General features: G+C 38.8%; 64 protein-coding genes (1 of these 64 running past the window's edge). 47 read left to right on the top strand and 17 right to left on the bottom strand.

Annotated features, from left to right (window positions below; genetic code table 11):
* The 4 genes from DRW42_RS08385 to DRW42_RS08370 form a co-directional block, all read left to right on the top strand.
* A protein-coding gene (locus DRW42_RS08385) for a universal stress protein (protein WP_113948386.1) crosses the window boundary here: on the top strand, positions 1-163 show its 3' end. 668 nt of this gene lie to the left of the window's left edge; 163 of the gene's 831 nt are visible here — the last part of the coding sequence; the start codon falls outside the window, past its left edge; the stop codon is at positions 161-163.
* A 93-nt stretch (positions 164-256) separates the two neighbouring features.
* A complete protein-coding gene (locus DRW42_RS08380; RefSeq protein WP_113948385.1) occupies positions 257-646 on the top strand; it encodes a Spy/CpxP family protein refolding chaperone in 390 nt (129 codons plus the stop codon).
* Positions 647-715: 69 nt separating this feature from the next.
* Complete coding sequence (locus DRW42_RS08375; RefSeq protein WP_113948384.1) at positions 716-1,282, top strand: Maf family protein; 567 nt, start codon at positions 716-718, stop codon at positions 1,280-1,282.
* 53 nt (positions 1,283-1,335) lie between these two features.
* Positions 1,336-2,013: a hypothetical protein gene (locus DRW42_RS08370; protein WP_113948383.1), complete on the top strand. Its 678-nt coding sequence runs from the start codon at positions 1,336-1,338 to the stop codon at positions 2,011-2,013.
* 55 nt (positions 2,014-2,068) lie between these two features.
* Here the strand turns inward: DRW42_RS08370 and DRW42_RS08365 are convergent, their stop codons facing one another.
* Positions 2,069-2,983 (bottom strand): Ppx/GppA phosphatase family protein, encoded by a 915-nt coding sequence (locus tag DRW42_RS08365; protein WP_113948556.1) that lies wholly within the window; start codon positions 2,981-2,983, stop codon positions 2,069-2,071.
* A gap of 1,025 nt (positions 2,984-4,008) precedes the next feature.
* On the opposite strand from DRW42_RS08365, the gene DRW42_RS08360 reads away from it, so the two are divergent.
* Complete coding sequence (locus DRW42_RS08360; protein ID WP_113948382.1) at positions 4,009-4,959, top strand: YiiG family protein; 951 nt, start codon at positions 4,009-4,011, stop codon at positions 4,957-4,959.
* Positions 4,960-5,017: 58 nt separating this feature from the next.
* Here DRW42_RS08360 and dnaJ read toward each other — a convergent pair whose 3' ends face one another.
* The 6 genes from dnaJ to DRW42_RS08330 form a co-directional block, all read right to left on the bottom strand.
* A complete protein-coding gene (gene dnaJ, locus DRW42_RS08355) occupies positions 5,018-6,181 on the bottom strand; it encodes a molecular chaperone DnaJ (protein WP_113948381.1) in 1,164 nt (387 codons plus the stop codon).
* A gap of 107 nt (positions 6,182-6,288) precedes the next feature.
* Positions 6,289-6,870 (bottom strand): nucleotide exchange factor GrpE, encoded by a 582-nt coding sequence (locus DRW42_RS08350; RefSeq protein WP_113948380.1) that lies wholly within the window; start codon positions 6,868-6,870, stop codon positions 6,289-6,291.
* Between the two features lie 129 nt (positions 6,871-6,999).
* Complete coding sequence (locus DRW42_RS08345; RefSeq protein WP_113948379.1) at positions 7,000-7,683, bottom strand: cell division ATP-binding protein FtsE; 684 nt, start codon at positions 7,681-7,683, stop codon at positions 7,000-7,002.
* A gap of 3 nt (positions 7,684-7,686) precedes the next feature.
* Positions 7,687-7,890 carry a hypothetical protein gene (locus DRW42_RS08340; protein ID WP_039476747.1) on the bottom strand — a complete coding sequence of 68 codons (204 nt, stop codon included), beginning with the start codon at positions 7,888-7,890 and terminating at the stop codon, positions 7,687-7,689.
* A 51-nt stretch (positions 7,891-7,941) separates the two neighbouring features.
* Entirely contained in the window at positions 7,942-9,846 is a 1,905-nt protein-coding gene (locus tag DRW42_RS08335) for a T9SS type B sorting domain-containing protein (RefSeq protein ID WP_113948378.1), read from the bottom strand.
* A 57-nt stretch (positions 9,847-9,903) separates the two neighbouring features.
* Positions 9,904-10,920 (bottom strand): acyl-CoA reductase, encoded by a 1,017-nt coding sequence (locus DRW42_RS08330; RefSeq protein WP_113948377.1) that lies wholly within the window; start codon positions 10,918-10,920, stop codon positions 9,904-9,906.
* A gap of 78 nt (positions 10,921-10,998) precedes the next feature.
* On the opposite strand from DRW42_RS08330, the gene DRW42_RS08325 reads away from it, so the two are divergent.
* The gene (locus DRW42_RS08325; RefSeq protein ID WP_113948376.1) at positions 10,999-11,349 is read left to right on the top strand and encodes a 4Fe-4S dicluster domain-containing protein; all 351 of its coding nucleotides are present in this window, start codon (positions 10,999-11,001) and stop codon (positions 11,347-11,349) included.
* Between the two features lie 383 nt (positions 11,350-11,732).
* Here the strand turns inward: DRW42_RS08325 and DRW42_RS08320 are convergent, their stop codons facing one another.
* Positions 11,733-12,185: a universal stress protein gene (locus tag DRW42_RS08320; RefSeq protein ID WP_113948375.1), complete on the bottom strand. Its 453-nt coding sequence runs from the start codon at positions 12,183-12,185 to the stop codon at positions 11,733-11,735.
* Positions 12,186-12,294: 109 nt separating this feature from the next.
* Between DRW42_RS08320 and DRW42_RS08315 the strand changes: the two genes are divergently transcribed.
* From DRW42_RS08315 to DRW42_RS08305, 3 genes are all read left to right on the top strand, one after another.
* Positions 12,295-13,080 (top strand): C40 family peptidase, encoded by a 786-nt coding sequence (locus tag DRW42_RS08315; protein ID WP_113948374.1) that lies wholly within the window; start codon positions 12,295-12,297, stop codon positions 13,078-13,080.
* A 36-nt stretch (positions 13,081-13,116) separates the two neighbouring features.
* Complete coding sequence (locus DRW42_RS08310; protein ID WP_147243696.1) at positions 13,117-13,875, top strand: hypothetical protein; 759 nt, start codon at positions 13,117-13,119, stop codon at positions 13,873-13,875.
* Between the two features lie 73 nt (positions 13,876-13,948).
* Positions 13,949-14,647 (top strand): carboxypeptidase-like regulatory domain-containing protein, encoded by a 699-nt coding sequence (locus tag DRW42_RS08305; RefSeq protein WP_158544301.1) that lies wholly within the window; start codon positions 13,949-13,951, stop codon positions 14,645-14,647.
* A gap of 412 nt (positions 14,648-15,059) precedes the next feature.
* Here DRW42_RS08305 and DRW42_RS08295 read toward each other — a convergent pair whose 3' ends face one another.
* From DRW42_RS08295 to hisG, 9 genes are all read right to left on the bottom strand, one after another.
* On the bottom strand, positions 15,060-15,959 hold the full coding sequence (locus DRW42_RS08295) for a WD40 repeat domain-containing protein (RefSeq protein WP_113948370.1): 900 nt from the start codon (positions 15,957-15,959) through the stop codon (positions 15,060-15,062).
* An 85-nt stretch (positions 15,960-16,044) separates the two neighbouring features.
* Positions 16,045-16,647 (bottom strand): bifunctional phosphoribosyl-AMP cyclohydrolase/phosphoribosyl-ATP diphosphatase HisIE, encoded by a 603-nt coding sequence (hisIE, locus tag DRW42_RS08290; RefSeq protein WP_113948369.1) that lies wholly within the window; start codon positions 16,645-16,647, stop codon positions 16,045-16,047.
* A gap of 9 nt (positions 16,648-16,656) precedes the next feature.
* The gene (gene hisF / locus DRW42_RS08285; RefSeq protein ID WP_113948368.1) at positions 16,657-17,463 is read right to left on the bottom strand and encodes an imidazole glycerol phosphate synthase subunit HisF; all 807 of its coding nucleotides are present in this window, start codon (positions 17,461-17,463) and stop codon (positions 16,657-16,659) included.
* Positions 17,464-17,633: 170 nt separating this feature from the next.
* On the bottom strand, positions 17,634-18,383 hold the full coding sequence (gene hisA / locus DRW42_RS08280; RefSeq protein ID WP_113948367.1) for a 1-(5-phosphoribosyl)-5-[(5-phosphoribosylamino)methylideneamino]imidazole-4-carboxamide isomerase: 750 nt from the start codon (positions 18,381-18,383) through the stop codon (positions 17,634-17,636).
* Between the two features lies 1 nt (position 18,384).
* On the bottom strand, positions 18,385-18,978 hold the full coding sequence (gene hisH, locus DRW42_RS08275; RefSeq protein WP_113948366.1) for an imidazole glycerol phosphate synthase subunit HisH: 594 nt from the start codon (positions 18,976-18,978) through the stop codon (positions 18,385-18,387).
* A gap of 269 nt (positions 18,979-19,247) precedes the next feature.
* The gene (gene hisB, locus DRW42_RS08270; RefSeq protein WP_113948365.1) at positions 19,248-20,381 is read right to left on the bottom strand and encodes a bifunctional histidinol-phosphatase/imidazoleglycerol-phosphate dehydratase HisB; all 1,134 of its coding nucleotides are present in this window, start codon (positions 20,379-20,381) and stop codon (positions 19,248-19,250) included.
* Position 20,382: 1 nt separating this feature from the next.
* Positions 20,383-21,423 (bottom strand): histidinol-phosphate transaminase, encoded by a 1,041-nt coding sequence (gene hisC / locus DRW42_RS08265; RefSeq protein WP_113948364.1) that lies wholly within the window; start codon positions 21,421-21,423, stop codon positions 20,383-20,385.
* 161 nt (positions 21,424-21,584) lie between these two features.
* The gene (hisD, locus tag DRW42_RS08260) at positions 21,585-22,907 is read right to left on the bottom strand and encodes a histidinol dehydrogenase (protein WP_113948363.1); all 1,323 of its coding nucleotides are present in this window, start codon (positions 22,905-22,907) and stop codon (positions 21,585-21,587) included.
* A 49-nt stretch (positions 22,908-22,956) separates the two neighbouring features.
* Entirely contained in the window at positions 22,957-23,808 is an 852-nt protein-coding gene (gene hisG / locus DRW42_RS08255) for an ATP phosphoribosyltransferase (RefSeq protein WP_113948362.1), read from the bottom strand.
* 274 nt (positions 23,809-24,082) lie between these two features.
* On the opposite strand from hisG, the gene DRW42_RS08250 reads away from it, so the two are divergent.
* The 38 genes from DRW42_RS08250 to hscB all read left to right on the top strand — a co-directional run bounded on the left by DRW42_RS08250 (position 24,083) and on the right by hscB (position 57,182).
* Positions 24,083-25,645 (top strand): L,D-transpeptidase family protein, encoded by a 1,563-nt coding sequence (locus DRW42_RS08250; RefSeq protein WP_113948361.1) that lies wholly within the window; start codon positions 24,083-24,085, stop codon positions 25,643-25,645.
* 421 nt (positions 25,646-26,066) lie between these two features.
* Positions 26,067-26,642: a TerD family protein gene (locus DRW42_RS08245; protein WP_113948360.1), complete on the top strand. Its 576-nt coding sequence runs from the start codon at positions 26,067-26,069 to the stop codon at positions 26,640-26,642.
* Between the two features lie 15 nt (positions 26,643-26,657).
* Complete coding sequence (locus DRW42_RS08240; RefSeq protein ID WP_113948359.1) at positions 26,658-27,326, top strand: TerD family protein; 669 nt, start codon at positions 26,658-26,660, stop codon at positions 27,324-27,326.
* A 49-nt stretch (positions 27,327-27,375) separates the two neighbouring features.
* On the top strand, positions 27,376-27,927 hold the full coding sequence (locus tag DRW42_RS08235) for a TerD family protein (RefSeq protein ID WP_113948358.1): 552 nt from the start codon (positions 27,376-27,378) through the stop codon (positions 27,925-27,927).
* Between the two features lie 13 nt (positions 27,928-27,940).
* The gene (locus DRW42_RS08230; RefSeq protein WP_113948357.1) at positions 27,941-28,600 is read left to right on the top strand and encodes a TerD family protein; all 660 of its coding nucleotides are present in this window, start codon (positions 27,941-27,943) and stop codon (positions 28,598-28,600) included.
* The gene (locus DRW42_RS08225) at positions 28,600-29,007 is read left to right on the top strand and encodes a hypothetical protein (protein ID WP_113948356.1); all 408 of its coding nucleotides are present in this window, start codon (positions 28,600-28,602) and stop codon (positions 29,005-29,007) included. Before DRW42_RS08230 ends, DRW42_RS08225 begins: the two co-directional genes overlap by 1 nt.
* A gap of 9 nt (positions 29,008-29,016) precedes the next feature.
* Complete coding sequence (locus DRW42_RS08220) at positions 29,017-29,655, top strand: vWA domain-containing protein (protein ID WP_113948355.1); 639 nt, start codon at positions 29,017-29,019, stop codon at positions 29,653-29,655.
* 5 nt (positions 29,656-29,660) lie between these two features.
* Positions 29,661-30,296: a vWA domain-containing protein gene (locus tag DRW42_RS08215; RefSeq protein WP_113948354.1), complete on the top strand. Its 636-nt coding sequence runs from the start codon at positions 29,661-29,663 to the stop codon at positions 30,294-30,296.
* A complete protein-coding gene (locus tag DRW42_RS08210) occupies positions 30,293-30,766 on the top strand; it encodes a hypothetical protein (RefSeq protein ID WP_113948353.1) in 474 nt (157 codons plus the stop codon). Before DRW42_RS08215 ends, DRW42_RS08210 begins: the two co-directional genes overlap by 4 nt.
* Positions 30,767-30,811: 45 nt before the next feature.
* Positions 30,812-31,297, top strand: coding sequence for a hypothetical protein (locus tag DRW42_RS08205; RefSeq protein ID WP_113948352.1), 486 nt, complete (start codon positions 30,812-30,814; stop codon positions 31,295-31,297).
* 60 nt (positions 31,298-31,357) lie between these two features.
* Complete coding sequence (locus tag DRW42_RS08200; protein ID WP_113948351.1) at positions 31,358-32,410, top strand: TerY-C metal binding domain-containing protein; 1,053 nt, start codon at positions 31,358-31,360, stop codon at positions 32,408-32,410.
* 2 nt (positions 32,411-32,412) lie between these two features.
* Complete coding sequence (locus DRW42_RS08195; RefSeq protein ID WP_113948350.1) at positions 32,413-33,837, top strand: PP2C family serine/threonine-protein phosphatase; 1,425 nt, start codon at positions 32,413-32,415, stop codon at positions 33,835-33,837.
* 8 nt (positions 33,838-33,845) lie between these two features.
* Positions 33,846-35,354, top strand: coding sequence for a helix-hairpin-helix domain-containing protein (locus DRW42_RS08190; protein WP_113948349.1), 1,509 nt, complete (start codon positions 33,846-33,848; stop codon positions 35,352-35,354).
* A gap of 92 nt (positions 35,355-35,446) precedes the next feature.
* On the top strand, positions 35,447-36,139 hold the full coding sequence (locus DRW42_RS08185) for an NUDIX hydrolase (RefSeq protein ID WP_113948348.1): 693 nt from the start codon (positions 35,447-35,449) through the stop codon (positions 36,137-36,139).
* A 68-nt stretch (positions 36,140-36,207) separates the two neighbouring features.
* Entirely contained in the window at positions 36,208-37,041 is an 834-nt protein-coding gene (gene prs, locus DRW42_RS08180; protein ID WP_113948347.1) for a ribose-phosphate diphosphokinase, read from the top strand.
* A gap of 7 nt (positions 37,042-37,048) precedes the next feature.
* Positions 37,049-37,540, top strand: coding sequence for a nucleoside 2-deoxyribosyltransferase domain-containing protein (locus tag DRW42_RS08175; RefSeq protein ID WP_113948346.1), 492 nt, complete (start codon positions 37,049-37,051; stop codon positions 37,538-37,540).
* Positions 37,541-37,793: 253 nt separating this feature from the next.
* On the top strand, positions 37,794-38,315 hold the full coding sequence (locus DRW42_RS08170; RefSeq protein ID WP_113948345.1) for an O-acetyl-ADP-ribose deacetylase: 522 nt from the start codon (positions 37,794-37,796) through the stop codon (positions 38,313-38,315).
* A gap of 25 nt (positions 38,316-38,340) precedes the next feature.
* Entirely contained in the window at positions 38,341-38,997 is a 657-nt protein-coding gene (locus DRW42_RS08165) for a DUF4291 domain-containing protein (RefSeq protein WP_113948344.1), read from the top strand.
* Complete coding sequence (locus DRW42_RS08160; RefSeq protein WP_113948555.1) at positions 38,987-39,529, top strand: RNA 2'-phosphotransferase; 543 nt, start codon at positions 38,987-38,989, stop codon at positions 39,527-39,529. Before DRW42_RS08165 ends, DRW42_RS08160 begins: the two co-directional genes overlap by 11 nt.
* A 1-nt stretch (position 39,530) precedes the next feature.
* On the top strand, positions 39,531-40,259 hold the full coding sequence (locus tag DRW42_RS08155; protein ID WP_113948343.1) for a metallophosphoesterase family protein: 729 nt from the start codon (positions 39,531-39,533) through the stop codon (positions 40,257-40,259).
* A gap of 3 nt (positions 40,260-40,262) precedes the next feature.
* The gene (locus DRW42_RS08150) at positions 40,263-40,733 is read left to right on the top strand and encodes a macro domain-containing protein (protein ID WP_113948342.1); all 471 of its coding nucleotides are present in this window, start codon (positions 40,263-40,265) and stop codon (positions 40,731-40,733) included.
* A 12-nt stretch (positions 40,734-40,745) separates the two neighbouring features.
* Positions 40,746-42,203: a nicotinate phosphoribosyltransferase gene (locus tag DRW42_RS08145; RefSeq protein WP_113948341.1), complete on the top strand. Its 1,458-nt coding sequence runs from the start codon at positions 40,746-40,748 to the stop codon at positions 42,201-42,203.
* Positions 42,204-42,352: 149 nt separating this feature from the next.
* Positions 42,353-42,757, top strand: a complete 405-nt coding sequence (locus DRW42_RS08140) for a hypothetical protein (protein ID WP_113948340.1) — start codon at positions 42,353-42,355, stop codon at positions 42,755-42,757.
* 375 nt (positions 42,758-43,132) lie between these two features.
* The gene (locus DRW42_RS08135; RefSeq protein ID WP_113948339.1) at positions 43,133-43,387 is read left to right on the top strand and encodes a prevent-host-death protein; all 255 of its coding nucleotides are present in this window, start codon (positions 43,133-43,135) and stop codon (positions 43,385-43,387) included.
* Positions 43,387-43,659: a Txe/YoeB family addiction module toxin gene (locus DRW42_RS08130; protein WP_208643529.1), complete on the top strand. Its 273-nt coding sequence runs from the start codon at positions 43,387-43,389 to the stop codon at positions 43,657-43,659. Before DRW42_RS08135 ends, DRW42_RS08130 begins: the two co-directional genes overlap by 1 nt.
* Before the next feature lie 127 nt (positions 43,660-43,786).
* Complete coding sequence (locus DRW42_RS08125; RefSeq protein ID WP_113948337.1) at positions 43,787-45,826, top strand: BatA domain-containing protein; 2,040 nt, start codon at positions 43,787-43,789, stop codon at positions 45,824-45,826.
* Positions 45,823-47,079, top strand: coding sequence for a dihydroorotase (locus tag DRW42_RS08120; RefSeq protein ID WP_113948336.1), 1,257 nt, complete (start codon positions 45,823-45,825; stop codon positions 47,077-47,079). Before DRW42_RS08125 ends, DRW42_RS08120 begins: the two co-directional genes overlap by 4 nt.
* A gap of 123 nt (positions 47,080-47,202) precedes the next feature.
* Positions 47,203-47,871, top strand: coding sequence for a hypothetical protein (locus tag DRW42_RS08115; RefSeq protein WP_113948335.1), 669 nt, complete (start codon positions 47,203-47,205; stop codon positions 47,869-47,871).
* A gap of 12 nt (positions 47,872-47,883) precedes the next feature.
* Positions 47,884-48,489: a DUF4199 domain-containing protein gene (locus DRW42_RS08110; RefSeq protein ID WP_113948334.1), complete on the top strand. Its 606-nt coding sequence runs from the start codon at positions 47,884-47,886 to the stop codon at positions 48,487-48,489.
* Positions 48,490-48,572: 83 nt separating this feature from the next.
* Positions 48,573-49,127, top strand: coding sequence for an ATPase (locus DRW42_RS08105; protein ID WP_113948333.1), 555 nt, complete (start codon positions 48,573-48,575; stop codon positions 49,125-49,127).
* Positions 49,128-49,132: 5 nt separating this feature from the next.
* Positions 49,133-49,300, top strand: a complete 168-nt coding sequence (locus DRW42_RS28575) for a hypothetical protein (protein WP_158544300.1) — start codon at positions 49,133-49,135, stop codon at positions 49,298-49,300.
* 116 nt (positions 49,301-49,416) lie between these two features.
* Positions 49,417-50,367, top strand: a complete 951-nt coding sequence (locus DRW42_RS08100; protein WP_113948332.1) for a glycosyltransferase family 2 protein — start codon at positions 49,417-49,419, stop codon at positions 50,365-50,367.
* A gap of 74 nt (positions 50,368-50,441) precedes the next feature.
* Entirely contained in the window at positions 50,442-51,410 is a 969-nt protein-coding gene (locus tag DRW42_RS08095; protein ID WP_113948331.1) for a glycosyltransferase family 2 protein, read from the top strand.
* The gene (locus tag DRW42_RS08090) at positions 51,407-52,195 is read left to right on the top strand and encodes a hypothetical protein (protein ID WP_113948330.1); all 789 of its coding nucleotides are present in this window, start codon (positions 51,407-51,409) and stop codon (positions 52,193-52,195) included. Before DRW42_RS08095 ends, DRW42_RS08090 begins: the two co-directional genes overlap by 4 nt.
* Positions 52,196-52,246: 51 nt before the next feature.
* Entirely contained in the window at positions 52,247-53,746 is a 1,500-nt protein-coding gene (locus DRW42_RS08085; RefSeq protein WP_113948329.1) for a GH3 auxin-responsive promoter family protein, read from the top strand.
* Positions 53,747-53,991: 245 nt separating this feature from the next.
* Positions 53,992-55,152 carry a 1-deoxy-D-xylulose-5-phosphate reductoisomerase gene (locus DRW42_RS08080; RefSeq protein WP_208643528.1) on the top strand — a complete coding sequence of 387 codons (1,161 nt, stop codon included), beginning with the start codon at positions 53,992-53,994 and terminating at the stop codon, positions 55,150-55,152.
* A 28-nt stretch (positions 55,153-55,180) separates the two neighbouring features.
* Entirely contained in the window at positions 55,181-56,569 is a 1,389-nt protein-coding gene (rseP, locus tag DRW42_RS08075; protein WP_113948327.1) for an RIP metalloprotease RseP, read from the top strand.
* 82 nt (positions 56,570-56,651) lie between these two features.
* A complete protein-coding gene (hscB, locus tag DRW42_RS08070) occupies positions 56,652-57,182 on the top strand; it encodes a Fe-S protein assembly co-chaperone HscB (RefSeq protein ID WP_113948326.1) in 531 nt (176 codons plus the stop codon).
* Positions 57,183-57,302 lie beyond the last annotated feature (120 nt).

Below are 57,302 nucleotides of genomic sequence, written 5' to 3'. Positions count from 1 at the left end.
TGATACGATTAAAGGCATTGTAAAATTTGCGAAGAGTGAGGAAGCACAGCTGATTATCGCCCTGCCAAAAAAATACAGTTTTTTCGAAAGTTTACTGCACGAAAGTGTGTCGCAGAAATTAACCATTAAATCACATGTGCCGGTGCTGTTGCTTAAAGATTAACTGCAACAGCTAAGTTACATAATGGGGATTAAACTTTAACAGCTTTCGGCAATCAAACCATTTCAATTTTCAACCAAAAACAACAAGAACAACATGAAAAAATTAATGATGATTTGCGGATTGATGCTAGGAATAGCTGGTTTCGCTAACGCGCAACAAGGTGGTGGACAAGGCAGAATGATGATGAAACCTGAAGAAAGGGTAAAACAGTTAGACGAAAAATTAAAGCTTTCTGATGATCAAAAAACAAAATTGACCGCTGTTTTTACCGAGCAGGCAGAAACCATGAAAAAAATGCGTGAAGAAATGCAGGGTGGCGGCGATAGAGATGCAATGAGAGAGAAAATGCAAAAAATGCGTGCTGATAATGATGCAAAAGTTACTGCAGTATTAACAGATGATCAGAAAAAAACTTACGAAACCTGGCAAAAAGAACAACGTGCCGAAATGGAAAAACGTAGACAAGGTGGTGGAAATAACTAATCTTGGTAAAATATCAAATAAGAAAAGCGGCTTTATGCCGCTTTTCTTATTTTAGCAAAAAATTAAAATATGCCTGTAAATTTTCCTCCCATTATTTTAGCATCTAAATCGCCGCGCAGACAAGAACTTTTAACCCTTATGGGACTAAACTTTAAGGTTGAGTTAAAAGATGTGGATGAAAGTTATCCTGATGGTTTAAGTCCGGCCGAGATTGCTGTTTATATTTCTGAGCAGAAAGCGAAAGCCTTTTCCGGAGATGGCGAAATTGTAATCACCGCTGATACCATTGTGGCCTTAAACGGCGAAATTTTGGGTAAACCAACTGATCGCACACATGCACAGGAAATGCTGAAGAAACTATCGAGCAGCAGGCACGAGGTATTTACAGGCGTAACCATCGTTAGGGGTAATCAAAGCCATTCATTTTACGACAGGACCGAAGTTTATTGTAAAGCCGTTACAGCGGAGGAAATTGATTTTTACATCGATAATTATAAACCTTTTGATAAGGCCGGAAGTTATGGCGTACAGGATTGGTGGGGAATTGTTGTGGTAAAACGTATTGAAGGTTCTTATACCAATGTAATGGGCTTACCTACCGAAAAGCTTTATAACGAACTTTTAAAATTTATTTAATTCATCTTGTGGAATGTTCTTAGAAATGTCATCATCTAAGAAAACACACACAAATGAAAACCAGAATTAACGAAGTTACCATAGCCGAACCCTGCTCGCAAAACTGGGATGAAATGGAAAAAGGAGCAGGCTTTAATTTCTGTAAAGCCTGTAGTAAAAATGTAATCGATTTTTCAGGCTATACCAATGCCGAAATTATACAGGTACTGGCCAATTCAGGTTCTTCTGTATGCGGCCGTTTGAGCCAGAGCCAGTTAAATCAGCTTAATTATCATTTATCTGTTGTACCAACCAGCAACCGTAACTGGATGAAATACCTTGGGGTACTGGCCATCGGAATGAGTGTTTTTGTAATGGATGCGAAGGCCGAAAAACTTAAAACACCCATTGAAATCACTGCAACCATCCATAACAAAACCGACGATAAAAAACCGGTTGTACCTAAAAAGATATATGGTTATGTTATCGGTGCCGATAATAAAGCAGCTGCGGGAATAAGGTTATCCATTCTCGATACCAAATATGCGGTTTTAACCGATAAAAACGGTCGCTACGAAATTGTTTTAGATCATAAGTTTGATATCAGCAAAAATCAACTGGTGGTAGAAAGCATGCGTTACTCCGCACTTTTAACCCTCGATTTTTCTAAAGAGAAGCAAAATAATCTTCAGCTTAAAAAGGCCGAACCGATGATTATGGGGAAAATTGCGATTGCACCAAAAAAGAAATAATCCTAAATTAATATGCGCTAAACTCTCGATGATCCATCTGCTGATGGATCATTTTTTATATCAGGCTTGCTAAAACACCCATTTTCAAATCATAGGTAGAGAGTGTAAGCCGGTTTATTTTAGCCCTGCCCATAACATAATTTGTAATTAAAGCTGCAATTACAATCATATCAACCCTTAAAGGGATTATGCCCGGCATTTCTGATCTTTCTCTGTGGGTAGAATTCAATAGTTTGCCTGCTATTTCTATATAATCATCAAAATTAAATTCGAATGTTTTAATGCTATTGATATCGGTTTTGAGGTTGTTTTTTCTGCTGATCAGTTCTGTAAAAGTTTCGAATGCGCCCGCAGACCCAATCAAAACTTTAGGCTGGTACTTTTCGCAGATCTCGAAAAGATCTGTCAGTTGGTTTTGAACATGGAATAAAATGGCATTTTTATCTTCATCACTGATCGGGTCTGATTTAAAGAACTGCTGCATCAAACGCGCTGCTCCAATATTATAACTTTTTTTCCAGATCAGTTTCTCCGCATCACAAAGGATAAATTCCACACTTCCACCGCCGATATCCATAATCAATGAAAGATCGGTGATGGCGCCGCTCAGTTTAACACCTTCATATATTAATGCCGCTTCTTCATCGCCACTAATGGTTTCAATCGTGATTCCGGCCTGTTCCTTTACCGCATGAACAAAATCATTCCCGTTTTCGGCACTACGCACAGCTGAAGTCGCGGTAGCCCTCACTTTATCTGCTTTGTATTTGGTAATGGTTTGGCTAAAATCTTTAAGGCAGTTAATTCCCCTTTCAAATGCAGCTGGGATGATGATATTATCGTTAATCCGTCCCTCGCCCAGCTTTACCGGAACATTGGTTTTGTATAAAATTTTGAGTTCATTTCCTGCTGTTTCGGAAATAAGCAGATGGAAGGTGTTGGTTCCTAGATCGATAACGGCGACGCGCATATTTTTTAATTTTTTTTGGAAAGCAGGAGCAGTAGTGCTTCGTAAACTGTAGCCCCTGCTATCCATTAAATTTCATTAATGTTACTGCTAAATTAAGGTATGCCGACCGAAATATCATTCCTATCAGGTTTATTTTTTAGTGTCTGTGGTTTTTGGCAGGATAGCAAGCGGCCTATAAGTTTAAGTTATCGCTATTTCTCCACAAATAGTAGCAGGAACCCCGGCAAACCTTAATATATACGCTGCAATTGCTTTCCTGAAATGAAAAATAATTTGGGATTTGATATGCTTTGTCCTGATATTGAATGTTCAATAGAAATGCTAATTAAATCCCTTGATTTCGAAAATGTTGATCAATCACCGTAAATAGCAGTAAAAATGATTAATGAAATGCCAATATATCCCGACAGTTTTAAATAAATGCTATTCTTCTTAAAAATGAACCCAAGTATCAATGTAATTAACAGATAAAAACAAGAAAGGACTAAAAATCCAGTAAATGGAGAATGGTGGTGATGTTTCTGACCTAAATCCGTTGCCGGGACGGAAAAAAATAGGTCAATTATAACAGGAAGAATCCATCCGATGCAGTAACATATAAATATGATGCAGGCGATGGGATTTTTCCTAAAGGTTTTGTTGAGTTCGTCCACTTTTTTATTATTAATGCCTTATTATTCAAATTGTAACCCTTTTTGTATATACCGCTTATTAGCTTAGATGATCTCAGGTGGCTTAGGTGGTCAATATTCATGCAGAATGTGAACTTGGTAGCCACCAACTATATGGATCAATCCCGAGATAGATTTAGCTTCGCTGAGCAAATTACTCGTCATCTCGACCGGAGCATCGCGAAGTGGAGAGATCTATCTCGAGATGGTATTTAGCTTCGCTGAACACTTACGTTGTTCTCGGCTGCGCTCCGCTCGAAATAACAACAGGGAGGAATCTTTTAAAATAATACAACTTTTTGGTGTAAAATTTGCTCTGTTCGGGAATCAGATTATGAAAACAAATTAAAAACTATGAAAACACTCTTTAAATTAACCGCCCTTGCGCTCGTATTGTCGGTTACAGCATGCAAAAATGGTGGTAAAAAAGACAGCAATGGTAAAACCACCTATGTCGAAGCCGATGAAAAAGATGTAAACGCTATTATCGAATACAATAATGTGATGGTAAGCTTTACAGATAAAAACAATAGTTACCTTAAAAGTCTTGAAAGTAATTTGGATAGAATAGAAAAAGGTCTTGCAAAGCCGAATGATCGTTTTGCTTTCCTTGGTTTAATGACTCCATTTTCGATGAGTACCTTCAGTAACAGCAAAATAAAACCTGATACCCCTCCAAGTGCTTTAAGCAGCGATGATCAAAAATTTTTCAAGGAAAACGTAGTTTCCATGACCGGCGTACTGGATAAGATTAAAGCCACTTATAAATCCCTGGATGAGTATATCAAAGCCGAAGACTGGAAAGATGATAAAGGTGTTAAAGGAAAAGCCCTGGTTGATTCTATTTACAGCATGGGCAAAAAATATTATACTTATGACGAAGTGATTTTGGCAAAACTAAACGTGATTGGCGACGATGCGGAGCGAGTGATTCTGAAAACACATCCGTTAAAAGAGTATATTTTCGCTTTGAAAGACGACCGGAGCAAGGTAGCTGAATTTACCAAACTATTGGCAAGTAATAAAAACTATAAAGCTATAGAAGCAAAGGCTAAAACCGCTTATCAGTCACTGGAAGATCAGTATAACAAACAGGTGGCTATGCCGGCACCGGATGCAACCAAATTTCCAGGGAAAGATGGTTATTTTAAAAACTTTAACGAAAGTTTAAATGATTATTTAATTGCCGCAAGAAAAATGATGCGCGATGCCTCTGCATCAGGCAAGTTAACGGAATATAATATCGAAGAACTGGTTAGGAAACAGGATAGCATGCGATCTGCATATAATAATTTTGTTGACTAGTGTTGAAAACAAAAAAACCGATGCTTTCGACATCGGTTTTTTTTATTTACATTATTAATTACTCGAAATATTCTTTCATTCTTTCGAAGAAGCTTTTATCATTTTTACCTGGCTGAGGCTTAAAGTTTGGCGATTCGCGCAATTTCTCTAAAGCGCTGCGTTCTTCGCTACTTAAAGCTTTTGGTGTCCAGATGTTGATATGGATAATCTCATCGCCCCTGTGGTACGAATTTACCTCTGGTAAACCTTTACCTTTTAAGCGCAATAATTTTCCACTCTGTGTACCCGGATCGATTTTGATTTTTGCCTTTCCATCAATGGTTGGCACTTCGATGCTCATCCCTAAAGCGGCATCAACAAAACTTAAGTGTAAATCGTAAACGATATTATTGCCCTCGCGTTTTAAGGTTTCGTGTGGAACTTCTTCAATCAGGATAATCAAATCACCAGGAATGCCGCCATTTGGTGCTGCATTTCCTTTTCCGCTCATGCTTAACTGCATGCCTTCGCTCACACCGGCAGGGATGTTGATGGTAATGGTTTCTTCGCCACGTACCACGCCATCGCCATGGCAAACTGTACATTTAGAAGTGATTTGTTGTCCGCTTCCGTTACAGGTAGGGCAGGTAGATGCAGTTTGCATCTGGCCCAAAATGGTATTGGTTACCCTACGCACCTGGCCGCTGCCCCCGCAGGTACCACAGGTACTTACCGATGATTTATCTTTTGCGCCCGAACCATCGCAGGTTTTACAAACAATCAGTTTGTTAACCTTGATTTTCTTTTCAGCACCATGTGCAATTTCTTCAAGCGTTAATTTTACTTTAATACGAAGGTTAGAGCCCTTGGCCACCCTGCGGCCACCACGTTGCTGACCGCCGCCACCACCGCCAAAAAAGCTTTCGAAAGGGTTGTGACCACCAAAAATATCTCCAAAATTACTGAAGATATCATCCATGTTCATACTGCCGCCGCCGTAACCCCCTGATGCGCTGCTACCTACACCGGCATGACCAAACTGATCATAACGCTGTTTCTTTTCGGCACTGCTTAATACCTCGTAGGCTTCGGCAGCTTCCTTAAATTTATCTTCGGCAGCTTTATCTCCTGGGTTTTTATCCGGGTGATATTTAATCGCCATCTTACGATAAGCTTTCTTTATCTCGTCAGCAGCTGCACTCTTGCTTACGCCTAATACGTCGTAATAATCTCTTTTACTCATTTTCTTTATAGAATAATTGAATGATTGCATGATTGAATGACACAATGAGTGAATTTTAACATACTCTCATTCAATCATTCAAAATTCTATCATTCAATAATTATTTCCTACGCTCCAACTACTACTTTAGCAAAGCGGATCACATTATCATTTAAAGTATAACCTTTTTCTACTTCGTCGATTACTTTCCCTTTAAGTTCTTCGGTAGGGGCAGGAATATTGGTAATAGCCTCGTGAAAATCGGTATCAAACGGCTGGTTGATGCTTTCTACATCCTTTAAGCCTTTTTGTGCCAAAGTATTTTTTAATTTATGGCTTACCAATAAAATACCTTCTTTAACGGGTGCAACATCAGCAGCGGTTTCCATTGCTTTTAATGCACGGTCGAAATCATCTAAAACAGGTAAAAGCGATACAATTACATCTTTACCGGCTGTTTGTAACAGTTCTACACGTTCTTTTTGTGTACGGCGTTTGTAATTATCGAATTCAGCGTATAAACGTAAATATTTGTCGTTAAGCTGCTGTACTTCTGCCTGCAGTTTTTCTTCTGCAGATAATTCTGGTGCCTGCTCAGTTTCATTGGTAGAAGCATCAGTATTCTCTACATTCTCAGCAGTATTTTCTGATGTATTTTCAGTATTCATTATATTTTCTTCTTTATCGTTATTTTTCTTCTTATTAAACATAATACTAGGCTGAATTTTTTTTGTGTTAATCTCAACTATTTTGCCATAAACGGAAATCAGCCAAGCTGTCAGATTTATTTGGATTTATCTGAACAGATTGGCTGATTAGCTGACGGATGTCAGAATTTTTTATACAATTTGCGCATCTTCATGCACTATTCCATTTTCGCACTTGATAATGCGCGAAGGGAAAGTACGGATGATGTGGTAATCGTGTGTAGCCATTAAAACCGCAGTTCCGGCCTGGCTGATCTGCTTTAAAAGTGTTACAATTTCTTCGGATGTTTCCGGATCGAGGTTACCGGTAGGCTCATCGGCCAGGATAATTTCAGGGTCGTTTAATAAAGCCCTGGCAATAACGATACGCTGTTGCTCACCACCCGAAATTTCATGCGGCATTTTTTTGATCTTCGAGCGTAAACCTACTTTGTCCAAAACATCTTTAATACGCTCAGTTATCAGTTTTTCATCTTTCCAGCCTGTTGCCCTTAACACAAATTCGAGGTTTTTCTCAATGGTACGATCAGTAAGCAACTGGAAATCCTGAAATACCACACCCAGTTTACGGCGTAAAAACGGTACCTGACTTTCTTTTAGGTTTTTAAGGTCGAAACCGGCAATATTGCCTTCACCGTTACCGATATGCAGATCGCCATATAATATTTTAAGCAAACTACTCTTGCCCGAACCTGTTTGACCGATAAGGAACACAAAATCGTCTTTTTCGATATGTAAATTTACGTTGGAGAGGACTAAATGTTTCTGTTGAAAAACATCAACGTTGCTTAAATGAATTACTGAATTGCCTGCCATATTTTATATTTCCAATTTTGCAATCTGCCCGAAAGGCAAATCTTTAACCATTTCCATAATGTAATCCTGCTTGTCGCCAAGTCCGAGTTTTTCCAGCGATTTATCAGGTCTGTCTACCCTGAAATAAGCTAAAAGCGTAAACTTGTCGTCTCTTAACTGTACGTAATCCGGAATTTTGGCTATGCCTTTTACTTTAACGATATACATTGCGCTCAAAAATAGCATTTCCAAATGAGAAGCGAAAGCAAGTACCCCTTTTTATCTCATTAGCATTACCCAGCCGGTATAGGTTTTAAAATCTTCATTTAAATAAATGCTGTAATAATATACTGCCGGGGGGAGGTCTTTTCCATTCATTTTGCCATCCCAGGGTTTGAAAGTACCGGTACTTTGGTAAACCAGCTGACCATAACGATTGGTAACTTTTATGATCGGATTTGAAAAGGCTGCTGCAGCAGGGATATTCCAGGTATCATTTGTGCCATCGCCATTGGGGCTAAAGGTATTTGGGATAACCACTTTCGGGTAGACTTTTATAAAAACATCATCACTGCTACTGGTACAACCCAAATTAGATACTACATTTAAAGTGTAAGTAATATCCTGGGGCGGCGTGGCAACCGGATTTAATTTTGTAGGATCATCCAGATAATCGGATGGCGACCAATAATAAGTAACATCATCGCCACTAACTTTACCATTTAAGCTGATGCTTTGTCCTGCAACTAATTTTTGGTCTGCTCCCGCATCTGCCCCTGCATTTTTATTTACATTGATAGTGATCTGTTCTGTTGCTGAGCAGCCTCCATTCGAAACCTGAACGGTATAAGTGGTTGTTTCTGTAGGTTTGGCTACTGGATTGGAAATTTGCGAATCAGATAAGCCTGTTGAAGGCTGCCAGAGGTATTTTGTGCCCCCCGAAACTTCCAGCTGAACCTGTTGTCCTTCACAAATGGTTGTGTTTTTTATATTGGTTGTAATAACTACTGGATCTAAAACCTGAACAAATACTGTTTTTGGTTGTGCCGTACATCCATTAGCCGTAACCAGTACGGTATAATTGCCTTCCATAGCTTTGGTGGCGTTTGGAATCGTGGGGTTTTGATCAGAGGAAAAGATTTGCCCGTTTGGATCTGTCCAGCTATAACTCGTTCCCCCTGATGCGTTGAGCAGGATGGTTCCGCCAATACAAACCGGCGTTGGGTTTTCGGCTACAGCAACCGGAAAAGGGTTAACGGTAACGGTTAACTGCGATCCGGCAATCCTGCAGTTTGGCGAATTGATATTATTGCCGTCGCCAACCAGTAAACGGTATTGGTAGACACCTTTTATGGCATTGGTGAATGTTGCCGTGTATGTTGTGCTTTGTTCATTCGGTAAATCAGTAAATCCATTACCCGCATTCACCTGCCATTGGTACCGTGGGTTTTGATAAACGCCAGGCGTAACATCGGTTTTGAAATGGAATGTTGCACTATTTCCTTCACACAATTGGGTAGATGTTGAAGCATTTCCGGTTATTGAAGGTATAAGTGTTGGGCCGCAGGCACTAAAAGTAATATCATCTAATGCTAAATCATTTCCATTTCCGCCCGGGTTTTGGTTGGTCATTTTTAGTGTTATTATACCTAAATTTGTTGGCGTAACAAATGTTCGAGCATATTTAATCCAGCCGCTGTTTTCGGGGATATCGTTGGTTGAGAACTGGAGTATTTCTACACCATTATTTTCTATGGCAAATCGAACATTCGGTTTAATTCCCGTGTTTCTCAATATGTTGATAATCCATGCCGAAAATTCGTAGGTGGTATTGGGGCAAAGATCGGTAATGGTGGTTTGGTAAAATATCCCCGGACTATTTGATGCATTTACTACCATCATATAACCATTTGGGTCGTTAGGTGTATGGTTTACGATCTGCGGTATCCAACCACTGTTTAATCCAGATATAGTTTTGGCTATGGTGTACTGTCCATCATTTGGCGAACCGGCAACATAAGTGTAATTGGTAACGCCGTTGGGCTGGGCAGAACCAAAGGTGCCGGTACCCGATCCAAAAGTTTCGTTTTTGATTGGATCGCCCAAAGTACCATTACACTGGGCCTGCGCACGAAAACAAAATAGAGCAAGAAAGAAAATTAAAATTAAATGGAGATAACGCATTGCTTAAAGGGCATTTAGCGAATATCCAAATAAAAAACTGTAATTCAATTTGTAGGTTTAATTCAGTGCATTCAAAAAATCGATGGTATTTACATTATCTGCATAATCCCATAGTTTTGGGTGCTGGCTTTGGCCAAAAGCGAAAGTATTAACGGTTAAAGGCGATTTGGTAATAATGCACTGTATGTTTTCCGACTGTTCTTTTAATTTATGGTCAACTGCTTCAAGATTTTCGTATTCCTCATAAAAAAGAACAGCCAGGGGTGAGGTTAAACTTTCATCTTCCTTTAACAATAAAAAGCCGTTATCGTAATGTTTGGCTGCATTAACCAGGTAAATGGATTTATTGTAATCGTAATTGTTGTTGTATTTGAAATGGTTAATAATGGGTTGAAAGCTTTCAATGCCTTCGTATAAATTGGCAATATCATAACCTTTCGGGAAATAAATTTTAGATACATTCCGGCAGCCCAAACCAAAATAATCAAAAATATCGGCACCTAAATGCTGGATATCCTCAAAACTCTCCGAACCATCCAAAACCGCCACGCTATTTCTGTTTTTGCGGATAATATTAGGTACTTTACCAAAATAATAGTCAAAATAACGCGATGAATTATTGCTGCCAGTGGCAATAACAGCATCAAAATCTTTCAAACGCTCTACATATTCAATTTTGGTTTCAAAAGCAGGTTCTATTTTAACCAGTTCGGCTAGCACAGCTTTAATCAGCTTGTCATCGGCTGAAGAAAGTTTGATCAGGGCAATATTTCCGGTTGCCAAAACACATAAAACATCATGTAAACCCACCAAGGGGATGTTACCCGCCAGGATTAAACCTACCTTTTTAGGAGAGTTATTTATTTTTACTGAATCGAACCAAGAGGCCAAATCATCTGGATTTAACATCTCCGAAAATGATAAAATAGATTTTTTTATATTTTCCTGTGTAAACCAGGCATTGGCACTTTCGGCACTATAAAATGCATTTCCTAGTATGTCAGTAGGGTTTGTAAGCTTTTTGCCAAGTTGAACAAATGCGTTTATAGCTCTTTCGTGAGTTAATGCTGACATATTTAGAATTATTATTAATTGATTATATCTTATATTTGCAGCGCAAAGGTAAACTAAGCAAAAGAATTAGACGAAAACATGGCAATTAAAATAACAGATGAGTGTATAAATTGTGGGGCTTGTGAACCGGAATGTCCAAATAACGCAATTTACGATGCCGGTACTGCATGGCGTTTTTCTGATGGTACCAATTTAAACGGTATCATTGATTTTGGTAATCAACAAATCGAAGCTGACGCATCTCAGGAAGCGGTTTCTGATGAAGTATATTACATCGTATCCGATAAGTGTACAGAGTGTAAGGGTTTTCATGATGAGCCTCAATGTGCAGCAGTTTGCCCTGTTGATTGTTGTGTGGATGACGAAGATATCCGCGAAACAGAAGAAGAATTATTGGCTAAAAAAGCCTGGTTACACCAGGAAGGATAGTCTTGATCAGATATTTATTAGCAAGGTCTCGCATAATGCGGGACTTTTTTTGTTTAAAGAGGTTTTTTTTGCTCATTTTAGTACTCTTAGGTCACCGTCATTTCGAGCGAGTGCAACGCAGTCAAGAACCCGAAGGCTTTGCGAAGCAAAATCTATCTCGAGATAGATCTCTCCATTCCACTACGTTTCAGTCGAGATGACGAAGCTTTTGGTGAAGTGTGTTAATGGGAGCTATTAAAAGATCCTTCGACTGCGCTCCGGATGACAACCGCGAGGGAGATCGGCGCTATGCAACAATTAACCCCTGAGCGTAGTCGAAGGGTAAACAGTTAACCAATTAACCTGAAAAGCACTAATGAACGAATGACTAATGAACCAGTGAACTAATCCACCTCACATTTATTAGGAATAATCAAAACCGGGCAGGCCGATTTCCGTGCCACATGTTCAGCCACGCTACCCATTAAAAAGTGGTATAATCCAGTTCGTCCGTAAGTGCCGATAACAATTAAATCTGATCCCCACTCGTCTGATTGCTGAATAATACCGTGCGCTGCGGTATCTACTATGCTTAAATAGGTTGTTTTTATACCTTTTCCATATTTTGTTTCCATTTCTTTCAGCAAAATGTGGCTGTTTTCTTCGCTATTGTCGTATGTTTCCAAAAATACTGGTGCAAGGGTTAAATCTGGGTTTACGTTGGCCGGTACCGGTTCAATAATGTTAACCAATGCTACCTCCGCCTCAAATTTTTCGGCCATGTCATACCCGGCTTTTGCCGCTTTTTCTGAGCAGGTACTGTTATCAACGGCAATTAATATTTTTTTAAAATTCATGGCAGTACATTTAAAAGGTGAACATCATAAAAATAACAAATTTGCAGTCAAAATGTTAGGCAATGAATGTATTTTATTAGTTTTACAATAGTTTCACGAGCAGATTTAAATGGAAAATCAATACGGTATTTGTAGGGTTGCTGTAGCGCCTTTAAGAGCAGATGCATCAGATAAAGCAGAAATTGTTTCGCAACTTTTATTTGGCGATCATGTAGAAATTATTCAGAAGGAAGAGCGTTGGTGGCTCATCCAGAATGGTTATGATGGTTACGAAGGCTGGATGGATTTCAGGCAACTGGCACCGATCAGCCAGGATGAGTTTGCAGCAATGCACGATTGCAGATTACTGGCTCCGTTGAGTTTCAATAACGTGTTAACAGCAGCTGATGGCAGTGCCTATCATTTAAGTCCGGCAAGCAACCTTCCTTTTTTAAAAGATGGATTCTGCTATGCAGGTGAAGAAAAGTTTAAATTAAATTTTGAAGCTTACGACAACAACGCGATAAATTTCAAAGATCAGGTTACCGATACGGCCAAATTTTTCCAGAATATTCCATATTTATGGGGTGGAAGACATTTATTCGGGTTAGACTGCTCGGGTTTTACCCAAACGGTGTTTAAAATGCTGGGTATAAAGCTAAACCGTGATGCATCACAACAAGCCGAGCAGGGCGAACTGGTGGGCTTTTTGGCCGAATGCAAGGCAGGCGATGTGGCTTTTTTCGATAACGATGAAGGCAGGATTACCCATGTGGGTATTATGTTGAGCCCGAATGAAATCATCCATTCTTCAGCAAAGGTAAAAATCGATCCAATTGACGATCAGGGCATTTTTAATAAGGAATTGGGTAAATATTCGCATAAACTCAGAATTATCAAACGTTTTGTGGAATAATAACCAAAAATGTATCCTATATAAAAGATACATTTTATGCCAGCTAAGTTTAAAATTCAAATTTCAAATCCCTGCCATGAAGATTGGGGGAGAATGCAAGTCGATATAAATGGGAAATTTTGCAGCTCCTGCCAAAAGTTGGTTGTAGATTTTACACGTTTTAGTGATACAGAATTAAAAAACTGGTTTAATCAAAATCACGAAAACACCTGTGGAAGGTTTAAACCCGAGCAACTTGGCCGGTATATAGGTAGAAAACCGCTATCATTTTTCAATTTTTTTAAACCTGGTTTAGTCGCAGCTTCAGTTCTGGCATTTTTAAGCACACCAAAATTCGCATACTCAAAAAACGCGGATGCTTTAGCGTCTGTATCAACTCAATACCAGCAAGTTTATGGTTATGAGGATGATGGTTATACTTTTATAAAGGGAAGAGTGTATAATCAGGATGGAATTGGCTTAAATGATATCAATATTGAAGTAAATGATCAGAATATTTTTGCTAAAACGGCAGCAGATGGCTCATTCTTCATTAAAATTAAAAAGCCACAAAACAGAACTATTGCGGAATTGACTTTTACTTCAGGTGCATACGAGGTTAAAAAAAGATTATTTATTTTAGGAGAGGAAAAAGAAATTTACGTCGTTTTATCACACGCCATGCAAATAGATTTTACAAACAAGATAGTTGTAGATAAGTTAAGCGAACGATTGGTTGGAACACTTGGCGGTATTTCAATAAAAACATCGGTAACCAGGAGAATTGTGAGCGGTGTTGTAAATATTTTTAGATAATTTTTAATTGAATTTTATGAGCTCAAATTTTAAGATCCAGATTTCCAATCCTTGTCATGAAAAATGGGGTGATATGATCGATAATAATATGGGGAAATTCTGCAATTCGTGTCAAAAATCAGTTGTTGATTTTACCAATTTCTCTGATAGCGACCTTCAAAATTGGTTTATCAAAAATCAGGGAAATAGCTGTGGCAGGTTTAAATCAGAACAACTTGACCGTTTGATTCATGGAAAATCGAATTATACGATTAGTAAATTTAAACCCAGCCTGATTGCTGCATCTTTATTTGCTTTTTTGAGCCTACCGAAGTTAAGTAAAGGGGAAACAATAAAGCCATCAATGGTTCAAACTGCGAGAGCGATAATCAATTTCGATGAAAAACTCGGGGATGAGAAATTATCTGATTCTATACGGGTTATAAGGGGTAAAATTACTGATAAAGATAAAACTGCTTTGCAATGGGCAAGTATCCATATTCTTGGTGGAAAATCTAGTTGTTCAACCGATATTAAAGGTGAATTTTCGCTCACTTATCCTATTTATGAAAAAAATGAATCAAAAGAATTGGAAATAAGGTTTATCGGCTTCAAAAATAAGGTTGTTAAAATTAAGCCAACCGATAGCTATGTAAATATTACTTTAGATGAAAGTGATGAGATATTGATGGGAGATATCGTTGTGATGAGGATTTCGCCATGGAAGAAATTATATTTCAAAATCAGGAATCAGGTTCGGGATATTAACCCATTTTACACAAAGAGAAATTAGTTTTCGGATATTCTAAATGACCTTTTATAGCCTGTTTTCATTCAGTTTTGATTATATTTGTGTAGATAATTAAAGTGAAAATGGAGACGAAAGTTAGAAAGATTGCAATGGTGTTCAACCAGGTAAAGATGGAGGATGAAGATGCTTTGGATATTGACTTTTGGCTTGATCAGGCTCCGGAAGACCGCCTTAAAACTGTCGTTTCGTTGAGAGAAAGTTACTTCACCTGGTTAAACGGCTCATTTCCTGGAAAAGTGGAGAGGGTTATAACTCTTCGCAAAAGTTCGTCATTTCGAGCGGAGTGTAACGAAGTCGAGAAATCTGCCTCGAGATAGATCTCTCCGCTCCACTGCGTTTCGGTCGAGATGACGCTCGGTATATGCAGCGCTATTATTGGTGATTTATTTGATGGTTAGCTTTCCATTTCCCAAACCATTACCTGCCTGTCATCTCCTGTAGAAATGAGGTACTTTCCGTCATTACTCCAGATAATTTTATTGATAGAGTGAGTATGCCCGATTCCGACTTTCTCCAAACTTAATATTTTATAGAGTTTAAAGTTTTCTGCATCCCAAAGTTTAATGCTTTTATCCTGACTGCTTGTTGCAAAGTAGGGCAGGGTAGGATGAAATGCGATATCGTAAACCGTAAACATGTGTGCAGGTACGGTTTCGCGTAGTTCGTAATTCGGCAGGTCCCATATTTTTAACTGGGCATCGCGGCTCCCCGAGATCAGGTATTTACCAGTTGGATGGTAAGCCAAAGAGGTTACAGGTAACGAATGCCCTTCAAGGGATTGTTTTAAGCTATAATCGGCAAGGTTATAAATCCTGATCAGGTGATCCTTACAGCCAAAAGCCACCTCATTTTCGTTTGGAGAAATAGCAATGGCCCTAACTGTATCGTAAGCCACCTGAAAACGGTAAATTTCTTTAAAATCACTAAGCGACCAAACCGCTACGGTGCCATCTTCACCAGTGGTTAAAAGCTCATTTTTACCCTTTACGGTTTGTATATTGAAGATTGGTTTAATATGTGCATTAATCCTTACAATTACCTTTTGTTCTTTCAGGTCGTAAACACTGAAAGCACCGCTGCGTTCGCCAACAAATAAATGGTTGTTGTAATAATGAAGACAATAAACCGAACTTTGTACCGGCATTTTAACCTTCACAAAAGCCATACTAGGTAACGACCATTCTACTACGCCCTTATCGTTCCCGGCGCTAAAAAATACGCCGTCCTCATCAGCATTGGCTAAAGCATAAACAGGGTTTTGATGTCCGGGGAAGGTGTGTAGGTGTTTGAGCATGTGGGTAAGGTTGGAAGGAGGGAAGGTTGGAAGGTTGAAGGTTTCTGCAATTTGACTTATACCTTCAACCTTTTTACCCTCTACCTTATTGATGTCTTTTCTCTAAATTCTTAGCAATATCCTGAATAGATAATCCTTTTTCTTTCAATAAAAATAAGAGGTGAAAAACAAGATCAGATGCTTCTCCAATAAATTCTTCTTCTGTTTCGGCCAATGCGGCAATTACGGTTTCTACACCTTCTTCGCCAACTTTTTGCGCAATTTTGTTCAAACCTTTACTGCGCATCTTGTTGATGTACGATCCTTCAACAGGGTTTTCATATCTATCGGTGATGATGTTCTCGAGCTCAAAGATGAAATTCTGGTTAAAATCTGTTTTAAAACAGCTGCGGCTTCCTGTATGGCAGGTTGGTCCAACAGCATCGGCCTTGATCAGAATGGTGTCGTTATCACAATCCACAAAAAGCTCCTTAACAAAAAGGAAGTTGTTGCTGGTTTCACCTTTTGTCCAAAGGCGGTTTTTAGAGCGTGAAAAAAAGGTAACCTTACCTTCGGTCTGGGTTTTTTCCAAAGCCTCAACATTCATATAACCCAGCATTAAAACCTCTAAGGTTTTATAATCCTGAACGATAACGGGAATTAAACCCTCTGTTTTCTCCCAATCAAGGGAACTGGTATTGATTGTCATTTTATTTTTTTATTTCAGAAAGACAGATTCTTGACTATGAACTGCCGGCTCCGGACTTATTAATATTCTTACCGGAATCTGATTTCTTTTCAATTCCTGTTTTAAATCGGGGATTAAAATTTCGCCATAGTGAAATACCGATGCAGCAAGCGCAGCATCAACATTGGCTTTTTGGAAAACCTCTGTAAAATGTTCCATATTACCTGCGCCACCCGATGCAATGATCGGGATATTGATCATCTGGTTTATTTTACCCAACAATCCACAATCAAAACCGGCTTTGGTGCCATCGTGATCCATAGAGGTTAACAAAATTTCTCCTGCACCCAGGTTTTCAGCCTGTTTAATCCAGTTTTCTGTTTCCAGTTCAGTAATTAACCTGCCTCCGTTTAAATGGACCATATTTTTGCCGTTTACATGTTTAGTGTCGACTGCTAAAACCACAAATTGTACCCCGAAAGTTTTAGCAAGGTCTTCAATTAGTTTAGGGTTGCGAACTGCTGCAGAATTGATACTGATTTTATCTGCACCTGCATTTAAAAGGGCATCAGCATCTGCAATTTCAGTTATTCCGCCACCAATGGTAAAAGGAATGTTTAGTTGGCGGGCAACCGATTTAACCATTTCGATCATGGTTTTGCGTCGCTCGTGTGTGGCCGTAATATCCAGGAAAACCAGCTCGTCTGCCCCTTGTTGTGCATATTGCGCAGCCAGCTCTACAGGATCGCCCGCATCGCGTAAATCAACAAAGTTTACACCTTTTACCGTACGGCCGTCTTTAACGTCTAAACAAGGAATTATTCTTTTTGAAAGCATGTTTTTGTTTGGGTTTCGTCATTGCGAGGCACGAAGCAATCTTAATGCTTTGGCTTTTTAAGATTCGTCACCCTGAATTTATTTCAGGGTCTTTAATGCATGAAAGATGCTGAAATAAATTCAGCATGACGATCGCCTTTACAATGAGCCAATATTATATATAATTCTCCTTAAATTGAACTCAAAGCCTTCAAATTCCACTCCTTAATCTCTTCAATAGTAATTCTGTCTTCGTAAATCGCTTTTCCTACCACCACACTTCTGATTGGGTATTTTGCCAATTCGTAGATATCGTCCATTGAACTCACACCGCCCGAAGCAATCAGCTTAATCATCGGAGAATGTTCAAGCAGTTTCTTGTATAATTCTACAGCTGCACCACCTAATTTTCCATCTTTACTGATATCCGTACATAGAAAACGGAAAAAGCCTAACGAAAGGCATTTGTCAACATAATCCATCAGTTTAATTGGCGAACTTTCCATCCAGCCCGAATATTTGATCACTTCGTCCAAAACATCAATCGCGATGACGATGCGGTTAGCATAATCATGTTTTTTTGCAAAAGCTTCGCTCAGTTGAGGTAAAAAATCAGGATTGGTAATGGCCTGTGTACCCACAATTACTCGGTGTATGCCGGCATCAAGCAAGTTGGTAACCTGCTCAATGGTTCTGATGCCACCACCGTACTGCACTTTCATCTCGGTTTTTTTGATGATCTCGAAAAGTGATTTTTGGTTGCTGAAATCGCCTTTGGCTCCGTTTAAATCAATAATATGGATAAAATCCGTACCATTTGAGCGGTATTTTTCTATCATTTCGGCAATAGAAACATCGTACTCTGTTTTTTGGTTGTAATCGCCTTCACGCAGACGGACAACTTTTCCATCCAAAATATCAATAGCAGGTATTATGTACATTTTATAAGCTTAAGTTTGAAAAATTTTTTAATATTAATTCGCCGGCTTTTCCCGATTTCTCAGGGTGGAACTGAACGCCGTAAAAATTGTCTTTTTGTACCGCTGCCGAAAACTTTAAACCATAATCAGCAGATGCGATGTCAAAAGTAGGGTTATATTCAATAAAGTACGAATGCACAAAGTAAAATTGTGTATTATCTTCAACACCTTCAAATAACGAATTGTTTTTCGGGCTAACCGCATTCCAGCCCATGTGTGGTATTTTGATATTCAGCGACTTATCGAATTTTTTGGTTTTTACCGGAACGATATCTAAAAGTGCTGCATCGCCCTCTTCTGAGTGTTCGGTAATCAGCTGCATGCCTACACAGATACCCAGCACAGGTTTAGTGAGTTTTTTAATGGCCTCAACCAGTCCCGTTCCTTTAAGTTTTTCCATTGCAGCACCTGCGTGGCCAACACCAGGGATAATGATGTGGCTATATTTTTCAAGGTCATTTTCTGTATTTACCATGCCGTAGGTCACATTTAAGCGATCTAATGCTGCGGTAAGGGAGAAAATGTTGCCTGCTCCGTAGTTTACTATTCCAACCATTTTTTAGTATCAAGTGTTTAGTGTCAGTTTCTAAGTATCAAGTATTGAGAATCAAGACAAAATGTATATCAAATTTGGGTTGCTAAAATTGCCTATTATTATATTTAACTTTTATAAAATTTGAAGATGAAAGTCAGTTTTTAATGGGGGCTGTAGTCCCGCTATTCGTTACTCCCGATGAAAAATCGGGATCCACTGCTATCGGGTTTATTTAACAGCGGAAGGGCTTCGAAACCCTCCGCCTTAAACCTTTCAGCCTTCCACCTTTCTTACAATAAACCCTTGGTGCTCGGCAATACCATTTTTTCTGCATCGCGTTTAATGGCCATTTTAATGGCTTTGGCAAATGCTTTAAAAATAGCTTCAATTTTATGGTGTTCGTTATCGCCTTCGGCTTTAATGTTCAGGTTGCACTTTGCAGCATCGCTGAATGATTTAAAGAAGTGATAAAACATTTCCGTTGGCATATCGCCCACTTTTTCGCGTTTAAACTCCGCATCCCAAACAATCCAGTTTCTTCCACCGAAATCAATCGCTACCTGTGCCAGGCAATCATCCATTGGTAAGCAAAAACCATACCTTTCGATGCCTAATTTATTGCCTAAACCTTTAGCAAAAGCTTCGCCCAGGGCAATTCCGGTATCTTCTATGGTGTGGTGTTCATCAATATGTAAGTCGCCTTTGGCAATTACTTCTAAATCTACACTTCCATGGCGGGCAATCTGATCAAGCATGTGATCGAAAAAATTTAAACCAGTTTCGATTTTCGCTTTTCCGGTTCCGTCCAGGTCTAAATTAATGGTGATATCAGTTTCGTTGGTTTTACGCTCGTGGTGGATTTTTCTGCTTCCAGCTTTTAACAGGTTGTAGATATCTTCCCATTTCTTTGTTTCTAAAATGATCACATCTAAAAGCGTTTCATGTTTATCCAATGCTTCTGTAGAACCCAGTGCATCATTCTGACGTAGAAAAATGGCTTTTGCACCTAAATTTTTCGCTAAAACTACATCGTTCAACCGATCGCCGATCACGAAAGAGTTTTTCAGGTCGTAATCTCCGCTGAAATATTTTGTCAGTAAAGCAGTACCAGGTTTACGGGTAGGAGCATTGTCTTTTGCGAAAGTTCTGTCTATTACAATCTCGCTAAAGTTTACACCTTCACCGGCAAAAGTATCGAGCATGAAGTTGTGGATCGGCCAGAAATTTTCTTCCGGATTTGAAAATGTTCCCAATCCATCCTGATTGGTCACCATCACCAGTTCGTAATCCAGCTCGGCTGCAATTTTCGATAAATAATATAAAGAACGAGGATAGAATTTCAGCTTTGCAAAACTATCTACCTGTTCATCGTCAGGCTCGATATTTAAAGTTCCATCTCGGTCTATAAATAGTACTTTCTTCATTTTAAAATTTTTCTAAAACAGTTAATAGTTTGTCGTTTTCTTCTTTTGTGCCTACGGTAATCCTTAAACAACCTTCGCATAAAGTTACTTTAGAACGGTCTCGCACGATGATACCCTGATCTACCAAAGTATCGTAAATTTTCAATGCATCGGTAACTTCTACGAGGATAAAATTTGCATCTGATGGATATACTTTTGTTACTGCATTTACATTGTTTAAAGCGATCGATAAACGCTGTCTTTCTGCAACAGATGCCTTGATCCAATCGTTAACCTGCGCGATATTTTTTAGTGCTTCGAAAGCTAAATCCTGGGTAGCCTGATTGATGTTATATGGTGGCTTAATTTTGTTTAAAACATCGATCACTTTTGTTGAAGAAAAAGCCATGCCCAAACGCAAAGCTGCAAGGCCCCAGGCCTTCGAAAAAGTTTGTAAAATCACCAGGTTTCCGTATTCGGTTAACTCCTGAATAAAGGTCTTCTGTCGGGCGTAATTTATATATGCTTCATCCACTACAACGATGCCATTAAAGTTGGCTAAAATGGTTTCAATATCTTCTCGGTTTATCGAATTTCCTGTCGGATTATTTGGTGAACAAATGAAAATTAATTTGGTGTTTTTATCAATCGTTTCTGCGATCTTTTCCATGTCCAGTTGGAAGTTCGGAAGCAGGCTCACTTTACGTATTTCTACATCATTTATGTTAGCCGAAACTTCGTACATTCCATAAGTTGGAGGAAGCACAATTACGTTATCTTTTCCAGGATTACAGAAAGCACGGAACAACAGATCGATGGCTTCGTCGCTACCATTTCCTAAAAAAGTATTCTCAATTGGTACACCTTTTATTTTGCTGATTGCATCTTTTAAATCCAGTTGTAAAGGATCAGGATAGCGGTTATAATTTGCCGGTAATGGCGAACCATAACTGTTCTCGTTTGCGTCTAAAAAAACAGATGCCTGACCTTTAAATTCGTCCCGCGCGGTAGAGTAGGGGCGAAGGTTTTTTATATTTTCTCTTACTAAATCGTTAATGTCCATTTTTTAAGGTAAAAGGTAAAAGGTAAAAGGTAAAAGGGATTGGCGAATTGCCTAAAGCTTTCTACATTGTACTTTTTACAGGTTTTATTGAAATGATTTTATCTTCCGGTTGATTACACTGATTAAGTGATTTCACCAATTGTTTTCTCCGTTGGTTTGTTTTATGTCGTTTTATCTTCGGACATCGGACCTCCGACTTCGGACTCAAAATTTAATCTGATACTAACAGCATTCTTATGCGCCTCCAGGCCTTCTGCTGCGGCTAATATTTCGACAGTAGGGCCAATGTTGCTTAATCCGGTGGCTGATAACTGTTGAAAGGTGATTTTTTTCAGAAAAGCATCGGTAGAAACGCCTGAATAAGCCTTTGCAAAGCCGCTGGTTGGTAGGGTATGATTGGTTCCCGAAGCATAATCGCCAACACTCTCCGGTGTAAAATTGCCTAAAAATACTGATCCTGCATTGATAATCAATGGAATAAGGCTTTGAAACTGCTCTGTAGCCAAAATTAAGTGCTCAGGTGCATATTCGTTAGAAAATTGCATCGCTTGCTCCAGATTTTCCGCTAAAACCGCATAAGAATTGGCGATTGCTTTGGCCGCAATATCCTTTCTAGGCAATATAGCAAGCTGATTCTCAATTTCTTTTAGGGTTTGATTGATAATTTCCTCAGAAGTAGCCACTAAAATGGCCTGACTATCAGTGCCATGTTCGGCCTGTGCTAATAGATCTGCAGCAATAAATGCAGAATTTGCGGTTTCATCAGCAATTACCAAAACTTCTGATGGACCAGCGGGCATATCGATGGCCACCTTGTTTTGTACCATGGTTTTGGCGGTGGTTACGTAACGGTTGCCAGGACCAAAAATCTTATAAACCTGTGGCACACTTTCCGTTCCGAAAGCCATTGCAGCAACAGCTTGCGCACCCCCAATAAGGTATACTTTTTCGATACCCAAAAGCACCGCGCAATAGGCCAGGTAACAGTTGGTTTTGCCATCATTTTGTGGGGGCGAACATACCACTATTTCTTTACATCCGGCAATGATTGCAGGAGTAGCAAGCATTAAAAAAGTGCTTGGTAAAACAGCAGTTCCGCCCGGGATATAAAGTCCTACTTTTTCAATTGACCTCGATTCTCGCCAGCATACAACGCCCGGCATAGTTTCAATTTTATCTTCGGTTTTTAACTGCGACTGGTGAAAAGTTTTAATGTTCTGATAAGCGGTATCGATGGCTTTTTTTGCATCGGCCGGAATGGCTGAGGCAATTGCTTTTAATTCTCCGGTATCCAAAAAAAGTTTTTCCAGTTCAACTTTATCAAAGGCTTTTGCGAAATTAAAAAGGGCCTGGTCGCCATCTTTTTTTACCGTGCTGATGATGTCGGCTACCCGCTCTTCAACCAGTTTATCGTCTTCAATCTGCCTCGAACAAAGCTCTTCAATTTTTGATTTAGATAAATCCTTATAATTGTAGATTTTCAATGTTTTATAATTTAAAATTAACTAATAGTTAATATGTTTTTAAATAATTTTACCTGATTATTTTTTCGATAGGCATTACCAGGATACCTTCTGCGCCTGCGGCTTTCAGACTGTTTATTTTGTCCCAGAAATCCTCTTCAGCAATTACCGAATGAACGGCTACCCAGTTTGGTTCGAAGAGCGGAACCACAGTGGGACTTTTAACACCGGGAAGTAAATCTACTACTTTTTGAAGGTTATCTTTTGAAACATTCAGCACCACATATTTATTCGATTTTGCACTGAGTACGGAGCGGATGCGCTGCAACAGTTCGGCAACTTCCGGATTGTCGGCGATTGATTTGTTGCCGATTAAAACTGCTTCTGATTGCATTACATCGGCGAAAGGTTTTAGCCCGTTGCTTTTTAATGTTCCGCCGGTAGAAACGATATCAAAAATGGCATCGCTCAATCCTAAACCAGGGCCAATTTCAACCGATCCGGAAATGGTTCTGATATCAGATTTGATCCCTTTTTCCTGTAAGAATTTTTCGAGGATTACGGGGTAAGAAGTAGCAATGGCTTTACCATTTAATTCTTCCAAATTCTGGATGCCACTGGTGGCCTGAACAGCAATTTTTAAAGTGCATTTTCCGAAGCCTAGTTTCTGTAGATAATCTACTTCAGCTTTCGTTTCCACAATCACATTTTCGCCAACTATACCCAGGTCGGCAATGCCATCCTGTACGTATTCAGGGATATCATCATCACGTAGAAAAAGGATTTCCAAAGGGAAATTAGTAACGGTCGAGATTAGGGAGCTTTTGTAGTTTTCGAAAGATAAACCACAATTTTTAAGTATTTCTACAGATTTTTCGTTTAACCTACCCGATTTCTGGATAGCGATTTTAAGTGTTTTCAATGTATTGAATATAGAGTGAACAGGAAATTATTTTACGGAAAAAAGTCTTGAAGTACAAAACAAACATATCTTATCGCCTATCGGCGATGGTGCAAATGTAAGTGATGGTTCAAAGTTAAATTCATAAATTATTTCTGCCAGTATCAATACGTTAGCTGATAAGCGCTGGCAAATATAGTGTTTGAAACCGTAAAACAAAAAATAATGGCACTTAATTTGCCATTATGCTGTTTTTATTGCCAATAACCTTTATTTTGTATTAAAATTTAACATTTTGAAAAAGTTTCGCTTTCTGATTTTACCCTTTATCTTGTTCATTTCTGCCTGTGGATGGTTTAAAAGCCCCCCCGAGATCGGAAAAGTATTAGCTGAGCATTTTAATAACAAAATTTATAAAGATTTCGATACTGTAGCTTATGATAGCGTTTTTGTGAAGACTATGGACAGTCTTTCTGTTAAATTTGTTAATCCTAAAACCATTAAAGCTTTTTACGCCAATAATTATACGCAGCCAAAATTGGTTACACAATTTTATATCAATGGGGAGTTGGATTCGCTGGTGAGTTATCTAAATCAAAGTAAGGTACATGGTTTTAATCCAAAGATTTTTAAGGGAGATGAGATTAAAGAACTCCTTGCAGCATTAACCGCCAATAAATTTAAAAAGGTTGAAGAGAGTTATCCGGTAATTGCCAAACTCGAATTATTATCGGCCAATGCTTATTTAAATTATAACAATTACCTTAAATATGGAGTGGTCAATCCACGTAGTATTTTCTCCCGTTATTACATTAAAGTAAGGCGTCCGGATAGTGCCGGAATGCAGCGTCTTTTAGATAGCAAAAACCTGCTCGATACATTGAGATCTGTTCAGCCGAAATCGGCGCAGTACAAAGCTTTGCAGTCGGCCTATTTAAATACAGATGCGGAAAGTGAGAAGCGGATTTTACTGTTGAACATGGAACGTTTCCGATGGAAAATGCCGGAGACCGGCGACAATTATGTGCAGGTAAATATTCCTGATTTTAGGTTGACCTGGCTGGACAAAACCGATACGGTAATTTCGATGAAAGTATGTGTGGGTGGCAAGCGCGAAAATGGTTATGAAGACAAGCTAAAAGCCTTTGCAAAATCAGGTAATTTAGATGATAAACCGAAGAACCATGAGACGCCTTTATTGTTCAGTAAAATCAATTCCATTCAGGCTAATCCGATATGGAATATTCCGGTAAGTATTGCGCAAAGTGAGATCTATTGGATGGCCCGGAAAGATCCTTTTTATTTATCGAATAGTAACATCAAAGTGTACTACAAAGATAAGCTGATTGGCGAACCTGATACCATCAATTGGAACAAATATTCGAGGGATAAATTGCCCTTCAAATTTAAGCAGGGATCGGGCGGTGGAAATGCCTTGGGCAAGTTTAAATTTATCTTCGATAACAGCTCGAGTATTTACCTTCATGATACCAATAATAAAAACGGATTTAACCTCAGCAACCGGGCCATCAGCCATGGTTGTGTGCGCATCGAAAAGCCTTTGGAGTTTGCCGAGCTTTTGGTAAAAGATACTTATACTTATGATAAACTGAGGGCCGAAGTAGATTTGCCCCCTGTTGATAGTACCCATGTAAAATGGTATAAAAAACGTTTGGCCCAAAAGGCCGATACCACCAAGGCTTTTCAGTTAAAACCGGCATGGTTTGCGCCCAAAAAAGCAGTGCCATTAATCATCACATATATCACGGCCTGGTCTCAAAACGATAAGATCGAATACCGGCCCGATGTTTACGGAATGGATGAAAAACTCTGGACCGCGATGAAAAAGTTCAGATAAATTGCTAAATGTGCAGTCAGATGTTACCATCTCACTGATTCAAAAATTTAAACGATAACTAAAGGCTGATCTGATTAAATTGGTAAACATTATTTCTATTTTGTCAGATAGTAATATCCGGCACCACATCTCTGCCAGATTCTCAAAAGGATCTGGCATTTTTTTAAATCCGCATTTGGAATTAGCATTCAAACTAATATATTTGTTTATAAACATTTAAACCGATAAACAGGGTTACAGGATATAAAAAAAATTAACGCTCAATCCAATCGCTGTAACCATTCCATATCCCTATTATTGAAACGATACAATTGCTGTTAAAGGTAGTTTGTTCTTTTCTTCCGATCCTTATTGCGTAAAACCGCGATATTGATGATCTACATCTCATTTACACATATAATATTTTAAAAATTTTTTAATAATGGCTATTAATCTACAAAAAGGACAAAAAATTGATATCGGATTATCAAAAATCACTTTAGGCCTGGGTTGGGATCCGAATGAGGGTACCGGCTACGATTTTGATCTTGATGCTTCCGCATTTATGATCAACTCGAGCAGGCTGATCCCCGAAGAAGAATATTTTGTTTTCTATGGCAATACCGATTCTCCCGATCAGGCTTTGCACCATACCGGCGACGATCCGACAGGAGGGAACAGTGCCGACGGTGATGATGAAAGTATCCAGGTTGATTTATCAAAAGTTGATCCCCAGATCCAGGAAATATTATTTGTGGTTACCATTCATGAGGCCATAAGCCGTAAACAGAATTATGGTCAGGTAAGGAATTCCTATATCCGTGTTGTTGATGACAGTAACGGTCAGGAGGTTGCAAAATATGAATTGGGCGAGGATTTTTCTATCGAAACCGGTGTAGAATTTGGCCGTTTATACAAACGGGAAGGTAAATGGAAGTTTGAGGCATCTGGCATTGGTTATCGCGAAGACCTGTCGTTTTTCCTTTCCAAATATTTTAAAGGTCAGATTATTAAATAGCAGTTTAAACACGTTATGGCAATAAATTTGGTAAAAGGTCAAACCATTGATCTCCGTAAAAATGATAAAGGTGAAACTTTCGACCTGTCGAAAGTGACCATGGGTTTGGGTTGGGATGTGCGTCAGAAAAATACCGGTTTCCTGGGTAAATTATTCGCTCCAAAAGAAGAAGAATTCGACCTGGATGCGATTGCTTTTTTATTGGGTGCCAACGATAAAGTACTCAATTTGGGCAGAACGGTTAATCAGAATGGCCGTCAGGTTGGATTATTCGAAGGCGATGTGATTTTCTTTAATTCCATGCGGCATCCATCAGGGAATATCTGGCTAACAGGCGATAACAGAACCGGTGCCGGCGATGGTGACGATGAACAGATTATTGTAAAACTCGATGCACTGGATCCCATTTACCAGAAAATAGTTTTTGTAGTATCCATTTACCAGGGGCGGCAGAATAACCAGCATTTTAGCATGGTCGAAAATGCTTTTATCAGGGCCGTTGATGCGCATGGAAAAGAAATTACCAGGTACAGCCTTTCGGGGGATGCATCGTTAAACGGAATGTGTACCATGGTTTTTGCCGAAGCTTACCGTAAAGATGGTGGATGGAAATTCAGGGCCATCGGAGAACCACATCAAACCGATAATTTCCTCGAAATTTTAAAGAAATATATCAATACATAAAATAAATGAACCACTGTTCAGTGAACGTTGAACAGCAAATTAACCAGATATGGCAATTAACCTGCAAAAAGGACAACGGGAAGCAATTAATGCCCCTCAATTTACCATCGGACTTGGATGGGATACCAACAGTGCATCAACAGGCTCCGCGTTTGATTTAGATACTTCTGTTTTTGTATTGGGCGATAATAAAAAATTACTTTCTGATTCGCATTTCGTTTTTTATAATAATTTGAAAACACCTGATGGTGCCGTACAACATTCAGGCGATAACCTCACCGGTGATGGTGCCGGCGATGACGAACAGATTAAAGTAGACCTTTCTAAAATCGGCCCGGCTGCTGCCGAAATCTGTGTGATAGTTACCGTGCATGATGCAGAGAACAGGAGACAAAATTTTGGGCAGATCCGCAATTCTTACATCAGGGTATTGGATGGCGCCAACAACGAGGTGCTTAAATATGAGCTGGAAGAAGATTTCTCGATAGAAACTGCTGTTGAGTTTGGAAGGATTTACAAACGTAACAACGAATGGAAATTTGAAGCTGTAGGGATTGGAATGAAGGATGGATTGGAGTTTTTCTTAAATAAATACAACTAAACCACATTTAATTATGGCAATTAATTTATCAAAGGGCCAAAAAATAGACCTGAGGAAAGAAAGCGGGGCCACTTTAACCAGCTTTTGTGTAGGGGTAAACTGGGGAGCGATTGAAACGAAGGGATTTTTAGGCCTAACTACCAAGAAACAAAGTGTAGATCTTGATCTTAGCTGTATCCTCATTGATGATAACAATAACCTATGCGATCATATTTATTCGCCACTTTATAGAATTGATTTTTTGCAGCAGTTTGGTTTGCCAAAAGGTAAACTGGTTTCTTTAGATGGCGCTTTAAGGCATACCGGTGATGATTTGGAGGGTGATTCGGGGGGCGATGATGGTTTGGATAACGAAATTATCACGGTCGATTTATCAAAAATCGACCCCAAAGTGGCCAAAATATTCTTCTTCCTGAATAATGTGGGCAAAGAGGATTTCTCTCAGATTCCGTATTCAAAAATCAGGATGTATGAAGGAACACCTACACAGGTAAAAGAGGTTTTTGCTTCTTATAACGTATCTGCCGAATCGGGTTATGCCGGCAAAAAAGCGCTCATTATGGGCAAACTTTATAAACGCAACAACGAATGGAAATTTGATGCCATTGGCGATCCTACACCCGATTCATTTTTAGGGCAAACTATCCACTTAATTTTAAAATCTTATCTGTAATGGCTATTAAAAATATCGAAGGCTTAACCGGCGACGAAATCAGGGATCTGGTTGATCAGGGTGGTAAATTTGTGATGTATAAATATTGTATCTCAGTTATAATCCTGACGTTTAACCGGCCGTCTGACTTTTATTTTATCCCTCCCGGGCAAAGCCGCATTACACCGGGTTTGGGTTATCTGGCCATCAGTTTTTTCCTGGGCTGGTGGGGAATTCCATGGGGTCCGATTTATACCATTGGTAATATTGCAAGTATTTTGGGTGGTGGCAAAGATTACACTTACGAAATTTTAGCCCACATTAACCAAAACGATCCTACTTATGGTGCAGGTAATAGCTATAACATACCAGGGCACGTACAATCACCTAACCGGGAAACAGCAGATACATATTCTGTTCCGCAATAATTTAAGCATATGAGAAGACTTCCAGTATATCTTTTGTTGGATACATCGGGTTCTATGAGTGGGGAACCCATTGAAGCTGTAAAAAATGGTGTTCAGGTAATGATCAGCGCTTTGAGGCAGAATCCGCAAGCGATAGAAACTGCTTTTATCAGCATCATTACATTTGATAGCTCCGCGCAGCAGGTTATCCCGCTTACCGATCTGGCCTCTTTTCAGATGGTTGATTTAAGGGCAAGCGGCACTACCGCTTTGGGCGAAGCTTTAAAATTAACGGCTAACCGGATTGATCACGAGGTTGCAAAAACTACCGCTGAACAAAAAGGTGACTGGAAACCTTTGGTTTTTATCATGACAGATGGAATACCGACAGACGATTGGTTACCGGGTTTAAACGACTTTAAACAGCGTAAAACCGCATATACCGTAGCCTGTGCCGCAGGAACCGGAGCAGATACTGCTGTTTTAAAACAGATAACCGAAAACGTGGTAAGTTTAGATACCGCCGATTCAGCAAGCATAGGCAAGTTTTTTCAGTGGGTAACTGCATCTATTGGTGTAAGCTCTACAAGGGTAGAAGATGGCGGGAAAGAAATACAGGGCTTTAAAGAGCTGCCACCACCTCCGCCCGAATTAAATATTGTTATTTAAAGTATATGAGAAGATTACCTGTTTATTTTTTGATCGATACTTCAGGTTCGATGTATGGCGAACCCATTGAGGCCTTAAATAATGCCCTGAGCGGTATGGTAAATACATTAAGGACCGATGCGCAGGCGCTGGATTCGCTATGGATCAGCATGATTACTTTCGATCGGGAGGTTAAGGAAATTGTACCCCTAACCGAACTTCCCTCTTTTCAGCTGCCCGAAATTAACTGCCCGCAAAGCGGGCCAACACATACCGGCCAGGCGCTCGAAATGTTGTACGAAAAAGTAAAACTCGATGTAATTGTGGGCAGTGCTACGCAAAAGGGCGACTGGAAACCGCTTTTGTTTCTTTTTACCGATGGTAAGCCCAGCGATCTTCAACTGTACCGCGAAATGTTACCTAAAATTAAATCGCTAAATTTTGGGGCAATTGTTTGCTGTGCTGCCGGGCACCTGGCAAACGATTCGCTTTTGAAAGAACTTACACCCGATGTGGTACATTTAGATACGGCCGATAGCGCTACGTTGAGGCAATTTTTTAAATGGGTTTCTGAAACCATCGAACAGGGAAACAAAAGTCAGGGAACGGGAGAAAGTGTAACCTTGCCACCGCCGCCAAGCGAAATTACGTTGATTGTATGATAGGTTTGTTATTTAACATTGTACAGGGATTGGATACGACTGTTAAAGTTGTCAATTACATGCTTCCCGAAAATCATGGGACAAGGTTGCCACCCATAGATGCCAATCCGTTTTTAGATGGTGCTTTAGACAATGTCGTTCATTGTTATGAGAGCCATAAAAATTTAAACTTTGGCTTCGAACATACAATAACAAAGCTGAAAGCATTGAATCAGGATGATTTTATCATAATGAAAGCTTTAAAATGTGAATATTGTTTATACCTGATTGTATATTATCTGGACGTCTTCGACCGTACAAATAAACTGGGCGAAACCAAGGAGGCCAGGAATAAAATGATTACCTATTTTTCCATCAATTACCTGCAGGCCAATAATAATGTGATTATTTACGGCTGCAAAGCCAGTAATGACAGGATGCAGCAGATACATAAAAATATTGGCAGCCAACTATACCTCGCCACAATTTAATGTTACTAAAAACTTAATCAAACTAAAATATATTAACCTCTCCAAATGGGCATTTTTACCGTAATCAGCATTATCATCTCAATAATCAGTTTCATTATTAAAAATTTACCTAAAAACGATAACGAAAGCAGTTATACCTCATACGCAACAGATACCGTTGCTGGAATATTCCAAGAAACAACCCTTGATGGGATTTTAATCTGTTATGAAACCTTCAAACAGCCTAATTTTAACATTTACCAGGCTCAATTAGATCTGAGAAACAGCCAAAACAGCGATTTTAAGCTTCTTGCGTCAGATTTGCAGGGCGATTGTCTTTATTTAAACGTGCAGTTTATCGATATTTTTGATAAAAAGAGTAAAAACAACGAAACGGTATCATTTGCCAATAGGGTAAATACCTATTTTTCGATTAACCATTTAGAAGGGACAGATAATGTAGTGATTTACGGCTGTACCAATTATAATCAGCGGATTAAGGATGGTTATGGCACAGTTGCAAAAGAAATCCGTAAGGTTATATTCAGGTAATTCCGCTAATTATAAGTCAAAATAAAATCCGCAACCCAGATATTTCAATTTATTTATCACATGAGAAGATTACCCATTTACTTTTTAATAGATATTTCCGAATCGATGGTTGGAGATCAGATCCAGCAGGTAGAAGAAGGCATGGCAACCATTATTAAGGCCATTAAAACCGATCCTTATGCCATAGAAACCGTCTGGATTTCGATTATTGTTTTTGCCGGACAAGCAAAAACACTGGTTCCTTTGCAGGAAGTGGTTAGCTTTTATCCGCCAAAATTTCCGATTGGTGGCGGAACATCTTTAAGTAAGGGTTTGGGGCATTTAATGTTCCAGATGAGAAAGGACATTATTAAAACCACCATGGAGCAAAAAGGCGATTGGAAACCGATTGTATTTCTGTTTACCGATGGTGTACCTACCGATGATACCCAGAATGCCATTGCCGAATGGAAACAGAATTGGCAGCGCACCGCAAATATGGTGGCCATTTCTTTTGGCGACAGCGCCGATACCCGCATTTTAGCAGAACTTACCGAAAATGTGCTCCATTTTAAGAATGCAACCACTGATGATTATAATAAGTTTTTTAAATGGGTAACAGATTCTATTAAAACCAGCAGCATCAGTGTAGAAAATAACGAGTCGGGTTTCGAACTCGCAAAACTGGATGGCGATACCCTTTCTAAAATCGATATTTCCAAAGCGCCTGCTACCAAACAGTATATTGATAATAATTATGTGGTGTTATCGGCCAAATGCCAGAATACAAAGCGGCCATACCTGATGAAATACCGCAAAGTAATTAACGAATCAGGTTTTGATGGCTTAAATCTGCAAACACAGGCTTACCGTCTGGTGGGCGGTTTTCAGGTAGATCAGTCTTATTATGAGCTGTGCGAAGAAAACGGTATACAGCAAAAAGTAAATACCGAAGAATTGATCGGGGCACCATCATGTCCATGTTGTGGTAACCAGTTTGGCCTGGCCATGTGTCAATGCCAGAAAATACACTGTATCGGCAACGAAAGCATGAGTACCTGCCCCTGGTGCGGTACTACAGGCAGTTATGGCTATGGCGAAGGTGGTTTTGATGTTGGAAGGGCCCAGGGTTAGCCATGGTTGAAACCAGAATATATATCGAAAACCTGTTTAAACGGCTAAATATTCAGTTACCGGCAAACAGACAAAAACTCTTTGAACAGTTTACAAGTGAAACATTTAATGTTGAGGCGGTTAAACTCATCATGGAAAAACATAAAATTATAATGGAGAATTGGGAGTTAAAGGTCAGGATTGACGATGTTCTGGCAAAACAGATGGTTATTCCGAATGCTACGGTTGCAAAACCATACCAGGCGACATTGGATTTTAACCAGTCGGAATTTCAGGAGATTAGTTTTGTCGAATTTGAGGGTTTGGATCAATATGGGCTTAGTTTTAACCCTGAATTTAAACGCATAGAAGGAACCCCGAAACAGAGCGGCGATTTTAAGGTGAAGATGAATTTTAAGGTTTTGGGTGAAGACGAAAATTCAGCTTTACATACAAAAATACTTTCGCTGCTGATTAATGCCAATCCGAAATCGCTCTGGAAAAATATTGCCAGCGATGATCAGAAAGACGCAGCCTGGAAAGAAGAAAATTATTGGAAAGCAGACCAGGTGGAGGATTTCCGGCAGCTGGGCGATAAACACATTGTTGTTTCCTCCAAAAGAGGCAGAAGCCATGCCAATATAGGCGCTTTTAGGGAAGATGATTATGCCTTTAAACATTTTGAGGCTAACGGCTGGAGCATTGTTTGCGTGGCTGATGGTGCCGGAAGCGCAAAATTAGCCCGGCAGGGATCTAAACTTGCCTGCCGGGCAGTAGTCGAATATTTTGAACAGCATTTTACCGATGATAATCTGAAATCTTTTGACAAAACCTTATTTCATCACCATCAACAGGGCGGGGATAACCAACAGATCAGCCATTTTGTATACAATAACCTCTCTAAAGCAGCCTATTACGCCCACAAGCAGATCGAAGAATTTGCAGATGGGATAGAACAGCCCCTAAAAGATTTCCATTCTACCCTGATTTTCGCCCTGTTTAAAAAGTTCGATTTCGGCTACGCCATTCTAACTTTTGGGGTTGGCGATTGTCCGATAGGTTTGCTGAACAAAGATTTAACCGAAATTAAACTGATGAACTGGCTTGATGTTGGCGAATTTAGCGGCGGTACCAGGTTTATCACCATGCCCGAAATTTTTAGCAGCGAAAAATTTCCAACGCGATTTGGTTTTACCTTAACCGATGATTTTTCTTATCTTATGCTCATGACAGATGGCATTTACGACGCCAAATTTGTGGTAGAAGCCAATTTAGAAAAACTAGAAAACTGGAAAACATTTGTTGATGATTTAAAAGGAAATAATGAAGATCGTGCTTCAGTAAACTTCGATGCCGCAAATCAGGAAATTGCCAATCAGCTTTCTGCCTGGATGGATTTCTGGAGCCCGGGAAACCACGATGATCGAACTTTGGCCATCATTTTTTAATATGCATCATGTCGATAATTAACGTAAAATCCATCCTCACAGATCGTTCCTATCAATATGTTGATAATGGCGACCCCAAAAGCGGAACGGCTAAGAATGTATATTTTAGTCCCGACCGGAAATATGTTGTGGCTATTTTTAAAGAAAAGCAGGATTTTAACCAGAAAGAACGTTTAACTAAGATTGTAACGAAATATTTAAACCAGATACAATCAAAAGAGGCTGGCGATTATTACCTGAACGAAATATACCGCTGGCCAACCGATTTAATCGAAACCGGAGACAGAATTGGAATTATCGTCCCGATTTACAGTTCGAAATTTTTTTTCGCAAAAGGTTATTCATCTAGCGACCTGATCAAAGGAGAAGAGAAGAATGGCAAATGGTTTGCCGGTGCTAAATTCAGGAATAAGCTTTTTCCTTTAAGCCTCGATCAAACGGAACTCGGCCGCTGGTTAAATTATTTCCAGATCGGCGTTAACCTTTCGCGTGGTGTAAAAAAAATGCATCAAATGGGCCTGTCACACTCCGATTTATCTTATAATAATGTGTTGATCGACCCTTCCAGCGGTTCGGCCTGTATGATTGATCTCGATGGTCTGGTTGTTCCTGGCTTATTTCAGGCAGAAGTAATCGGAACGGCCGATTTTATTGCTCCCGAAGTATTGGCTACCAAGCACCTTAATAAAACCGACCCGGCAAGAAAACTGCCGAGCCGTTTAACCGATTTACACGCACTGGCCTGCTTAATTTATATGTATTTATTGCACAGGCACCCTTTAAAAGGTGGTAAAGTGCACGATCTCGACACCGAAAAAGATGATCTGTTAAGCATGGGCGAAAAAGCTTTATTTATTGAACATCCCACCGATTTATCCAATCGCCCTAAAATGAACCAGGTTTCTAAATGGGATACCTATTGGGCAGATGTAAATAAAATTCCATATACCATTACCGGGCCGTACCTCAAAGCTTTGTTTGATAAGGCTTTTATAGATGGTTTGCACAACCCCATGCAGCGCCCAACAGCCGAAGAATGGGAAATTGCATTGTTAAAAACAACTGACTTAATGCAGCAGTGCAGTAATATCTACTGTGATCAGAAATGGTATGTTTTCGATAATACCACAATTCCGAAATGCCCATTCTGTGGCACGAGTCATAAAGGAACATTGCCGGTTTTAGACCTGTATTACCAATTCCAGCCAGGGGTTTGGCGGCCAGAAAATCATAGGTTAATGGTTTACAGTAATCAATATCTATTTCAGTGGCATGTTAACCGGAATGTGATCAGGAATGAGCGTTTAACCGCCGAACAGAAAGTTCCTGTAGGTTATTTTACTTTTCATGAAGGAAAATGGGTTTTCGTTAATCAAACACTCACTTCCATGGTTGATAAAACGGAAGATAAACCGGTACCAGTTAACTCCATGGTCGAATTAACCGACGGCAAAAAACTGCTTTTATCAAAAGAAGATGGTGGGAGGGTTATTTTGGTTACGCTGGCGAATAAATAGATATCAATCGCATCCGTTAAGCTCAAATCTTAATACCTGAATAGAAATTGAGAAATTTATTAACTTTGTGTTGTTTTTACACAAATTAAGGAATGATCAATCAAAATATCAAAATCGCTGTTGATGCCATTGTTTTTGGCTACGAAAAAGGAACACTTTATGTGCTGGCTGTTCAGCAGCGTTTTGGTAAACTGGCCGATAGATGGGTACTGCCCGGCGGATTTATTTTGGATGACGAACCTTTGTTAACAGCAGTTGAGCGCGAACTTAAGGAGGAAGCAGGCATTACGGTTAATTACCTGGAGCAGCTGGGTACTTTTGGCGATGATATTAAGCGTGACGAACGGTTTAGGGTAGTCTCTGTAGCCTATTTTGCGCTCGTAAATCCCAAAAATTTTGTATTAAAGGCCGATACCGATGCCAAAGATGCCAAATGGTTTCCCGTTGCCGATGTGCCGCAGTTAGGTTATGATCATAATGAGATGCTGAACCTGGCGCATCAACGCTTAAAAAGTAAACTCACCTATCAGCCGATTGGTTTCGATCTGCTGGATCACGAATTTCTTTTCTCCGACCTCGAAAATTTATACTGTTCTATTTTGGAAAGGGATATCGACAGGAGAAATTTCAGAAAAAAGATTTTAAGTTTTGGAATTGTTACAGAAACGGATAAAGTGGTAAAAATTGGTGCTAGCGGCCGTCCAGGTAAGCTTTTTACCTTTGATAAGACAAAATATAACCGGCTTTTAAAGGAAAATTTCCAGTTCGACATTAGGTTTGCGTAAAATAAACACAAATTATTCTTTGGATTCTAAAAATGATTTTTATATTTGTGTAAATAATACGCAAATATATGCTAAATTTAGATCCGGGTTTCACTCCGCTAGGCGAAAAAAACTCCATAACACATAAATCTTTTCTGTTTGCAGGTGGCGAACCACATATTAAAATTACTGATGGTTTTAATACTGCCGAACCCGTAACCATTACACAAAGGATAAATTCTTTTAATGATTTAGGCCTCATCTGCATTACCGTTGATGCTTTGAAAAGAATGGGTGTAAAAGAAATCAATCTTTTTATTCCTTATTTCCCTTCAGCAAGGCAGGATCGGGTGATGGTTCCCGGTGAACCTTTATCTGTAAAAGTTTATGCTGATATCATCAATGCAATGGCTTTGGCAAGTGTTACCGTATTCGATCCTCATAGCGAAGTAACCCCTGCATTGCTTAATAACTGTGTTACGGTTTCAAATCACCAATTTATAAAAGAGGTCATTTCAAAAATCGGTACAGAGGTAAAACTCATTTCTCCTGACGGTGGTGCCTTAAAGAAAATTTATAAAGTATCCGAATTTTTAGGCGGTGCAGCGGTTGTAGAATGTTCAAAAAGCAGGGATGTAAAAACCGGAAAGCTTTCAGGTTTTAAAGTGTATTGCGATGATCTTGCCGGTGCTGATTGCCTGATTGTAGATGACATCTGTGACGGTGGTGGTACATTTAATGGTCTCGCCGAAGCACTTAAAGCCAAAAATGCAGGTAAATTATACCTGGCAATCAGTCATGGCATATTTAGCAAAGGTTTTGATGAACTGGGTAAATATTTTGAGCAGATTTTTACAACAGATTCCATTAAAGAAGTTGTTCATGATGGTGTAACGCAGATCAGATTGGCAGATATTTTATAACATAAAAATGAAAACGATACTTCCTCCGCAGGTTATTACGCCATCCGATGTTTCGGTATTTCTGGCCGGAACCATTGATATGGGCAATTCGGCTGATTGGCAGCAAAAATTTATCAATCAGGCGAATGTTGAAGAAAACCTGAAGGATGTTATTGTTTTCAACCCACGCAGGGCATCATGGGACCATAGCTGGACGCAGTCGATTGAAAACATACAGTTCAGCGAGCAGGTTAACTGGGAGCTGGATGCAATGGAAAATGCCGATGTAATTTTGTTATTCCTTGAAGGTAATTCAAAATCACCCATTTCGATGATGGAATTGGGTTTATTTGCCGATTCGGGTAAGTTAATCGTTTGTTGCGAGGACGGATTTTGGAGGAAAGGCAATGTCGATATCGTTTGTAAAAGAAAAGGGATTGATCAATATCAAACGCTAGATCAACTTAGTACAGCTGTAATTTCGAAGCTTAAAAAGTTGGTAGGTGTTAAAGCTAAATGAGTATTCAGTACCGTTAACAATAGGAAATTCGTCATTGCGAGGAGGCACGACGAAGCAATCTTACAACGATTGCTATAAACTCGTAATATAAGATTTCTACAAATCGACTGTCATCTCGACTGAAGCGCAGTCCCGAATATTCGGGAGAGAGATCTATTTAGATAGATTCCTCGACTGCGTTGCACTACGCTCGAAATGACGATGTTTTTAGGAAAGTTTGTTTCGGAACAGTTTATAAATAAAAATTCAAAAAATGATTATAGAAGTAATCAAAGCCGATATAACAACAATTAAAGCCGATGCCATTGTTAATGCTGCTAACAGTTCGTTATTAGGTGGTGGTGGGGTTGATGGAGCCATTCACAGAAAGGGCGGCAAAGCAATTCTACAGGCATGCGTAGCCATCAGGAATAAGCAAGGGAAATGCAAAACCGGAAATGCCGTTATTACAACGGCAGGTAATTTACCTGCAAAATATGTAATCCATACTGTTGGACCGGTGTGGAATGGAGAAAGTAAAAAAAATAATGCTTTGCTTGCCGATTGTTACCGTAACAGTTTAACGCTCGCCATAGAAAATGATGTTAAGGTTATTGCCTTCCCGAATATTAGCACAGGGATTTATCATTTCCCAAAAGATAAAGCAGCGGATATTGCCATTACCACGATAAATAATTTCGCAGAAAAAGAAAAGATAGAAAAGGTAATCTTCGTTTGTTTCGATGATGAAAATTACCTGCTCTATGAAGAAAAACTCAATCGCATTAACCAGTGAGATGAGTGATTAACAGTATTACAAAATGAAAATAACATTAAAAAAATATAAAGAACAACTATTAGAATGGCCAAAATCAGGATGCCATATCATGGCCCAGTATGACGATGAGAAAATAATAGTTTATCAGGCTTACCGAAAAGAAATCGGTGAGTTTGCAGTCAAAAACCAATTTTTCGGAGGTGAGTTCAGTTTAAGTAGAATGACCTGGATAAAACCCAACTTTTTATGGATGATGTACAGAAGTGGTTGGGGAACTAAAGAAGGTCAGGAAGTTACTTTGGCCATTCACCTTAAAATTGAAGCATTCCGCAACTATTTAGCGCATTCGGTTTATACTTCTTTCAATCAAACCGAAGGCATATCTCACGAAGAATGGAGAAATGAACTCGAAAATTCCAATATCAGGCTGCAATGGGATCCGGATCATGATCCTTATGGCGCTAAGCAGGAAAGAAGAGCAATTCAGATCGGATTAAGGGATGATTTTATCAGGTCTTTTGCAAAAGATGATATTTTGTTAATTGAAGATATCAGTCAGTTTGTAAAAGAACAATATGAATTTATTCAAAACAGACAACTGGAAAATTTAACTGTACCTGCAGAAAAACCTTTCGTGTTTAGCGATGAAGCATTGAACAAAAAATTGAAAATCAAAAATGAATATGCTCATGGATTCTAAAATAACAAAAGGCATCAGTAAATTGCTCAGCTATATTTTAAGGCACTCGCCCGAAACAATAAAGCTAAAGCTCGATGAAAATGGCTGGGCAGATGTGAATGAGCTGATTGTCAAATTCGATCTCTATGAGCTAAAATTGGATTTCGAACTGCTCAATTACATCGTTGAAAATAACGACAAAAATCGTTTTGCCTTTAACGAAGATAAAACCAGGATAAGGGCAAACCAGGGACATTCTATTCCGGTTGAATTAAACTTAAATGAAACCGAACCTTTGGAATACCTGTATCACGGTACCGTAGAAAAGTTCCTTTCAGACATTAAAACGCAGGGACTTCAAAAAATGAGCAGACAGCATGTGCATTTAAGTGCTGATCAGGAAACAGCCACTAAAGTGGGCGGCAGACGTGGCAAACCGGTTATCCTCACCATTAACTGTGGCGCAATGCACAAGGCTGGATATAAATTTTACTTATCAGCCAACAACGTGTGGCTTACAGATGTTGTGCCTGCTGAATATATAGAATTTTAACATGGGAAGAACATTGGTAATAGGCGATATACATGGTGGATTAAAAGGTCTGATCCAGTTATTCGAGCGTGCTGAAGTAACCACAGAAGATAAACTGATTTTTCTTGGCGATTACGTTGACGGGTGGAGTGAGTCTGCACAGGTGATCGATTACCTGATAAAACTGGAAGAAAGCCATCAATGCATTTTTATCAAAGGCAATCACGATGCATGGTGTATCGATTGGTTAGAAAAAGGTATCGTGGATAATGTTTGGTTCGTACATGGGGGTAAATTAACCATGGAGAGTTATAAAGACTTATCTGATGAAGTACGGGAAAAACATTTAAAATTCTTTAAAAGGATGAAAGATTATTACGTAGATGAACAAAATAACCTTTTTATCCATGCCGGTTTTTCTTCCATGCACGGACCGGAAAAAGAGCGTTATTCATCCAATTATTCGTGGGACAGAACCCTATGGGAAATGGCACTCACGATGGATAACCGGATTAAAAAGGATTCGGCTATTTATCCCAAACGTTTATTGCTTTATCACGAAATTTACATCGGCCACACGCCAACACTCTACTATAACGTTAATGTGCCAATGCAGGGCTGCAATGTTTGGAATATCGATACCGGTGCTGCATTTACCGGAAAATTAAGCTGTTTGGATATCAAAACCAAACAATTTTGGCAGAGCGATACCTTGCAAAGCCTGTATCCCAACGAAAAAGGAAGAAATTAAAACATGAAAAACATTGAATATAAAAAAGGTGATGCAACTAATCCTTCAACTACCGGAAATAAAATAATTGTTCATATCTGTAACGATATTGGTGGATGGGGAAAGGGTTTTGTACTAGCCATTTCGAAAAAATGGAAAGCTCCCAAAAGTGAATACCGCGCTTGGTATCAATCTAAAAATAACTTTAATCTTGGTGAAGTTCAGTTTGTACAGGTTGAAGAAGATTTATGGATAGCTAATTTAATTGGTCAGCATAAAATAAATAAAGATGAAAATGGTAATTCACCAATAAGATATGATGCAGTTAACGAAGCGTTAAAAAAGGTTGCAGATTTTGCAATAGATATTAATGCTTCCATACATATGCCAAGGATAGGATGTGGTTTAGCAGGAGGAAAGTGGGAAATAATTGAGCCACTCATAATAGAAACGATTTTAAATAAAGATATTAATACAACAGTTTACGATTTTTAAAAGATAAATCCTATGAATCCATTATTATTAACAGACGGTTATAAAGTTGACCACCGCAGACAGTACCCTGAAAATACCACACTGGTTTATTCTAACTGGACGCCCAGAAAAAGCAGGCTCGAAAATGTAAACCATGTAGTGCTTTTTGGATTGCAGTACTTTATCAAAAAATACATTATCGAAGATTTTAACCAGAATTTCTTCAAACAGCCTAAAGAAGAAATTTTAAGGAAATATGCCCGCAGGATCAATAATTACCTTGGCGAAAACCTCGTAGGCACACAGCACATTGCCGATTTGCATGATCTGGGTTATATACCCATGGTTTTTAAATCACTCCCCGAAGGGGCAGAAGTACCATTGCGTGTGCCGATGTTCACCATGTACAATACCAAACCAGAGTTTTTCTGGCTGACCAACTATTTCGAAACATTGCTTTCGGCAGTGGTTTGGTTGCCATGTAATTCGGCTACCATTGCAAAACAATATCGTACCATCCTGGATAAATATGCAGCTGAAACCTCTTCAGTGCCCGAGTTTGTAGATTGGCAGGGACACGATTTCTCGATGCGCGGTATGGGTGGAATAGAAGCTGCGGTAACTTCGGCCGCTGGGCATTTATTGAGTTTCACCGGAACCGATACCATCCCTGCAATTGATTTTCTGGAAGAATATTACAAAGCCGATTCTGATAAAGAGCTGATCGGTGGCTCTGTAGCCGCTACAGAACACTCGGTAATGTGCATGGGAACCAATACTGGCGAGCTCGAAACTTTTAAACGCCTGATCCTCGAAGTTTATCCAAAAGGAATTGTATCGATCGTTTCCGATACCTGGGATTTATGGAAAGTGTTAACCGAATACCTGCCTGTTTTAAAAGATGATATCATCGCCAGGCCGGGTAAAGTGGTAATCAGGCCTGATTCTGGCGATCCGGTTGATATCATCTGCGGAAATCCGGACGGCAAAAACGAAAATGAGAAAAAAGGAGTGATCGAGCTGCTTTGGGATGTTTTTGGTGGAAAAATCAATGATAAAGGTTTTAAAGAACTGGTGCCACAGATTGGCGCGATTTACGGTGATAGCATCACTACCGAAAGGGCTACACGGATCTGCGAACGTTTAAAAGCCAAAGGCTTTGCTTCAACCAACGTGGTTTTTGGTATTGGTTCTTTCACTTATCAGTACAATACGCGCGATACCTTTGGTTTTGCCATGAAAGCCACTTATGGTGAGGTAGATGGCGTTGGTCGCGAGATATTTAAAGATCCCATTACCGACGATGGCACCAAAAAATCGGCTAAAGGTTTATTGCAGATTTTTAAAAATGCCAAAGGCGATTACGAACTGAAAGATCAATGTACCTGGGAAGAAGAAGCACAAGGCGAATTGAAAGAAGTTTTCAGGGATGGAAAGCTACTGATCGATTATTCTCTCGCCGAAATTAGAGAAAGGCTAAAGAATAGTTAACTTCGCCAGGATTTTGAGACTGTATCATCAATATCGGATTGTCATACTGAGCCTGCCGAAGGGCCATAATAAAGCATTTCGACAAACTCAACGTGACACGTTTAAAATTTTTATGATACAGTCTCAATTAATAAAATGATACCCAGAAAATGCAGGAAACACCTACTTTTAACCATCAGGCCGATATTGTAAATAGTGCTATCAGATTTATAAACTCATGGTTTAAGCAGTCTAAGACTATTACCAATGAGCTGAATGATTTTTTTATCCTGCCAGGAAATAAAATTATTGGTAAAGATGTAGTTATTGGTAGATTAAAAGGCATTTTCGGGCAATCTGATGAGTATGTTGGTGGCAGATATGATATTATCGATGTCAACTTCGAATTGTTTGATGATGGTAAAGGAATGGGTTTCGTTGAAGGTGTTGCAGGTTACCGGGATGTTATTCAAAAACAATTAAAAATTATAAGCGGACCTTTTAAACTTTATTTCGCGCTTTGTAATGGTAGCTGGAAAATTGTAAATATCGAATTTCCGGGGTTTAGTTATTAATAACAAAAAAGTCGTCATTGCGAAAAGGCTTTTTCAGCCGGCGAAGCAATCTTACAACGATCACTACCTTCCCGAAACGGCGATTTTATTCTATAATATGTCATCTCGAGCGGAGTGTAACATAGCCGAGAGATCTATCTAGGCAGATTTCTCCACTCCAATGCGTTTACGTCCAGAGGATGGTTTAACCCAAGTATAGTACTAAAATGCAACGCAGCCGATAACTACGTAAGTCTTCTGCGGAATTAATATCTGCGGTGTTAAGTTTTATGTAATATAATGCGAAAATATAATCTTATTGATAAACACTTAAGTTGATGCACAAATATATAATCTCTATATTTGTACCATTATGGTACATTAAATTTGGGAATTATGTTAATAGTAAGCAGTAGAGAATTCAGGGAAAAACAAGCCGAATATATGGACATGGCTGATAGTGGGGAACAGATTATTGTTCAGAGAGGGAAAAATAAGGCATATTCGATCACACCAATCACCAATGATGATATCTATTTTTCAAAGGAGATGATCGAAAAGATTGAAAAATCACTTTTGCAGGCAAAAGATGGAGAAGTTACCAAAGTTACTGGAAAAGATGCTTTAGTAGAATTTCTTAAAGATCTATAATGTATAGTCTGGAGTTTACATCCTCCGCAATAGAGGATCTTAAATGGCTAAAGAAGACTGATCAAAATGCGTATAAAAAGGTCCAGAAATTATTATTGGAACTTATAGAGCATCCCACCACTGGCACTGGTAAACCAGAACTAAAAAAATATAATCTCTCTGGTTTGTATTCCAGGAGGATAACGCAAAAACATCGTTTGGTTTATCAAATAAATGGTGAAACAGTGAATGTATTGGTCTTATCCGCTGCTGGCCATTATGATGATAAATAGGTATACCAAATAGTTTGTCATTGTCTTATCGTTTAAAATTACTGCTTTTCAAAATCAAAGTAACATTGATAATAATAAATAAGGAATGTTATACCCAATTCCATAATTTTTCTATCTTTGGTTTTTAATGAATTTCCTTTATCCGGGCTTTCTTTTTGCACTAATATCGGTCGCCATTCCGGTTATTATCCATTTATTCAATTTCAGGAAATTTAAAAAGGTTTATTTCTCCAATGTTCAGCTTTTAAAAGAAGTAGAACAGCAAAATTCATCAAAAGAAAAGCTTAAAAACCTGCTTATTTTACTCTCGCGGATTTTGGTAATTATCTTTTTGGTACTTGCTTTTGCCCAGCCTTATATTCCAGATCACAATCAAAAAACTTCTGCTGTAACTAATGTGGTAAGCGTTTATATCGATAACTCTTACAGCATGGAGGCCATAAATAAAGATGGCAATCTGCTCGATGAAGCCAAACGCAGGGCGAAAGAGCTGGTTAAAGGTTTCGGTATTAACGATCGCTTTCAGCTTTTAACAAACGATTTTGAAGGAAAACACCAGCGTTTATTAAACGAGGAAGATTTTTTAAAAGCACTTGATGATGTAAAAATCTCTGCAGCCAACCGCAATCTCCAGCAGGTATTAAACAGACAGGGCAATATTTTAACCGGAGCAGGAAACAAATACAGTTTTTTGATTTCTGATTTTCAGAAAAATATCTCCACCACTAATAAACTCGAAACCAAGATCGATATTCAATATTCATTTTTGAAACTTAATGCCACTACTTTGCCCAATGTGGCCGTTGATAGCGTTTGGGTACTTTCGCCAAATCATCAGCCAGGGGCAAATGAGCGTTTAGTGGTGCAGTTAAAGAATTATTCGGAAGAAGAAGCTAAAAATATCCCCTTAAAATTAAGCATCAACAATCAGCAGAAAGGTTTGGGTGCAGTAACCATTCCTGCAGGAAAAACGGTAAAAGATACTTTAAACTTCTCCGGACTCACCGCCGGATGGCAGAAGGGAATAATTACCATTAAAGATTTTCCGGTAACTTTTGATGATACGCTTTCTTTCAGCTTTAAAGTAGACGAAAGTTTTCCGGTTTTAAGCATCAACGGACCAAATGCCGGCAATTATATTAAAGCCTTATTTGCAGCTGATAACTATTATAAACTTACTGAAAATTCCGAAAGCAATGTAAATTATAGCAGTTTCGCTAATTATGGCCTGATTGTATTAAATGGATTAAAAAATCCTTCAACAGGTTTGGCACAGCAACTTAAAACCTATCTCAATGCAGGCGGAACCGTAGTGCTTTTTCCTGATCTTGATGCCGATATTCAAACTTATAATTCGTTTTTAGCTGGATTATCGTTACCAGCCATTCAGTCGATAAACACTACTGCAACAAAAGTAGACCAGATTGACCTTCAAAATCCTATTTTTAAAACTGTTTTCGAGGAAATTCCTAAAAACCTCGATCTCCCTGCAGTTGCACGTTATTATTCTTTTGTAGAAAGCAACACTTCCAATAAAGTAGATATTATGACCCTTCCAGGTAGAAAATCATTTTTCTCCAAATATGGAATTGGTAATGGGCAGGTATACTTATCTGCTTCCGGTTTAAATGCAAATGATTGTAATCTGGCCCGTCATCCGGTTTTTGTACCCTTAATTTACCGTGTTGCTTTGAGTGGTGGAAATGAAGCCCCTTTGTATTACAACCTTGGCAATGATAATGCATTAGCCAGTAAAAAGATTGCCTTAGGTAAAAACCAGACCTTAAAAATTACAGCCGATCATTTTGAGGCCATTCCCGAAATCCGTCAGGCAGATGGTAAAACCCTGATCTATATTGCCGATCAGGTTAAAAATGTAGGTTTTTATAATTTAAAACTTGCTGATTCCTTACTTGCCGTTTACAGTTTCAACAACGGCCGTACAGAATCTGATATGCATTATTTGAGCAAAGCAGAACTCGAACAATTGGCCGGTAAAAGCAACCTTAAAATATTTGATACTGATAAAGATGCCGTTAAATTAATTGCCGGCGCTAATAAAATCGGGCAGACATTATGGAAACTTTGCCTAATTTTGTCGCTGATTTTTATTGCAGCAGAAATTTTGCTCATCCGATTTTTTAACAACACAAAAAGAACAATATGAATCTCCTGGTTAAAAATGTAACCATTGCCGATCCGCAAAGTAAATTTAACAATCAACAATGCGATGTTAGGGTAGAAAATGGTACAATTAAAAACATAGGTAAATTAACTGCCGATAAAAACGAAACTATTTTCGATGCTCAGGGTGCTTTTTTAACACCGGGTTTTTTTGATTTAAACTGTGTGGCTGGCGATCCTGGTTTCGAAACCAAGGAAGATATCCAAACGCTTACCGAAACTGCAAAAGCTGGTGGATTTACGGGGCTTGCCCTTTTGCCACAAACCAGTCCGGTGGTACAGTCGAAATCACAAGTAGAATACATTATCAACCGGGCAAAAAATAACCTCGTTGATGTTTTGCCGGTAGGTGCCATTAGCCAGAACCGCGAAGCAAAAGAACTAGCTGAACTTTTTGATATGCAACAAGCCGGCGCAGTGGCTTTTTCGGATGGTGATAAAGCTTTGCAGGATGATGGTTTCATGAGCCGTGCCTTACAATATGCGAAAGGTTTTGATGCACTGTTAATGGTTTACCCCGAAAATAAATCAATTGCAGGCAAATCGCAGATTAATGAGAGCAAAAACTCTGTGCTTTTGGGCATGAAAGGTTTACCTGCACTGGCCGAAGAAATGCATATCGCACGCGATATTTTCTTAGCTTCTTATAATGAAACCAAAATCCACATCAGTAATATTTCGACTGCAGGAGCTGTAGCATTGATCCGCAAGGCAAAAAAAGATGGTGTACAGGTTTCTTGCGATGTAACCGCGCATCACCTTGTATTTACTGAAGAGCTTTTAAACGATTTCGACAGCAATTATAAAGTTAAACCGCCATTACGTGGCAAAACCGATGTAAAAGCTTTAATTGCTGGTTTAAAAGATGGCACTATCGATGCCATTACCTCGCAGCACCGCCCCGAGGAAATTGAATTTAAAAATGTAGAATTCGAAATTGCCCATTACGGGATTATTGCTTTACAAACCGTATTACCCTTATTATTAAAAGCCGGGTTAGACAGTGCTTTAATTGCCGAGAAATTAGCCATTAATCCACGTAAATTATTAAATTTAACTATTCCGATGATAGAAGAAGGTGCCAAAGCCAACTTTACGGTATTTAATCCGACCGAAAAGTGGTTGTACAATGCAGCTAGCAACCCTTCCAAGTCGGCAAACAGCCCTTTATTGGGAACTGAGCTTACTGGTAAAGTAACGTTGGTTTATAATAATAATCAGTATTCGGAGAGTTAGTTGAAAAGAGCTTAACTGCCATTACTATATATAGATGCTGAAATAAATCCGATAGCTATCGGATCAGCATGACGGATCGATGTAATGATCTTAAAATCCTGTAATCTTAAAAATCTTAATCCTATGGATAATAGAGTAAAAAAAGCGTTAAGTGCCACCATTAACCAATATGCCGAAGTTGCGGCCATTAATGTTGAAAGTTTCGAAACAGAATTACTGGCTGCTTTTGAGCTGGATGTTAATTTTTTAGATAAAGCCGAAGCTTTTGATGCCGTTTTCGATACTTATCCGAAATTTGAAGAACTGCGTGAAGTGTTTTTCGATTTATTAATGGTGAATTTCTTTAGCAGCGATGTGCAGAAATTGGAAGATGATTACCTGGAAAGCGACGAATGGGCAAACATTGAAGAAGAAACAATCGATAGGGGAACCGAGCTTTTAAACCTTTTGCTTTACATCAAAGAGTGTAAGGATGAAGATATTGAGCCTGAATTGGGCGATTTCCTGAAAGAATTTTTATTGGTAGAAGATGATGAATTTCAGGATGAATTTGAAATTTATGAAGAACTGATCAGCAACCAACAGCTCGCAGAAAGCAGCATAAAAGAAATCTGCACCACTGCTGCAAAATTGAATATCAGCGAAGAAATGCAGGAATTATTTGTGCCTTTTATGGCTTTTTTCCTTGATGTAGAAGGAAGTGCTGAAACCACAAAAGAAATAATTCAGTTTAGCAGTAACAAATCGTTCGATTCTGCTACTTATATATTAATTACAACAATTAATAACTAAATTAATTTTATCATGGAACAACAAATACTTCAGGAAGAAAAGAAACCTAAGGTTTATGAAGAAATTTTTAAGCATGGCCTGATTTTAGGCATCGCGATGTTTATTTTAGGTATAGCTTTATTGTTTTTGATTCAGGGTGCTGATTCATTTATGGTGATGGTTATCGTATATCCTTTAATTCTATTGGTGGTTTTTCCGATTATAGTTTCAGTTTTCTTATGTATCAATCTCCGTAAAAGTATAGGTGGTTACTGGACATTTAAACAGGCCCTGAAATCAATTTTCATTGTTTTTTTTGTAGGATGGTTGGTTTCATTTGGCTTAAATCTAATTTATACCAAAGTAATCGATACTACATCTACCGAAAGAATGCAGGAGCACATCAAAGAAAGAACACTTGTTTTTATGAAAAACCAGAATGTTGATGAAGATAAACTGAACGAAGAAAGTGCGAAAATGGATGAGCAGTTTGCGAAGCAGAATGAATTTACTGCTAAATCTGTATTCAAGAACATTACCATCGGAATTTCGATCATCTTTGTATTTGCCCTGATTTTTGCAGCCATCTTTAAAAGAGAAAGACCGGTAAGATTAGAATCTTTCCCTACAGAAGCTTAATTCTTCGCATAAAATTTTGAACGTGCAGGTTTTATCATTTAATTTGATAAAGTTTGCACGTTTTGATTTATATAACATACTGAATGCAAGATTTATATATTATTTCTGGCTGTAATGGCGCTGGTAAAACAACAGCATCCTTTACGATTTTACCCGAAATACTAAATTGCAGGGAGTTTGTTAATGCGGATGAAATTGCCCGTGGAATTTCTCCATTTAAACCTGCAAGTGTTGCCATTCAGGCAGGTAAAATTATGCTGAACAGAATTGATGAACTGCTTAATCAAAAGGTCAATTTTGCCATCGAAACTACACTAACCACAAAATCTTACCTAAATACAATTGAAAAAGCCAAATCATTGGGCTATCAGGTTACCCTGTTATTTTTTTGGTTAAATGATGTAGAGCTTGCCATTGAAAGGGTTAAAACGAGGGTATTAGAAGGTGGGCATGATATTCCTGAAGATGTAATCCGGAGAAGGTATAAAAAAGGAATAGAAAATTTACAGCAGTTTATTAAAAATGTCGATTTTTGGTTTGTGCTAAACAATTCAAAAGAATCACTTCAGTTTATAGCAGAGGGTAATAAATCTGAAATTACTATATTTGAAAAAGAAAATTGGAAAAAACTAAGTTAACTTTTATGAATGATGAGCAAACTACACTTCAGTTATTACATCAAAAAATAAGTGAGGGGATGGAATTAACTTTCAAAAAACTGGTTGCCTATAAAGCAAAGAACGATGGTGTTTTGGTTTTCTCCGATCAGGGAAAAATTGTGAAAGTAAAAGCTAAAGACATAAAATTATAATTAAGATCAAAAATTTTGAACGTGCAGGTTTTATCATTTAATTTGATGAAATTTGCACGTTTTAATTTAAACAAACCTCGCAGGTTTCGAAAACCTGCGAGGTTTATGCTTAAAAAATGGATATATCAGTTGTAGTACCCTTATTTAATGAAGATGAATCCCTGCCCGAATTAACGGCCTGGATTGATAAAGTAATGATCGCCAATAGTTTCAGCTATGAAATTGTTTTGGTTGATGATGGCAGTACCGACAGATCGTGGGAGGTAATTGAGGCATTAAGACTTCAGAATCCTGCCATTAAAGGCATTAAATTTAGAAGGAATTACGGTAAATCTGCAGCTTTAAACGTAGGTTTCGAAGCTACACAAGGTGACGTGGTGATTACCATGGATGCCGATCTGCAGGATAGTCCGGATGAAATCCCCGAATTATACCGCCGCATAAAAGAAGAGAAACTCGATCTTATTTCGGGCTGGAAAAAGAAACGTTACGATCCGATTACGAAAACAATCCCCACTAAACTCTTCAATGCGGCTACCCGTAAAATGAGCGGTATAGAACTGAACGATTTTAACTGCGGGTTAAAAGCCTACCGTAGCGATGTGGTAAAAACCATCGAAGTATATGGCGAAATGCACCGTTATATCCCGGTAATTGCCAAGTGGGCCGGTTTTGGTAAAATAGCCGAACAGGTGGTAGAGCATCGTGCACGTAAGTACGGCACAACTAAATTCGGTTTCAGCAGGTTTATCAATGGCTTTTTAGATTTACTTTCTATCTTCTTTGTAGGTAAATTTGGGAAACGCCCGATGCACTTTTTTGGTTCTTTAGGGGTATTGAGTTTCTTTTTGGGAATTATCATGTCACTTTACGTCCTGATAGAAAAACAAATCCTTATATGGAAAGGCCTTGCTTACCGTGATGTAACCGATCAGCCGTTGTTTTATTTATCATTGGTAGCCATTGTAGTAGGCTCGCAGCTATTTTTAGCCGGCTTTATTGCAGAGCTTTTATCGCGTAACGCACCCGAAAGAAACCAGTATTTGATAGAAAAGGAATTAAGGTAGAAGGCGGGAAGGCGGAAGGTTTATCCGCCCCTGTACCCTCAACCTTTAAACCCTCAACCTTCAACCTCCAAAAAATGTTTTTCTCCATCATCATTCCGCTTTACAATCGTCCGCAGGAAATTGACGAACTTTTATACACGTTAACCAAACAAACTTATTTACAGTTTGAGGTACTGGTGATTGAAGATGGTTCGAAAAATGATGCAAAGGCCATTGTAGATAATTATGCAGATAAACTTGATATAAAATATTATTTCAAAGAAAATGCCGGACAGGGTTTTGCCCGTAATTTCGGATTTGAAAGAGCTAAAGGAGATTATTTTATCATTTTCGATTCAGATATCCTCGTTCCGGCCGATTACCTGGAGATTGTAAAAAATTATCTTTACGAACATCATTTAGATGCCTATGGTGGTCCGGATGCAGCACACGATAGCTTTACGCCAGTGCAAAAGGCTATTAGTTATGCCATGACGTCGCCATTTACTACCGGTGGTATCCGTGGAAATAAGCAGCATGTTGGGCAATTTCACCCACGCAGTTTTAATATGGGAGTTTCACGTCAGGCCTGGGAGAAGGTTGGCGGTTTTATTTTAACCCGTTTGGGCGAAGATATCGAGTACAGTATCCGCATATACGAAAATGGTTTCAAAATCGGTTTAATCCCCGATGCAAAAGTTTATCATAAACGCAGAACCAGTTTCAGCCAGTTTTACAAGCAGCTGCATTTTTTTGGGAGGGCCAGGATCAATATTTATAAACACTTTCCTAAAGAATTAAAGCTTGTGCATTTTTTTCCCGCTTTATTTACACTGGGCTTTGGTTTCACCATTTTGTGTAACTTTATATATCCGCCACTGGCGTATGTTTGTAACTTCTTCTTATTGATTTACTTTATGTTGATATTTTTTCATTCATGGTCTGTAAATAAATCGTTAAAAGTTGCATTTTTGAGCATTATATCTTCATTTATCCAATTAACTGCTTATGGTTTAGGATTTATACAGGATTTATTTAAACGTGTGGTATTCAAACAACAATGATCAATTACCTAAAAGAAAGTACGTTCGCCGTTAACGATGTAATGCAAAAAGCATGGGGCATCACCAAGAAACATTATTTTTCTATTGCTACACTATGCTTTCTGATGTTTATTACAGCAAGTGCATCCAGCTTAATGGCCTTTTTTATTAAAGATGTGAGCAAGGCCTTGAGCGTTGTAATGGTAATTATTTTTGTACTGCTCTACTTTACCATTAACCTTTCGCTGTTTAAATATATTTTCCATTTAATGGATGATGAAGAAAGTGATGTTAAAATTGTAGATACCCTTCCAACCCGGTTACAGATTATCAGGTTTCTGGTGGCAACGCTTTATTTTGTAGGTTGTATTTTGGGCGTTTATCTTGTGGTGATTTTGGTTGCCTTTCCTTTCATTTACACCGGGATTAACATATCAATTGTTAAAAATGTAGCCATATCGGTAGGTATTATTGCCATTTTCATCACCTGGCTAAGGATTTCTTTTTTTCCGTTTTTCATTATCGATAAGGGTGCAAGCCCATTCGATTCTATCAAATTGAGTTTGGCGACTACAAAAGGTAACTTTACCAAAATTTTGTTGCTTTTAGTTGTTTTAGGTGGCGGATATTTGATTTACCTCTTACTAAACTACTTACAATGGCCATTAATTGCCTTTATTGTAAATATTTTAAGTTCCTTCATCATTGTTCCGCTATCGAGCGTAGCCTTAACGGTAGCTTACCGTAAAATTTCGGGCGAGTACAAAGGCGACGAGCATCCGGATATTTTACATAATATTGTTTAGGAGGATTTTTCTCCATTCAATCATTTAATCATTCCAAATTCAATCATTAAAATGGGACTAAAAGCAGCATTAAGTAAACCCTTTGCAGTATTTGCAGTTTGGCAGATCAACAAATGGAAACGTAATGCCGTAAATGCTCAAAATAACATCCTGAAAAAGCTTATTGATGAAGCCAAAAATACCGCTTTTGGAAAAGATCATCATTTCGCAGAAATTAAGAACTATGCTGATTTTAAGAAAAATATTCCGATACGGGATTATGAAGGCTTAAAACCTTACGTAGATCGTGTAGTAGCGGGCGAAGCTGATGTACTTTGGAAAGGTAAACCTCTTTATTTTGCCAAAACATCAGGTACCACTTCAGGAGTAAAATACATTCCGCTTTCTAAAGAATCGATGCCCGAGCACATTAAAGCTGCCCGGAATGCCATTTTAACCTATATTAACGAAACGGGGAAAGCTGATTTTGTAAACGGAAAGATGATCTTTTTACAGGGTAGTCCGGTTTTGAGTGTAAAACATGGAATCAATGTTGGGCGTTTATCAGGTATTGTGGCGCATCACGTGCCTGCTTATCTCCAAAAAAACCGTTTGCCATCTTACGAAACCAATATCATCGAAGATTGGGAGCAAAAAGTGGATGCCATTGTAGATGAAACCATCAACGAAAACATGACATTGATCTCAGGTATTCCACCCTGGGTACAGATGTATTTCGATAAACTTTCCGCTAAATCAGGAGGAAAAAAAATTGCCGAAATATTTAAAAACTTTAGCCTGTTTATTTATGGTGGCGTAAATTTCGAACCATACAGGGCTAAAATTGAGCAGAGTATAGGCAAAAAGATTGATGCAATTGAAACTTATCCTGCTTCTGAAGGATTTATTGCTTATCAGGATTCGCAGAAGGATAAAGGCTTATTATTATTGGCAGATGCAGGGATTTTCTACGAATTTGTTCCGGCAGATGAATATTATAACGATAATCCAACGCGCCTATCCCTTGCGGAAGTAGAACTCGATACCAATTATGCGCTGATTTTGAATACCAATGCAGGTTTATGGGGCTATAGTATCGGCGATACCATAAAATTTGTGTCTAAAGATCCTTATAAAATTGTGGTAACCGGACGCATCAAACATTTCATTTCTGCTTTTGGAGAACATGTGATTGGAGAAGAAGTGGAACAGGCGATTTTAAGTGTAGCAAACGAAGAGAAGGTAGAAATTACAGAATTTACCGTGGCACCACAGGTTAATCCGGAAGCCGGACAATTGCCTTACCACGAGTGGTTTGTAGAGTTTTCTTCTGCACCCAAAGATTTGGCTGCCTTTAGTAAAAAGGTAGATGAAGCTTTACAAAAGAAAAATATTTATTACTTTGACCTGATTGAGGGAAACATCCTTCAGCCATTAATAATACGTACTTTGCAAAAAGATGCCTTTGTAAGTTACATGAAAAGTGAAGGAAAACTAGGCGGACAGAATAAAGTACCAAGGTTGAGCAATGACAGGAAACTGGCAGATGGGTTGGATAAATATATTGTTTAATGCACTCCGTCATTGTGAATAATAAATTGACAGAGAAGTTAGGGTAAATAACTCCCGAAAACTACGTCATTTCGAGCGGAGTGCAACGTAGTCGAGAAATCTGTCGAGATAGATCTCTCCATTCCACTGCGTTTCAGTCGAGATGACGATCGCCCCATGGAGGATACTGTTTATAATGACAGAATGTGGACAGGATATAATGAATAAATAAAGCTTAATGATTTAAGCAAACGATATTAAAAGATTTGAAAAGAATAACCATACTAGGTTCTACAGGAAGTGTAGGTACACAAGCGCTTGAAGTTGTTAGGGATCACCCTGCGGTTTTTAAAGTAACGGTATTATCTGCATTAAAGAATTCAGAATTATTGATACAACAGGCGAGAGAATTTAAACCGGCTGTTGTGGTCATCTGCGATGAGCATAAGTACGCGGAAGTTAAAAATGCTTTAGCAGGGCTTGACATCAAAGTTTTGGCTGGCGAAGCGGCTTTATCAGAAGTTGCATCTTATGCCGATAGCGATGTGGTGCTTACCGCATTGATGGGCTCGGTAGGATTAAAGCCAACTATTGCTGCGATAAAAGCCGGTAAAAACATTGCTTTGGCCAATAAGGAAACTTTGGTGGTAGCAGGCGAATTGATTACGGAATTGGCTGCAGCACATCAGGTGAAGATTTTACCGGTTGATTCGGAGCATTCGGCCATTTTTCAGTGTTTGGTAGGCGAGGAGCACAATGAAATCGAAAAGATTTACCTTACGGCTTCCGGCGGACCATTTTTAGGTAAAACCAGGGATTTTCTTTCCACAGTAAAAAAAGAACAGGCCCTAAAACACCCCAACTGGGTAATGGGCGCAAAAATCACCATCGATTCTGCCTCTTTAATGAATAAAGGTCTGGAAGTAATTGAAGCGAAATGGCTGTTTAACCTCGAAGTGGAACAGATTGACGTAATCGTACATCCGCAATCTATTGTCCATTCGCTGGTACAGTTTACAGATGGCTCCATGAAAGCGCAAATGGGCGTTCCGGATATGAAATTACCCATTCAGTATGCTTTAAATTATCCCGACAGGCTAAAAAACAATTTTAAACGTTTTAACTTCCTGGAATATCCAAACTTTAGCTTCTTGAAAGCCGATATGGAAACCTTCAGGAATTTGGACCTTGCCTTTACTTCGTTAAAAAAAGGAGGGAACATGCCCTGTATTTTAAATGCGGCGAATGAGGTGGTTGTTGAGGCATTTTTGAATGATAAAATCGGTTTTCTGCAAATGAGCGAGGTAATTGAGCAATGTATGGAAGAGATCGCTTTTATAGAAAAACCACAATTGAACGATTATTTAGAAACTGACAAACATAGCCGTATCTTAGCCGGCGAATTAGTAACAAAAAGTATAGTTTAACATCTAACATAAAATTTTATAAGAAAATATGAATGGATTGATTATGGCGGGGCAGTTGCTGCTCGGTTTGTCTTTATTGGTAATATTACACGAATTAGGGCATTTCTTGGCGGCCAGGGCATTTGGTATTAAAGTAGAAAAGTTTTATCTGTTTTTTGATGCGTGGGGTTTTAAACTTTTCAGTTTCAAAAAAGGAGATGTTGAATATGGAATAGGATGGTTGCCACTTGGCGGTTATGTTAAAATTGCCGGTATGATTGATGAGAGCATGGATACCGAGCAGATGGCTTTGCCTGCGCAACCTTGGGAATTTCGCTCTAAACCAGCCTGGCAGCGTTTAATTGTAATGCTTGGCGGTATTATTGTAAACGTGATTGTTGGTATTTTTATCTTCTGGATGTTAACCTTCAACGTTGGTCAGAATTACACTGTTAACGGTAAATTGAACGATGGTATTTCTGTAGGAACCATTGGTAAAGAAATAGGTTTACAGAATGGAGATAAGATTTTAGCCATCAACGGCAACAAATTAATTAAGTTTGAAGATGCCATCTCGAGCAAAGTATTGTTCGATGGAGCACAGTTAACGATTTTGAGGGGCAGTAAAACCCTTTATATTTCTGTACCTGATACCATTTTGAACAAAATTTCGAAAAACGATAAAGAGAACTTTATTTCTCCACGTTACAGGATGCAAAGTGTGGATAAAGTAAGTGCGCCGGATGAAAAGGCTGATCAGCCTTCGTTTTTTGATAAACTGTTTAAACGTAAATTCGAAAAACCGGTATATCCTGCCTATGCTGCAGGCATTAAACCTGGCGATAGCATTTTATCTGTAAACGGTAAGGCAATTACTTTTTTCGATCAGTTTAAAGAAGAAGTTTCTCAAAACAAATCCAAACCGGTTAGCATTAAGGCACTTCGCAAAGGAAAAGAAATGATCTTCGATCTTAAAGTAAGCAAAGAAGGTACAATTGGTATTATCCCTAATTTAAGCAGTCCTGAGACGGCACATGTAGATTTTGGCTTTATCGAATCGTTGCCGGTAGGTGCAAACATGGCCTGGAGCACTTTTGTTGATAATGCTAAAGGTATCGGTAAAATGATTACGGGTAAATTAAGTGCGCGTAACATCAGCAGCCCGATTGGTATTGCAAAAGTTTATGGAAGTACTTTCGATTGGGTTAAATTCTGGACTTTAACCGGATTGATCTCAATGGCATTGGCATTTATGAATTTATTGCCTATTCCGGGCTTAGATGGTGGCCATGTGGTGTTCCTTTTGATCGAAATGGTACAACGTAAGCCTGTGAGTGAAAAAGTGCTCGAGCGGGCCCAGATTGTTGGTTTTGTAATCCTGATTTGTTTAATGGTGTTTGCTTTTGGTAATGATATTTTAAAATCCTTCGGGAAGTAAAACCAAATTGATATAATTGCCGCAGATGCGCAGATTTGACCATTCAATCTGAACATCTGCGGTTTTTTAATTTAATACCATCATGAGCGAAGCAATCCAACAGCCCAATTATTTCGAATTTTACGGTCTCCCTATACAGTTCAACCCAGATCAAAATGCAGTAAAAGCAAAGTTTTATGCTTTAAGCAAGCAGTTTCACCCCGATTTTTATGCCAACGAAAGCGAAGAGAAGCAGCAGGAAGTACTCGATCTGTCGACATTGAACAATAAGGCTTACCAAACGTTAAGCAACCCTAACAAGCGCTTAAAATATGTGTTGGAATTAAAGGGCATTGTGGCAACAGACGAGGGATATCAGTTACCGCAATCTTTCCTGATGGAAATGATGGATATTAACGAGGCATTAATGGATCTAGAATTCGAGCCCGATGCCGAAAAGTTGACTCAGGTAAAACGCGATGTTGAAGCCATAGAAAAGGGTTTAAAAGACGAGTTGGAAAATCTAAAAATTCAATTTGATCAGGATCCTGAAAAGTCTGAAGCACTTTTACCTTCAATGAAAGATAACTTTTATCGCCAGAAATATATTGACAGGATCAGGGAACGACTTTAGATGGATGATGTGAGATGGAAAATGGATGATTGAATCAGTCCGAAGTCAGAGGTCCGATGTCCGGAGATCATGTTGTATCGAATCAGACTTAGTTTTGCGGTTAAATATGGAAAATGCAAA

This window comes from Pedobacter miscanthi (assembly GCF_003315595.1).
In the GTDB taxonomy this organism is placed as follows: Bacteria; Bacteroidota; Bacteroidia; order Sphingobacteriales; family Sphingobacteriaceae; genus Pedobacter; species Pedobacter miscanthi.
This window is presented reverse-complemented; position numbering and strand designations above follow the sequence as displayed.

What these genes read in the sequence shown, in the direction of transcription:
- DRW42_RS08095 (WP_113948331.1), top strand. Translation starts at nt 50,442, where the DNA reads ATGTTTTTCTCCATCATCATTCCGCTTTACAATCGTCCGCAGGAAATT.
- DRW42_RS08125 (WP_113948337.1), top strand. Translation starts at nt 43,787, where the DNA reads ATGAATTTCCTTTATCCGGGCTTTCTTTTTGCACTAATATCGGTCGCC.
- DRW42_RS08200 (WP_113948351.1), top strand. Translation starts at nt 31,358, where the DNA reads ATGAGAAGATTACCCATTTACTTTTTAATAGATATTTCCGAATCGATG.
- DRW42_RS08090 (WP_113948330.1), top strand. Translation starts at nt 51,407, where the DNA reads ATGATCAATTACCTAAAAGAAAGTACGTTCGCCGTTAACGATGTAATG.
- DRW42_RS08235 (WP_113948358.1), top strand. Translation starts at nt 27,376, where the DNA reads ATGGCAATTAACCTGCAAAAAGGACAACGGGAAGCAATTAATGCCCCT.
- DRW42_RS08380 (WP_113948385.1), top strand. Translation starts at nt 257, where the DNA reads ATGAAAAAATTAATGATGATTTGCGGATTGATGCTAGGAATAGCTGGT.
- DRW42_RS08175 (WP_113948346.1), top strand. Translation starts at nt 37,049, where the DNA reads ATGAAAACGATACTTCCTCCGCAGGTTATTACGCCATCCGATGTTTCG.
- DRW42_RS08185 (WP_113948348.1), top strand. Translation starts at nt 35,447, where the DNA reads ATGATCAATCAAAATATCAAAATCGCTGTTGATGCCATTGTTTTTGGC.
- DRW42_RS08350 (WP_113948380.1), bottom strand. Translation starts at nt 6,870, where the DNA reads ATGTTTAATAAGAAGAAAAATAACGATAAAGAAGAAAATATAATGAAT.
- DRW42_RS08225 (WP_113948356.1), top strand. Translation starts at nt 28,600, where the DNA reads ATGGCTATTAAAAATATCGAAGGCTTAACCGGCGACGAAATCAGGGAT.
- DRW42_RS08160 (WP_113948555.1), top strand. Translation starts at nt 38,987, where the DNA reads ATGGATTCTAAAATAACAAAAGGCATCAGTAAATTGCTCAGCTATATT.
- hscB (WP_113948326.1), top strand. Translation starts at nt 56,652, where the DNA reads ATGAGCGAAGCAATCCAACAGCCCAATTATTTCGAATTTTACGGTCTC.
- DRW42_RS08330 (WP_113948377.1), bottom strand. Translation starts at nt 10,920, where the DNA reads ATGTCAGCATTAACTCACGAAAGAGCTATAAACGCATTTGTTCAACTT.
- DRW42_RS08085 (WP_113948329.1), top strand. Translation starts at nt 52,247, where the DNA reads ATGGGACTAAAAGCAGCATTAAGTAAACCCTTTGCAGTATTTGCAGTT.
- DRW42_RS08155 (WP_113948343.1), top strand. Translation starts at nt 39,531, where the DNA reads ATGGGAAGAACATTGGTAATAGGCGATATACATGGTGGATTAAAAGGT.
- DRW42_RS08105 (WP_113948333.1), top strand. Translation starts at nt 48,573, where the DNA reads ATGCAAGATTTATATATTATTTCTGGCTGTAATGGCGCTGGTAAAACA.
- DRW42_RS08115 (WP_113948335.1), top strand. Translation starts at nt 47,203, where the DNA reads ATGGATAATAGAGTAAAAAAAGCGTTAAGTGCCACCATTAACCAATAT.
- prs (WP_113948347.1), top strand. Translation starts at nt 36,208, where the DNA reads ATGCTAAATTTAGATCCGGGTTTCACTCCGCTAGGCGAAAAAAACTCC.
- hisF (WP_113948368.1), bottom strand. Translation starts at nt 17,463, where the DNA reads ATGCTTTCAAAAAGAATAATTCCTTGTTTAGACGTTAAAGACGGCCGT.
- DRW42_RS28575 (WP_158544300.1), top strand. Translation starts at nt 49,133, where the DNA reads ATGAATGATGAGCAAACTACACTTCAGTTATTACATCAAAAAATAAGT.
- DRW42_RS08130 (WP_208643529.1), top strand. Translation starts at nt 43,387, where the DNA reads ATGTATAGTCTGGAGTTTACATCCTCCGCAATAGAGGATCTTAAATGG.
- DRW42_RS08240 (WP_113948359.1), top strand. Translation starts at nt 26,658, where the DNA reads ATGGCAATAAATTTGGTAAAAGGTCAAACCATTGATCTCCGTAAAAAT.
- DRW42_RS08345 (WP_113948379.1), bottom strand. Translation starts at nt 7,683, where the DNA reads ATGGCAGGCAATTCAGTAATTCATTTAAGCAACGTTGATGTTTTTCAA.
- DRW42_RS08370 (WP_113948383.1), top strand. Translation starts at nt 1,336, where the DNA reads ATGAAAACCAGAATTAACGAAGTTACCATAGCCGAACCCTGCTCGCAA.
- rseP (WP_113948327.1), top strand. Translation starts at nt 55,181, where the DNA reads ATGAATGGATTGATTATGGCGGGGCAGTTGCTGCTCGGTTTGTCTTTA.
- DRW42_RS08325 (WP_113948376.1), top strand. Translation starts at nt 10,999, where the DNA reads ATGGCAATTAAAATAACAGATGAGTGTATAAATTGTGGGGCTTGTGAA.
- DRW42_RS08140 (WP_113948340.1), top strand. Translation starts at nt 42,353, where the DNA reads ATGCAGGAAACACCTACTTTTAACCATCAGGCCGATATTGTAAATAGT.
- DRW42_RS08245 (WP_113948360.1), top strand. Translation starts at nt 26,067, where the DNA reads ATGGCTATTAATCTACAAAAAGGACAAAAAATTGATATCGGATTATCA.
- DRW42_RS08230 (WP_113948357.1), top strand. Translation starts at nt 27,941, where the DNA reads ATGGCAATTAATTTATCAAAGGGCCAAAAAATAGACCTGAGGAAAGAA.
- DRW42_RS08145 (WP_113948341.1), top strand. Translation starts at nt 40,746, where the DNA reads ATGAATCCATTATTATTAACAGACGGTTATAAAGTTGACCACCGCAGA.
- hisB (WP_113948365.1), bottom strand. Translation starts at nt 20,381, where the DNA reads ATGAAGAAAGTACTATTTATAGACCGAGATGGAACTTTAAATATCGAG.
- DRW42_RS08100 (WP_113948332.1), top strand. Translation starts at nt 49,417, where the DNA reads ATGGATATATCAGTTGTAGTACCCTTATTTAATGAAGATGAATCCCTG.
- DRW42_RS08375 (WP_113948384.1), top strand. Translation starts at nt 716, where the DNA reads ATGCCTGTAAATTTTCCTCCCATTATTTTAGCATCTAAATCGCCGCGC.
- DRW42_RS08335 (WP_113948378.1), bottom strand. Translation starts at nt 9,846, where the DNA reads ATGCGTTATCTCCATTTAATTTTAATTTTCTTTCTTGCTCTATTTTGT.
- DRW42_RS08295 (WP_113948370.1), bottom strand. Translation starts at nt 15,959, where the DNA reads ATGCTCAAACACCTACACACCTTCCCCGGACATCAAAACCCTGTTTAT.
- DRW42_RS08110 (WP_113948334.1), top strand. Translation starts at nt 47,884, where the DNA reads ATGGAACAACAAATACTTCAGGAAGAAAAGAAACCTAAGGTTTATGAA.
- DRW42_RS08195 (WP_113948350.1), top strand. Translation starts at nt 32,413, where the DNA reads ATGGTTGAAACCAGAATATATATCGAAAACCTGTTTAAACGGCTAAAT.
- hisA (WP_113948367.1), bottom strand. Translation starts at nt 18,383, where the DNA reads ATGTACATAATACCTGCTATTGATATTTTGGATGGAAAAGTTGTCCGT.
- hisIE (WP_113948369.1), bottom strand. Translation starts at nt 16,647, where the DNA reads ATGACAATCAATACCAGTTCCCTTGATTGGGAGAAAACAGAGGGTTTA.
- DRW42_RS08135 (WP_113948339.1), top strand. Translation starts at nt 43,133, where the DNA reads ATGTTAATAGTAAGCAGTAGAGAATTCAGGGAAAAACAAGCCGAATAT.
- DRW42_RS08365 (WP_113948556.1), bottom strand. Translation starts at nt 2,983, where the DNA reads ATGCGCGTCGCCGTTATCGATCTAGGAACCAACACCTTCCATCTGCTT.
- hisC (WP_113948364.1), bottom strand. Translation starts at nt 21,423, where the DNA reads ATGGACATTAACGATTTAGTAAGAGAAAATATAAAAAACCTTCGCCCC.
- DRW42_RS08205 (WP_113948352.1), top strand. Translation starts at nt 30,812, where the DNA reads ATGGGCATTTTTACCGTAATCAGCATTATCATCTCAATAATCAGTTTC.
- DRW42_RS08220 (WP_113948355.1), top strand. Translation starts at nt 29,017, where the DNA reads ATGAGAAGACTTCCAGTATATCTTTTGTTGGATACATCGGGTTCTATG.
- DRW42_RS08190 (WP_113948349.1), top strand. Translation starts at nt 33,846, where the DNA reads ATGTCGATAATTAACGTAAAATCCATCCTCACAGATCGTTCCTATCAA.
- DRW42_RS08165 (WP_113948344.1), top strand. Translation starts at nt 38,341, where the DNA reads ATGAAAATAACATTAAAAAAATATAAAGAACAACTATTAGAATGGCCA.
- DRW42_RS08305 (WP_158544301.1), top strand. Translation starts at nt 13,949, where the DNA reads ATGATCGATAATAATATGGGGAAATTCTGCAATTCGTGTCAAAAATCA.
- DRW42_RS08215 (WP_113948354.1), top strand. Translation starts at nt 29,661, where the DNA reads ATGAGAAGATTACCTGTTTATTTTTTGATCGATACTTCAGGTTCGATG.
- DRW42_RS08170 (WP_113948345.1), top strand. Translation starts at nt 37,794, where the DNA reads ATGATTATAGAAGTAATCAAAGCCGATATAACAACAATTAAAGCCGAT.
- DRW42_RS08320 (WP_113948375.1), bottom strand. Translation starts at nt 12,185, where the DNA reads ATGAATTTTAAAAAAATATTAATTGCCGTTGATAACAGTACCTGCTCA.
- DRW42_RS08360 (WP_113948382.1), top strand. Translation starts at nt 4,009, where the DNA reads ATGAAAACACTCTTTAAATTAACCGCCCTTGCGCTCGTATTGTCGGTT.
- DRW42_RS08120 (WP_113948336.1), top strand. Translation starts at nt 45,823, where the DNA reads ATGAATCTCCTGGTTAAAAATGTAACCATTGCCGATCCGCAAAGTAAA.
- DRW42_RS08315 (WP_113948374.1), top strand. Translation starts at nt 12,295, where the DNA reads ATGGAAAATCAATACGGTATTTGTAGGGTTGCTGTAGCGCCTTTAAGA.
- hisH (WP_113948366.1), bottom strand. Translation starts at nt 18,978, where the DNA reads ATGGTTGGAATAGTAAACTACGGAGCAGGCAACATTTTCTCCCTTACC.
- DRW42_RS08340 (WP_039476747.1), bottom strand. Translation starts at nt 7,890, where the DNA reads ATGTATATCGTTAAAGTAAAAGGCATAGCCAAAATTCCGGATTACGTA.
- DRW42_RS08150 (WP_113948342.1), top strand. Translation starts at nt 40,263, where the DNA reads ATGAAAAACATTGAATATAAAAAAGGTGATGCAACTAATCCTTCAACT.
- DRW42_RS08310 (WP_147243696.1), top strand. Translation starts at nt 13,117, where the DNA reads ATGCCAGCTAAGTTTAAAATTCAAATTTCAAATCCCTGCCATGAAGAT.
- dnaJ (WP_113948381.1), bottom strand. Translation starts at nt 6,181, where the DNA reads ATGAGTAAAAGAGATTATTACGACGTATTAGGCGTAAGCAAGAGTGCA.
- DRW42_RS08210 (WP_113948353.1), top strand. Translation starts at nt 30,293, where the DNA reads ATGATAGGTTTGTTATTTAACATTGTACAGGGATTGGATACGACTGTT.